Origin of the sequence: Polynucleobacter tropicus (assembly GCF_013307225.1) — a bacterium.
In the GTDB taxonomy this organism is placed as follows: Bacteria; Pseudomonadota; Gammaproteobacteria; order Burkholderiales; family Burkholderiaceae; genus Polynucleobacter; species Polynucleobacter tropicus.
Genome location: NZ_CP028942.1, coordinates 1,698,636 through 1,756,306, shown reverse-complemented (window position 1 = coordinate 1,756,306; position 57,671 = coordinate 1,698,636). Strand labels below are relative to the sequence as shown.

55 protein-coding genes (2 of these 55 cut by a window edge) are annotated in these 57,671 nt (G+C 46.1%); 27 read left to right on the top strand and 28 right to left on the bottom strand.

Annotated features, from left to right (window positions below; all coding sequences use genetic code 11):
- Both glcE and DCO17_RS08960 read right to left on the bottom strand, forming a co-directional pair.
- Nucleotides 1–692, bottom strand: partial view of a glycolate oxidase subunit GlcE gene (gene glcE, locus DCO17_RS08965; protein ID WP_173956377.1) — the 5' portion only. Its footprint begins 460 nt before the window's first position; 692 of the gene's 1,152 nt are visible here — the first part of the coding sequence; the start codon lies at nucleotides 690–692; its stop codon lies beyond the left edge, outside the window.
- A complete protein-coding gene (locus DCO17_RS08960) occupies nucleotides 692–2,197 on the bottom strand; it encodes an FAD-linked oxidase C-terminal domain-containing protein (RefSeq protein ID WP_173956779.1) in 1,506 nt (501 codons plus the stop codon). The genes glcE and DCO17_RS08960 overlap by 1 nt, the downstream gene beginning before the upstream one ends.
- Nucleotides 2,198–2,224: 27 nt before the next feature.
- Between DCO17_RS08960 and DCO17_RS08955 the strand changes: the two genes are divergently transcribed.
- Complete coding sequence (locus DCO17_RS08955; protein WP_173956376.1) at nucleotides 2,225–2,794, top strand: cob(I)yrinic acid a,c-diamide adenosyltransferase; 570 nt, start codon at nucleotides 2,225–2,227, stop codon at nucleotides 2,792–2,794.
- Nucleotides 2,795–2,831: 37 nt separating this feature from the next.
- Here DCO17_RS08955 and DCO17_RS08950 read toward each other — a convergent pair whose 3' ends face one another.
- Genes DCO17_RS08950 through DCO17_RS08935 form a run of 4 tightly spaced genes read right to left on the bottom strand, consistent with a single transcriptional unit; the run spans nucleotide 2,832 to nucleotide 10,466 of the window.
- Nucleotides 2,832–3,956, bottom strand: coding sequence for a 3-deoxy-7-phosphoheptulonate synthase (locus DCO17_RS08950; RefSeq protein ID WP_173956375.1), 1,125 nt, complete (start codon nucleotides 3,954–3,956; stop codon nucleotides 2,832–2,834).
- Between the two features lie 31 nt (nucleotides 3,957–3,987).
- Complete coding sequence (tldD, locus tag DCO17_RS08945; protein WP_254598756.1) at nucleotides 3,988–5,478, bottom strand: metalloprotease TldD; 1,491 nt, start codon at nucleotides 5,476–5,478, stop codon at nucleotides 3,988–3,990.
- Between the two features lie 15 nt (nucleotides 5,479–5,493).
- Nucleotides 5,494–6,318: a carbon-nitrogen hydrolase family protein gene (locus DCO17_RS08940; RefSeq protein WP_173956374.1), complete on the bottom strand. Its 825-nt coding sequence runs from the start codon at nucleotides 6,316–6,318 to the stop codon at nucleotides 5,494–5,496.
- A 14-nt stretch (nucleotides 6,319–6,332) separates the two neighbouring features.
- Nucleotides 6,333–10,466, bottom strand: coding sequence for a YhdP family protein (locus tag DCO17_RS08935; protein ID WP_173956373.1), 4,134 nt, complete (start codon nucleotides 10,464–10,466; stop codon nucleotides 6,333–6,335).
- A gap of 78 nt (nucleotides 10,467–10,544) precedes the next feature.
- Here DCO17_RS08935 and glnE point away from each other — a divergent pair, with 78 nt between their 5' ends.
- Nucleotides 10,545–13,358 (top strand): bifunctional [glutamate--ammonia ligase]-adenylyl-L-tyrosine phosphorylase/[glutamate--ammonia-ligase] adenylyltransferase, encoded by a 2,814-nt coding sequence (glnE, locus tag DCO17_RS08930; RefSeq protein ID WP_173956372.1) that lies wholly within the window; start codon nucleotides 10,545–10,547, stop codon nucleotides 13,356–13,358.
- A 7-nt stretch (nucleotides 13,359–13,365) separates the two neighbouring features.
- Here glnE and recN read toward each other — a convergent pair whose 3' ends face one another.
- Nucleotides 13,366–15,036 (bottom strand): DNA repair protein RecN, encoded by a 1,671-nt coding sequence (gene recN, locus DCO17_RS08925; RefSeq protein WP_173956371.1) that lies wholly within the window; start codon nucleotides 15,034–15,036, stop codon nucleotides 13,366–13,368.
- Between the two features lie 26 nt (nucleotides 15,037–15,062).
- Nucleotides 15,063–15,968: an NAD kinase gene (locus tag DCO17_RS08920; protein ID WP_173956370.1), complete on the bottom strand. Its 906-nt coding sequence runs from the start codon at nucleotides 15,966–15,968 to the stop codon at nucleotides 15,063–15,065.
- A gap of 37 nt (nucleotides 15,969–16,005) precedes the next feature.
- Between DCO17_RS08920 and hrcA the strand changes: the two genes are divergently transcribed.
- The 5 genes from hrcA to dnaJ all read left to right on the top strand — a co-directional run bounded on the left by hrcA (nucleotide 16,006) and on the right by dnaJ (nucleotide 22,144).
- Entirely contained in the window at nucleotides 16,006–17,016 is a 1,011-nt protein-coding gene (gene hrcA, locus DCO17_RS08915; protein WP_173956369.1) for a heat-inducible transcriptional repressor HrcA, read from the top strand.
- 52 nt (nucleotides 17,017–17,068) lie between these two features.
- A complete protein-coding gene (hemH, locus tag DCO17_RS08910) occupies nucleotides 17,069–18,160 on the top strand; it encodes a ferrochelatase (protein WP_173956368.1) in 1,092 nt (363 codons plus the stop codon).
- Between the two features lie 66 nt (nucleotides 18,161–18,226).
- Entirely contained in the window at nucleotides 18,227–18,781 is a 555-nt protein-coding gene (gene grpE, locus DCO17_RS08905; protein WP_173956367.1) for a nucleotide exchange factor GrpE, read from the top strand.
- A gap of 196 nt (nucleotides 18,782–18,977) precedes the next feature.
- On the top strand, nucleotides 18,978–20,915 hold the full coding sequence (gene dnaK, locus DCO17_RS08900; RefSeq protein ID WP_173956366.1) for a molecular chaperone DnaK: 1,938 nt from the start codon (nucleotides 18,978–18,980) through the stop codon (nucleotides 20,913–20,915).
- 107 nt (nucleotides 20,916–21,022) lie between these two features.
- The gene (gene dnaJ, locus DCO17_RS08895) at nucleotides 21,023–22,144 is read left to right on the top strand and encodes a molecular chaperone DnaJ (RefSeq protein WP_173956365.1); all 1,122 of its coding nucleotides are present in this window, start codon (nucleotides 21,023–21,025) and stop codon (nucleotides 22,142–22,144) included.
- An 8-nt stretch (nucleotides 22,145–22,152) separates the two neighbouring features.
- On the opposite strand, the gene panB is transcribed toward dnaJ, so the two are convergent.
- From panB to DCO17_RS08865, 6 genes are read right to left on the bottom strand one after another with little or no spacing between them, the layout of a single operon-like run.
- Nucleotides 22,153–22,968, bottom strand: coding sequence for a 3-methyl-2-oxobutanoate hydroxymethyltransferase (panB, locus tag DCO17_RS08890; RefSeq protein ID WP_173956364.1), 816 nt, complete (start codon nucleotides 22,966–22,968; stop codon nucleotides 22,153–22,155).
- 17 nt (nucleotides 22,969–22,985) lie between these two features.
- A complete protein-coding gene (gene folK, locus DCO17_RS08885) occupies nucleotides 22,986–23,513 on the bottom strand; it encodes a 2-amino-4-hydroxy-6-hydroxymethyldihydropteridine diphosphokinase (protein ID WP_173956363.1) in 528 nt (175 codons plus the stop codon).
- Between the two features lie 52 nt (nucleotides 23,514–23,565).
- Complete coding sequence (pcnB, locus tag DCO17_RS08880; RefSeq protein WP_173956362.1) at nucleotides 23,566–24,969, bottom strand: polynucleotide adenylyltransferase PcnB; 1,404 nt, start codon at nucleotides 24,967–24,969, stop codon at nucleotides 23,566–23,568.
- Complete coding sequence (locus DCO17_RS08875) at nucleotides 24,966–25,646, bottom strand: histidinol-phosphatase (protein WP_173956361.1); 681 nt, start codon at nucleotides 25,644–25,646, stop codon at nucleotides 24,966–24,968. Before DCO17_RS08875 ends, pcnB begins: the two co-directional genes overlap by 4 nt.
- 19 nt (nucleotides 25,647–25,665) lie before the next feature.
- Nucleotides 25,666–26,421: a DnaA regulatory inactivator Hda gene (gene hda, locus DCO17_RS08870; protein WP_173956360.1), complete on the bottom strand. Its 756-nt coding sequence runs from the start codon at nucleotides 26,419–26,421 to the stop codon at nucleotides 25,666–25,668.
- Between the two features lie 10 nt (nucleotides 26,422–26,431).
- Nucleotides 26,432–27,421: an AI-2E family transporter gene (locus tag DCO17_RS08865; RefSeq protein WP_173956359.1), complete on the bottom strand. Its 990-nt coding sequence runs from the start codon at nucleotides 27,419–27,421 to the stop codon at nucleotides 26,432–26,434.
- A gap of 72 nt (nucleotides 27,422–27,493) precedes the next feature.
- Here DCO17_RS08865 and purM point away from each other — a divergent pair, with 72 nt between their 5' ends.
- Nucleotides 27,494–28,546 (top strand): phosphoribosylformylglycinamidine cyclo-ligase, encoded by a 1,053-nt coding sequence (gene purM, locus DCO17_RS08860; RefSeq protein ID WP_173956358.1) that lies wholly within the window; start codon nucleotides 27,494–27,496, stop codon nucleotides 28,544–28,546.
- Here purM and miaA read toward each other — a convergent pair.
- A complete protein-coding gene (gene miaA, locus DCO17_RS08855) occupies nucleotides 28,543–29,553 on the bottom strand; it encodes a tRNA (adenosine(37)-N6)-dimethylallyltransferase MiaA (protein WP_173956357.1) in 1,011 nt (336 codons plus the stop codon). The genes purM and miaA overlap by 4 nt on opposite strands.
- Before the next feature lie 58 nt (nucleotides 29,554–29,611).
- On the opposite strand from miaA, the gene DCO17_RS08850 reads away from it, so the two are divergent.
- Nucleotides 29,612–30,256 (top strand): VTT domain-containing protein, encoded by a 645-nt coding sequence (locus tag DCO17_RS08850; protein ID WP_173956777.1) that lies wholly within the window; start codon nucleotides 29,612–29,614, stop codon nucleotides 30,254–30,256.
- 35 nt (nucleotides 30,257–30,291) lie between these two features.
- Here DCO17_RS08850 and DCO17_RS08845 read toward each other — a convergent pair whose 3' ends face one another.
- Nucleotides 30,292–31,134 (bottom strand): SirB1 family protein, encoded by an 843-nt coding sequence (locus tag DCO17_RS08845; RefSeq protein WP_173956356.1) that lies wholly within the window; start codon nucleotides 31,132–31,134, stop codon nucleotides 30,292–30,294.
- 5 nt (nucleotides 31,135–31,139) lie between these two features.
- Nucleotides 31,140–32,693 (bottom strand): murein biosynthesis integral membrane protein MurJ, encoded by a 1,554-nt coding sequence (gene murJ / locus DCO17_RS08840; protein ID WP_173956355.1) that lies wholly within the window; start codon nucleotides 32,691–32,693, stop codon nucleotides 31,140–31,142.
- A 151-nt stretch (nucleotides 32,694–32,844) separates the two neighbouring features.
- Here murJ and rpsT point away from each other — a divergent pair, with 151 nt between their 5' ends.
- Nucleotides 32,845–33,111 carry a 30S ribosomal protein S20 gene (gene rpsT / locus DCO17_RS08835; RefSeq protein ID WP_173956354.1) on the top strand — a complete coding sequence of 89 codons (267 nt, stop codon included), beginning with the start codon at nucleotides 32,845–32,847 and terminating at the stop codon, nucleotides 33,109–33,111.
- A 74-nt stretch (nucleotides 33,112–33,185) separates the two neighbouring features.
- On the opposite strand, the gene DCO17_RS08830 is transcribed toward rpsT, so the two are convergent.
- A complete protein-coding gene (locus tag DCO17_RS08830; protein ID WP_173956353.1) occupies nucleotides 33,186–33,500 on the bottom strand; it encodes a DUF3579 domain-containing protein in 315 nt (104 codons plus the stop codon).
- A gap of 150 nt (nucleotides 33,501–33,650) precedes the next feature.
- On the opposite strand from DCO17_RS08830, the gene argF reads away from it, so the two are divergent.
- From argF to DCO17_RS08810, 4 genes are all read left to right on the top strand, one after another.
- Nucleotides 33,651–34,598, top strand: a complete 948-nt coding sequence (gene argF, locus DCO17_RS08825) for an ornithine carbamoyltransferase (RefSeq protein ID WP_173956352.1) — start codon at nucleotides 33,651–33,653, stop codon at nucleotides 34,596–34,598.
- A 63-nt stretch (nucleotides 34,599–34,661) separates the two neighbouring features.
- Nucleotides 34,662–35,894, top strand: a complete 1,233-nt coding sequence (locus DCO17_RS08820) for an argininosuccinate synthase (RefSeq protein ID WP_173956351.1) — start codon at nucleotides 34,662–34,664, stop codon at nucleotides 35,892–35,894.
- 36 nt (nucleotides 35,895–35,930) lie between these two features.
- Nucleotides 35,931–36,236 (top strand): pyrimidine/purine nucleoside phosphorylase, encoded by a 306-nt coding sequence (gene ppnP, locus DCO17_RS08815; RefSeq protein ID WP_071466051.1) that lies wholly within the window; start codon nucleotides 35,931–35,933, stop codon nucleotides 36,234–36,236.
- A gap of 78 nt (nucleotides 36,237–36,314) precedes the next feature.
- Nucleotides 36,315–37,055 carry an alpha/beta fold hydrolase gene (locus DCO17_RS08810; RefSeq protein ID WP_173956350.1) on the top strand — a complete coding sequence of 247 codons (741 nt, stop codon included), beginning with the start codon at nucleotides 36,315–36,317 and terminating at the stop codon, nucleotides 37,053–37,055.
- Between the two features lie 8 nt (nucleotides 37,056–37,063).
- Here DCO17_RS08810 and DCO17_RS08805 read toward each other — a convergent pair whose 3' ends face one another.
- Nucleotides 37,064–37,516: a DUF192 domain-containing protein gene (locus DCO17_RS08805; RefSeq protein ID WP_173956349.1), complete on the bottom strand. Its 453-nt coding sequence runs from the start codon at nucleotides 37,514–37,516 to the stop codon at nucleotides 37,064–37,066.
- A gap of 83 nt (nucleotides 37,517–37,599) precedes the next feature.
- A complete protein-coding gene (locus DCO17_RS08800) occupies nucleotides 37,600–37,803 on the bottom strand; it encodes a cold-shock protein (protein ID WP_011903586.1) in 204 nt (67 codons plus the stop codon).
- Nucleotides 37,804–38,121: 318 nt separating this feature from the next.
- Between DCO17_RS08800 and clpS the strand changes: the two genes are divergently transcribed.
- From clpS to DCO17_RS08785, 3 genes are read left to right on the top strand one after another with little or no spacing between them, the layout of a single operon-like run.
- A complete protein-coding gene (clpS, locus tag DCO17_RS08795; protein WP_173956776.1) occupies nucleotides 38,122–38,436 on the top strand; it encodes an ATP-dependent Clp protease adapter ClpS in 315 nt (104 codons plus the stop codon).
- Nucleotides 38,433–40,739 (top strand): ATP-dependent Clp protease ATP-binding subunit ClpA, encoded by a 2,307-nt coding sequence (gene clpA, locus DCO17_RS08790; RefSeq protein WP_173956348.1) that lies wholly within the window; start codon nucleotides 38,433–38,435, stop codon nucleotides 40,737–40,739. Before clpS ends, clpA begins: the two co-directional genes overlap by 4 nt.
- A gap of 30 nt (nucleotides 40,740–40,769) precedes the next feature.
- Entirely contained in the window at nucleotides 40,770–41,003 is a 234-nt protein-coding gene (locus DCO17_RS08785; protein WP_173956347.1) for an Hc1-related histone H1-like protein, read from the top strand.
- Between the two features lie 74 nt (nucleotides 41,004–41,077).
- Here the strand turns inward: DCO17_RS08785 and dut are convergent, their stop codons facing one another.
- From dut to DCO17_RS08760, 5 genes are read right to left on the bottom strand one after another with little or no spacing between them, the layout of a single operon-like run.
- A complete protein-coding gene (dut, locus tag DCO17_RS08780; RefSeq protein ID WP_173956346.1) occupies nucleotides 41,078–41,527 on the bottom strand; it encodes a dUTP diphosphatase in 450 nt (149 codons plus the stop codon).
- 13 nt (nucleotides 41,528–41,540) lie between these two features.
- Nucleotides 41,541–42,752, bottom strand: coding sequence for a bifunctional phosphopantothenoylcysteine decarboxylase/phosphopantothenate--cysteine ligase CoaBC (gene coaBC, locus DCO17_RS08775; RefSeq protein ID WP_173956345.1), 1,212 nt, complete (start codon nucleotides 42,750–42,752; stop codon nucleotides 41,541–41,543).
- A gap of 9 nt (nucleotides 42,753–42,761) precedes the next feature.
- Nucleotides 42,762–43,259 (bottom strand): signal peptidase II, encoded by a 498-nt coding sequence (lspA, locus tag DCO17_RS08770; RefSeq protein ID WP_173956344.1) that lies wholly within the window; start codon nucleotides 43,257–43,259, stop codon nucleotides 42,762–42,764.
- A 23-nt stretch (nucleotides 43,260–43,282) separates the two neighbouring features.
- On the bottom strand, nucleotides 43,283–46,162 hold the full coding sequence (gene ileS / locus DCO17_RS08765; RefSeq protein ID WP_437342824.1) for an isoleucine--tRNA ligase: 2,880 nt from the start codon (nucleotides 46,160–46,162) through the stop codon (nucleotides 43,283–43,285).
- Complete coding sequence (locus DCO17_RS08760; RefSeq protein WP_173956342.1) at nucleotides 46,137–47,087, bottom strand: bifunctional riboflavin kinase/FAD synthetase; 951 nt, start codon at nucleotides 47,085–47,087, stop codon at nucleotides 46,137–46,139. Before DCO17_RS08760 ends, ileS begins: the two co-directional genes overlap by 26 nt.
- Before the next feature lie 39 nt (nucleotides 47,088–47,126).
- Here DCO17_RS08760 and purN point away from each other — a divergent pair, with 39 nt between their 5' ends.
- From purN to DCO17_RS08745, 3 genes are all read left to right on the top strand, one after another.
- Complete coding sequence (gene purN, locus DCO17_RS08755) at nucleotides 47,127–47,756, top strand: phosphoribosylglycinamide formyltransferase (RefSeq protein WP_173956341.1); 630 nt, start codon at nucleotides 47,127–47,129, stop codon at nucleotides 47,754–47,756.
- Complete coding sequence (locus DCO17_RS08750; protein WP_173956340.1) at nucleotides 47,753–49,255, top strand: RsmB/NOP family class I SAM-dependent RNA methyltransferase; 1,503 nt, start codon at nucleotides 47,753–47,755, stop codon at nucleotides 49,253–49,255. Before purN ends, DCO17_RS08750 begins: the two co-directional genes overlap by 4 nt.
- 82 nt (nucleotides 49,256–49,337) lie before the next feature.
- A complete protein-coding gene (locus tag DCO17_RS08745; protein ID WP_173956339.1) occupies nucleotides 49,338–50,537 on the top strand; it encodes a DesA family fatty acid desaturase in 1,200 nt (399 codons plus the stop codon).
- 107 nt (nucleotides 50,538–50,644) lie between these two features.
- Here the strand turns inward: DCO17_RS08745 and rpmG are convergent, their stop codons facing one another.
- From rpmG to radC, 3 genes are all read right to left on the bottom strand, one after another.
- Nucleotides 50,645–50,812, bottom strand: coding sequence for a 50S ribosomal protein L33 (gene rpmG / locus DCO17_RS08740; RefSeq protein WP_015421876.1), 168 nt, complete (start codon nucleotides 50,810–50,812; stop codon nucleotides 50,645–50,647).
- A gap of 11 nt (nucleotides 50,813–50,823) precedes the next feature.
- The gene (gene rpmB, locus DCO17_RS08735) at nucleotides 50,824–51,057 is read right to left on the bottom strand and encodes a 50S ribosomal protein L28 (RefSeq protein WP_011903570.1); all 234 of its coding nucleotides are present in this window, start codon (nucleotides 51,055–51,057) and stop codon (nucleotides 50,824–50,826) included.
- A gap of 164 nt (nucleotides 51,058–51,221) precedes the next feature.
- A complete protein-coding gene (gene radC / locus DCO17_RS08730; RefSeq protein ID WP_173956338.1) occupies nucleotides 51,222–51,935 on the bottom strand; it encodes a RadC family protein in 714 nt (237 codons plus the stop codon).
- 3 nt (nucleotides 51,936–51,938) lie between these two features.
- On the opposite strand from radC, the gene DCO17_RS08725 reads away from it, so the two are divergent.
- The 7 genes from DCO17_RS08725 to DCO17_RS08695 form a co-directional block, all read left to right on the top strand.
- Nucleotides 51,939–52,385, top strand: coding sequence for an FKBP-type peptidyl-prolyl cis-trans isomerase (locus tag DCO17_RS08725; protein ID WP_173956337.1), 447 nt, complete (start codon nucleotides 51,939–51,941; stop codon nucleotides 52,383–52,385).
- Between the two features lie 6 nt (nucleotides 52,386–52,391).
- Nucleotides 52,392–53,333, top strand: coding sequence for a 4-hydroxy-3-methylbut-2-enyl diphosphate reductase (gene ispH, locus DCO17_RS08720; protein WP_173956336.1), 942 nt, complete (start codon nucleotides 52,392–52,394; stop codon nucleotides 53,331–53,333).
- Nucleotides 53,334–53,394: 61 nt separating this feature from the next.
- The gene (locus DCO17_RS08715; RefSeq protein WP_173956775.1) at nucleotides 53,395–54,549 is read left to right on the top strand and encodes a branched-chain amino acid ABC transporter substrate-binding protein; all 1,155 of its coding nucleotides are present in this window, start codon (nucleotides 53,395–53,397) and stop codon (nucleotides 54,547–54,549) included.
- Between the two features lie 51 nt (nucleotides 54,550–54,600).
- Nucleotides 54,601–55,536, top strand: coding sequence for a branched-chain amino acid ABC transporter permease (locus DCO17_RS08710; RefSeq protein ID WP_173956335.1), 936 nt, complete (start codon nucleotides 54,601–54,603; stop codon nucleotides 55,534–55,536).
- Nucleotides 55,529–56,617, top strand: a complete 1,089-nt coding sequence (locus tag DCO17_RS08705) for an ABC transporter permease subunit (protein WP_173956334.1) — start codon at nucleotides 55,529–55,531, stop codon at nucleotides 56,615–56,617. The genes DCO17_RS08710 and DCO17_RS08705 overlap by 8 nt, the downstream gene beginning before the upstream one ends.
- A complete protein-coding gene (locus tag DCO17_RS08700; protein ID WP_173956333.1) occupies nucleotides 56,617–57,390 on the top strand; it encodes an ABC transporter ATP-binding protein in 774 nt (257 codons plus the stop codon). The genes DCO17_RS08705 and DCO17_RS08700 overlap by 1 nt, the downstream gene beginning before the upstream one ends.
- Nucleotides 57,390–57,671: the start of an ABC transporter ATP-binding protein gene (locus DCO17_RS08695; RefSeq protein WP_173956332.1), read on the top strand. The gene runs 432 nt beyond the window's last position; only the first 282 of its 714 coding nucleotides appear in the window; it begins with the start codon at nucleotides 57,390–57,392; its stop codon lies off the right edge, out of view. The genes DCO17_RS08700 and DCO17_RS08695 overlap by 1 nt, the downstream gene beginning before the upstream one ends.

The window sequence follows — 57,671 nt, the reverse complement described above, 5'->3', positions numbered from 1 at the left end:
GCCGCTGCCGCACCTGCTAAGCGAATTGTTAACTCACCATCGCCATTAGCATTTCCAATCCAGCAGCTTGCAGAGAGTGGAAGTGGTTGACCTGCCCATTCATTCAGAATTTTTAGCGCTTTGTCTTGGCTAATGCGACAGCGTAGCGTTGCTGTTGCAGCTGGCTTTGGCAACACTTTGACTGATGCCTCAAGTAATAATGAGAGTGTTCCCATGGAGCCAGGTAGCAGACGAGAGACATCATACCCAGCCACGTTTTTCATGACCTTTCCGCCAAAGGATAAGTCCTGTCCTTTGCCATCGAGAATGCGTGCGCCTAAAACAAAGTCACGAAAATTGCCTACGCTGATGCGTCCTGGACCAGCAAGTCCTGCAGCGATTGCGCCACCAAAAGTTGCCTGTTCGCCAAAATGAGGTGGTTCAAAAGCAAGCACTTGATTTTTTTCTTTTAGGGCCGCTTCAATTTCTTTGAGTGGGGTGCCGGCGCAGGCGGTAATAACTAATTCTTCTGGTTGGTATTCCAAAACTCCAGAGTAGGTGCCTGTATTTAATTTCGCGTATTGATTTGGATTGCCATACCAAGATTTGGTGCCACCGCCCTCGATGGAGAGAGGTGTCTTGCTCTTGGCGGCATTCAGAATCTGTTCGCGAAATGCGTCAATCGCTACCTTATGTGCATTGGAGTTAGTCATTAGAAGCGCTCCAATTCTGGATGGGGTAATTTGCCATTGCTAATATGCATACGTCCATACTCAGCGCAGCGGTTGAGAGTGGGGATGGCTTTATCGGGGTTCAGTAATTTCTCTGGGTCAAAAGCGGCCTTTACACCCCAGAAGGATTCGCGTTCTCCTTCACCAAATTGAACGCACATGGAATTAATTTTTTCAATTCCAACACCATGTTCGCCAGTAATGGTTCCGCCAAGTTCAACGCAGGCTTCAAGAATCTCTGTACCGAACTCTTCCGCGCGATGCCATTCATCCTGGTCGGCGCCGTTAAACAAAATAAGTGGATGCATATTGCCATCACCCGCATGAAATACGTTCAAGCAGCCAAGACCATACTTGGTTTCCATGCCCTGAATGCGTTTGAGCAGAGTAGCAATGTGACGACGAGGAATAGTCCCATCCATGCAGTAGTAATCAGGCGCTAAACGACCTGCAGCAGGGAACGCATTTTTACGACCACTCCAAAACTTGAGACGCTCAGCTTCATCTTTAGAGATCTGAATACCACTTGCGCCAGACTTTTCTAGAACTTGAGTCATGCGTTCAATTTCTTCGGCGACTTCTTCGGGTGTGCCGTCAGACTCACACAGCAAAATCGCTTCCGCATCCAAGTCATAGCCCGCATGTACGAACTCTTCTACGGCGCGGGTTGTGGCTTTATCCATCATTTCTAGGCCGGCAGGAATAATGCCCGCAGCGATGATGGCTGCAACTGCATTGCCGCCTTTTTCAATGTCATCAAAGCTCGCCATGATCACTCTTGCTAATTTAGGTTTAGCAACGAGCTTTACGGTGACTTCGGTAACTACTGCGAGCATGCCTTCGCTACCCATCATGATGGCAAGCAAATCAAGGCCTGGAGAATCTGGCGCCAGACTTCCAAATTCGACAATCTCACCATTCATAAGAACACCACGAATGCGTAAGACGTTATGTAGTGTGAGGCCATACTTGAGGCAATGAACACCACCAGAATTTTCATTCACATTGCCGCCAATGGAACATGCAATTTGTGATGATGGATCTGGTGCGTAGTACAAACCTAGATGACTTACTGCTTCAGAAATAGCAAGATTGCGTACGCCTGGTTGGACAACCGCAGTGCGAGTGAATGGATCAATGCTTAAAATTTTCTTCAGCTTGGCTAGTGATAGAACCAAGCCTTGGGAGAGTGGCATGGCGCCACCAGAAAGTCCTGTGCCAGATCCGCGCGGTACAACTGGAATTTCCATGGCAAAGCAAATCTTTAAAATTTGAGCTACTTGCTCTTCGGTCTCAGGAAGGGCAACCGCTAATGGCATGCGGCGATAGGCTGCCAAACCATCGCATTCATAGGGAATTGTGTCTTCGGGCTCCCAAAGTAGGGCATGTTCGGGAAGAACAGGGCGCAAGGCCGAAACCAGTTTGGATTGAAGGGCGCTAATTGCGGCCAAATCGGGGGGCGGGGTCACCATATTCATGACATTCATTTTAGCCATTTACCTATAATTAAGCTTATGGGAAATCGACTATCAAAAATCGCTACTAGAACCGGTGATGCAGGTATGACCGGCCTCGGGGATGGTAGTCGCGTTGAAAAGGATCATTTGCGCATCTGCGCGATGGGTGACGTTGACGAGCTTAACTCCGAAATCGGCGTTTTGATGACAGAGGAACTTCCTGCAAGCATTGCAGAAGAGTTAAAAACCCTGTTTTTGCAGATTCAGCATGATTTGTTTGACTTGGGTGGCGAACTTTGCATTCCGAATTACAAATTACTCAATCCAGAACATGTGGCTCAATTGGACCTGTGGCTGGAAAAATACAATCAGCAGTTGCCACCCTTAACAGAATTTATTTTGCCTGGCGGTACGCGTGCCGCTGCGCAAGCTCATGTATGTAGAACAGTATGTAGAAGGGCAGAGCGATCAATCGTACGTTTAGGTTGGGATGAGCCTTTGTATGACGCTCCACGACAGTATGTCAATCGATTGTCTGATCTCTTGTTCGTTTTGGCGCGAGTTCTCAATCGTGCCGCAGGCGGATCTGATGTGCTCTGGAAGCATGAAAAAAAAGAGACTAAATAAATCAGTCTCTTTTCGTTTTTAATAGAACTTCAAGCTTTTATTTTTTCTTAGCTCTACGCTTTTTAACAGCGGCTGCAAGTCGTTCCAGTACTTGCACTGAATCATCCCAGTTAATACACGCATCCGTAATACTTCTGCCGTATTCCAGTTTGCTTGGATCGTCTTTACCTGGTGTGAACTTTTGAGCCCCATCATTGAGATGACTTTCAACCATGACACCAAATATCTGATGTGAGCCGGATTCAATTTGCTTGGCAATGTCATCAGCTACAACGATTTGACGTTCATGTTTCTTGCTGGAATTGGCATGAGATAAGTCAACCATCAAGCTAGCTGGAAGCTTGGCAGCCTCGAGTTCAGTGCAGGCTGCTTGAACAAATTTGGCTTCATAGTTAGGTTCTTTGCCGCCGCGCAAAATTACGTGGCAATCCTTATTACCCTTAGTTTCTACAACGGATACCTGACCGTTTTTGTGAACCGATAAGAAGTGATGTGGACGTCCCGCAGCTTGGATAGCATCGGTAGCAATTTTGATATTGCCATCAGTGCCATTCTTAAACCCGATTGGTGCAGATAGTCCAGAAGCGAGTTCGCGATGAACTTGGCTTTCTGTTGTGCGCGCTCCGATTGCACCCCATGAGATGAGGTCAGCAATGTACTGCGGAGAGATAACATCCAAGAATTCGCTGCCCGCTGGCATGCCGACGCGGTTAATTTCCATCAGCACTTGACGCGCTAGGCGCAGGCCTTCTTCAATGCGATATGACTCATCAAGGTATGGGTCATTAATCAAGCCCTTCCAGCCAACAGTAGTGCGAGGCTTTTCAAAGTACACTCGCATTACAATTTCCAGCTCGCCGGAGAATCGAGCGCGTTCCGCTAAAAGGCGATGGCAATATTCCAATGCTGCGCGAGGATCATGAATAGAGCAAGGACCAATGATCACCAATAAGCGATCGTCCTTGCCGTGAATAATGTCGCGAATTTTTTTACGTGTTTTGCTGATCAACGCTTCTGTCGGTGTTCCCGAGATTGGGAAAAAGCGAATCAAATGCTCTGGTGGTGGCAGAACAGAGATTGTGGCAATGCGTTGGTCGTCGGTATCTGACGTTTTATCAACGGCAGAGTACCAATTAGTAGGGTTTGTATTTTGTTGGCTCATACGGCTATTTTAAGCCGTATTTAGAACAAAATCAGGCCGTTCCGCCCACGGTAAGGCTATCAATCCGCAAAGTTGGCTGTCCAACCCCAACCGGAACGCTTTGTCCCTCCTTGCCGCATACCCCAATTCCGCCGTCAAGTTTGAGGTCGTTTCCGATCATCGATACCTGCTTTAAGGACTCTGGGCCGCTACCAATAATGGTAGCGCCTTTGACGGGATATTGAATTTTTCCATTCTCCACCCAGTAGGCTTCTGACGCCGAGAAAACAAATTTTCCACTAGTGATGTCGACCTGGCCTCCGCCAAAATTGACTGCATATAGCCCGCGCTTGATGCTCGCCACTATTTCTTCGGGATCATCTTTTCCGGCCAGCATGTAGGTATTTGTCATGCGCGGCATTGGGAGCGATGCAAAACTTTCGCGACGACCATTGCCGGTGAGTGGCATTTTCATGAGGCGTGCATTCAAGCTATCTTGAATGTATCCCTTCAAGATGCCATCTTCAATTAAGGTAGTGCATTGTGTAGGCGTTCCTTCGTCATCAATATTGAGTGACCCTCTGCGCCCAGATAGGGTGCCGTCATCAACAACCGTCACGCCTTTAGCTGCTACTCGTTGCCCGATACATCCTGCAAAAGCGGATGAGCCTTTGCGATTGAAGTCGCCCTCAAGTCCATGTCCAACCGCTTCATGCAAAAGTACGCCAGGCCAACCAGGTCCCATTACGACTGTCATAGGGCCGGCAGGCGCAGGGCGCGATTCTAAATTGATTAATGCGCCATCCACTGCTTCATCAACATAGCGGTTGATGAGATCTGCATCAAAGTAAAGGTAGTCGTGACGTGCGCCACCACCGGATGATCCGGATTCACGACGACCGTTTTGTTCGGCGATAACATGAACTGAAATACGCACCAGTGGGCGAATATCGGCCGCTAATAAGCCATCAGCTCTTGCTACGAGTACCACATCAAATTCACCTGCAAGACTGGCCATTACTTGAATGATGCGTGGATCGCGCGCCTTTGCACGACGCTCTATGCTTTCCAATAATGCAATTTTTTCTTGAGGCTTTAATGAATCCAGCGGATTTAAGTCTGCATATAACTTATTGGATAGCGGATTAAAGACTTTGCTAGCGATAGCCTGCTTGCCGCCAGTGGGTCCAATAACCCGCGTTGCCTTCGCTGCTTTATTCAGTGCCTCTAGATTAATTTCATCGGAATAGGCAAAGGCAGTTTTATCGCCGTAGATGGATCGAACACCAACGCCTTGATCAATATTAAAGCTGCCTGATTTAACAATGCCTTCTTCAAGGCTCCAGCTTTCGCTACGAGTATGTTGGAAATATAGATCTGCATCATCCAAATGATGGGTAAACATATTGCCAAATGTGCGATGCAAGTCTTGTTCAGATAATCCTGTTGGTTCAAGTAAGATGGATTTTGCGAGTTTGACAAGATCTGCTTGGCTTTTAGCCTTGGTCCAATTGGCGGGGAATAATGCTTGAGGCGCGTTCATGTTTTGTGTTGTCAGTTAAAGCTTGCGATGCGCAAGTGCTGGTAACTGAGAGCGTACCTCGTTTAGTTTTTCTTTGCTTAAGACGCCCGTGATAAAGCCTTCGCCCTCAGGAAGGTCTGCTAATACTGTGCCCCATGGATCAATTAGCATGCTATGCCCCCAGGTTTTACGTTGATTCAGGTGGGTGCCACCTTGGGCTGAGGCAATGACATAGGCTTGGTTTTCAATAGCGCGGGCCCGTAATAGGATTTCCCAGTGCGCTTTACCTGTGGTGTAGGTAAATGCGGCTGGAATAATGTGGCAATCAACAGTGCCCATGGCTCGATACAGTTCAGGAAAGCGAATGTCATAACAAATACTAAGTCCAAATACCCACTCTTGATCATTTACATGAATTTTCAAGAGTCCAGGCGTATCACCAGCCTCAATAGTTTCAGATTCTTGATAACGTTCTTTTGGGGTTTGAAAACCAAATAAATGAATCTTGTCATAACGACTAATTTGTTTGCCATTCGGACCAAAAGCAAGAGTCGTATTTAAAACTTTGTTTGAATCTTTAGCCTCTAGTGGAATGGTGCCGGCGACCAAATGAATTTGATTCTCCTGAGCAATGCGAGCAAGCTTATCTTGAATGGGGCCGCTATTCAGTGGTTCGCGGATACGAACCTTGTCAGTATCTTTTAAGCCCATCATGCAGAAATATTCTGGCAACACTACCAGCTGAGCGCCTTCGTTAGCAGCTTCTTTTGTTAGTCTAGTGGCGGTGCTTAAGTTCTGTTCAAGATCTGGTGTAGAAACCATTTGTACAGATGCGATTTTTAAGTTGGCTGTTGTGCTCATCAGAAACGAAAGTTCTACTTAGTGGAAGTATTTTTTTGAATGGGCGTTGGAGTTGAGCTAGCAGCGCCATTGGCGTTAGGCTTGCTCTGTTCAATGAGCAAATTTTTACTCCGAATCGTATTTAAAGTATTGGAGTCAACGGGCTGACCTTTTTGATCAAGCGGAATCACTTCTGGGTCATCCCATGAGCCCTGAATTAAATAGTCGGATTGCAAGCTGCGATTAATCTGACTCGTTAAGAGATATTGGCCAACCAGTGCGCCCAATCCAACAATTGGGTTGATTGCAAAAGCGGCTAGCGATCCAGCGGTAGCATCGATTGTTGGGAAGATCGTGATACGAAGATCCTGTGTTTGCTTTGGAATATTAATTTGACCGCTCATCACGACATTGGCTTGGTCTAAATTCATATTAAATTGCTGAGTCTGTGCGATGCCATTATTGATGTCAAAGTTACTGCTAATGCTATTAAAAGGCGTTCCTTTGGTAACGATATTTCCAAGACTTCCTTTGAGATCAAGCGTAGCAAATCGAAATAAGCTTTGAAGACTAAGCACATCTAATAGCTTAGCTCCGCTAGTATTCACTTCCAAGAGACGACCTTTTTCAAGGTTCAAGCTGACTTTACCCACCAGTGTTTCATACTTAGGATCGAGTGGCGAGCCATCCCACTGAGCATTTGCACTAACCTTGCCTTGCCCACCCTCAATAGATTTTTGGGGTGTCCAATGAGCAATGATTTGACCAGCATCTTTTATAGACATCTCAATATTGAGAGTGCTATGGTCCGGAGTATTTTTTGTTGCCCCAGCCCATTGCCCGCTAATGGTTGAGCTTCCTTGAGGATTATTCGTCTGAATTGAATCAATTTTTAAGACGTTACCCACTGTATTTGACTTGATCTTCAATTGACCCAGATGCGCTTTTTCCCAAGAAAAATCATCGATCACGATATCTAAACTAGGGATCGCTTCAGGCCTTAATGTTTTCTTGGCTGGTGAGGCTTGTTTTGTTGCTGATTCCGGAGGTGTTGATATATCTGTAATTTTTAATTTGGCGAACTGGCCACTAATGAGTCCATTTGTATCTGATTTCTGAGCCTCTTGATATTGAATTTGTCCAGATGCCTGAGGTGAACTGATACGCAAGTCCCAGAAATTCCTTTTATTGTTTGCCGATAAGTTGACATCTTGCCAAGGGCGATCAAAGAGTGTTAGTTTTTTAACTTGCGCTGTGATTTGGGTGTTGATTGTGCTGGAGCTGGCTTTGTCACCAGATGCGCGATTTGATTTATTTGCTTGCAAGAATCGCTGCCACTCATCCAGATTCAGTTGATTGCTTCCAATGTTCAGATGAAAGCCTGGTTGAGAAGAATTTGCTGAAGCACCAATGCCAAGCCCAAAGCGCAATTGAGCGTCACGACTCACGGCACCCTCAAGCGCATAAAGGTCACCAATCTTCCCAGACCAACTGATGCGATTTGCATTATTGACATCGTTTGAGGTTTTGATGTTGACCTGACCTGACATTGCCGAGCCGTTTGTTTTCTTCAGAGGTGCTGGAGCATTCATGGACCAGTTACGAAGATCAAATTGCACATTAGAATCGCTGCCTACTTTGTTAAATCCAATGAGCCCATCATATTTAATGGAGCCGCTCATGCTGTTCAAAAATGCTTGCGTCTCTGAAGAAGAGTTTGCAAAATAGTCTTGAATAAATTTAGATTGGATATCGCCGGTAATTTTGAAGCGCTGCTTATCTTTGATATCTTCAGTACTTGTGATATTGATTGCTCCCCCCAAGAAGTTTGCTGAAACATTCTCAAACTCGGGATGAACTTCGGTAATCCGAATAACGCCCTTTAGGTTTTCAAATGGAGGAAGATCCGCCCATTGGGCACGATTGCCTGGCAGGCTTAATTTCAAGTCTACATTGGTGTCGGCAGAGCCTGATAGAGGTATTTTTAGGCCAAGATTTAAATTGACTGGTCCGGTGACACGCAAGTTTTGTTCTAGACTGCTTTGTTTTTTGCCGGAGGGGGATTGGTAAAAGTATTCAAGCAGTTGAGGTGCATCTCCACTTGCATTCCCATTAGCAGCTAGTGTTAATTGGTTTGCGCTGACATTCGGAATCTCAGCATGGAAAGTGTCCAAGCCAACTTGTTTGTAGTTCGCTTTTGTAATATCTACCGCGAAGTAGGCATTGTTCATTGTGATACTGCCATTAACGCCTGTGAATGTTGACCATGTTCCTTGGTTACTAGGCAAGAATGGTGCCGGACTAAAAGATGCGCCAATGATCGGAAGATTTAAGGTCAGTTCGCCTTGTTGTTTGTCTGAGAAAGGGGCTTGATTAGGATCGCCTTTGATATGTAATTGCCCTTTTCGAATCAGACCAACATTAAAAGCTTTGCTGAGATAGGTTCTTACATCTTTTCCCATTCCCACAGGTAGATAGCGATACGCTGTTTTGAGATTAGCTTGATCAAAGCCCATATCCATGGTCATGTAGTCTGGTTCTTTGCCATTACCAATCTTGTAGTTAATGCTGAGGTTGGTGCTAATTTCTGGATTGCTTAATGCGAGCTTTTTGGTACTAATGACCCAATTTCCTCTTTGCTTAGACCAACCGATTTGACCAACTGCTCGGTCTAGTTGAATTTTGGGGTCATCCAATAAGTCATATACCTCCAAACCAAGATTTCGAGAGTCGACAGAAAAGCTTCCCTCTTTTTGATTGCTGGAAACAAAGCCAGATAAATTTGAAACAGAAGGTATCGATTTATTGATGCCGACAAAACTGAGATTGATCAGTTTTGCGCTAATGTTGAAATCTAACTTGTTCGATTTAAACCAGCCGCCTGGAATATTGAGGGCAGAGAGGGGCGACTTACTTTCCGCCCATTGAATATCAACATCTTCTAGCTCACCCTCAGCTTGCGAGGCTTTGATCCACTGATGTACTTTTTTGGAAAGCGGTAGGTTAAGCGCAAATAAGGCAACATCTTCTACGGAAATCTTGGGCGATGAAAAACCAAACTCCTTAATTTCTCCGTCAGCGCCAGGTGGCTTCCAGCGGAACGTCATTGGGCTAAGATTTTCAAGTGGTGCAGATGTTGAGCTACCCATTTCGCGCCAAGCAAATGTTTTGGTGGTAATCGCAATCAAGCCATCAGAGGTTTCTTGAGCTAGGTTTGCTTCTAAACGACCTAGCGCGATGGCATCCTCGCTTTTAGAGGATTGCACCACCAAATTATCAACAGCAACAAAAAATTCTCCGCCATCGGGATGGGCGTTATCAATCTTCAAATTTCCCTTTGAGGTCAATATACCTTCTAGAGCGCTTAATTTGAGTTGGAGTTCATTGGCGATTTTTTTGAGATCGAGATTAGTGATGCTCCAGGAAACATTTCCGATCCAGTCGTGCCAATTGCCCGTCTCTCCGCCAAGATGATGCGCAAAATTCACTTTGACTTCTGCGGGCCCTTGATTCCACGGCGTTGTAACTATGAGGGAGCCAGCGTGTTGTCGGATGCCATTTGTCAAGGAGAGTTCTTGAACCTCAATCAGGGTTGGGGTTTTTTGATTGAGCTTATCGTCCCAATTGAGTTTGACTTGTTTTGCCTCAATCAGATCTTGCGAGAATAACCAGTTCTGGGCTGTGTAGTCACTTGGACTGCTATCTATCGGAATGCCTGCAATCGTAATGATGCCCTTGGCACTTCTTTGAAAATCAATTTCAGCGCCTTCAAAATGAATTTCATGAAAGTAAGGCAGCAAATGGTAGAACGACTTCCAACTCAGCTGACCATAAATTTTTTCGATTGAGAGAGAAGGCTTTATTCGCTCGGGGACGGTAAAACGTAGCCCGTCAATTTCAAAAGCAGGTCTGATGCCTGTCCATGAAACACGTAAATCATCGATGGATACATTAACGCCAACTCGAGCGCCGATCAGCTTTTCAACAGAGGATTTTGATTTTTCGATCTGTGGCCAAACCACAAATCTAACCGCAAGATGTCCAAGCACAAATAGAGCGGCTAGCGAAGCGGCCAATATAAGGGCGCGTTTGTGCCAATTTTTACCCAAATTCTGAAGACCTTTTGCTAATAGGTCTTTTAAGCGGGGTGGGAAAAAGTTTTGCGGCATGGGCTCTATTATCCGTCAGCCTTTGCTTCATCGCCAAGCTTCTGTGGTGTACTTGCTCGTCAGGATTAAGATGGCGGAATGGATGCTTTTTTAAAACAAATCGCGTTTTTAGAGCAACACTCAAATTACGCCCGCCGCTGGCTTAGTGCCAAGCCTGAATGGCACGACTGGTTGCAGTCCATTGGGTCTCGGGAAATCACTTTAGAAGGAATTCAGGACCTCTTAGAGTCATGCAAAGCTGATGGTCTAGAGGTCGAGCAAGATGAGGCGAAATTTATGGCGGACTTGCGTTTGGCTCGCCAGCAATTAATGTTGTGGCTTGCTTTTCGCGATCTAAATGGATTGGCTGACTTAAAAGAAGTAACTCATAGCCTGAGCCATTTTGCTGAATTAGCGGTTGCGCGCGCATTGGCATTTATTCGTCAGGATTTGCAGGCACGCTTCGGGGTGCCTTGGAGCGACTCTACCAACTCTGAAATGCCGATGATGGTCGTGGGTATGGGCAAACTTGGAGGCCTTGAGTTAAATCTTTCATCCGATATCGACTTGATATTTTTGTATGAGCATGAAGGTGAGACAAGGGATGGCCCAAAAAGTCTCTCCAATCATGAGTGGTTCACCCGCATGGGAAAGCGTTTGATCAAGTTCTTATCTGAACATGATGCAAATGGCTTTGTATTTCGGGTGGATATGCGTCTGCGACCCAATGGTGATTCGGGGTCGCTAGTTTGTAGTCTCGATATGCTGGAAGAGTATTTATTAGTTCAAGGTAGGGAGTGGGAGCGTTACGCTTGGATTAAAGGAAGATTGATCGCGCCATTGGCTGGAACTAAAGACTATGCTCATTGTGAAAAAAGTCTTGAGCAATTAATTCGTCCGTTTGTGTATCGCAGGCATTTGGATTACGGAGTAATTGCATCGATTCGTGATTTACATGCGCAAATTCAGCGAGAGGCAGAGAAGCGCTCAACGGGGCATCAAGGACGCTCGCACGACATTAAATTAGGTCGTGGTGGAATTCGTGAGATTGAGTTCTTAGCGCAGATGTTTCAGTTGATGCGGGGTGGCACAGATCCTCGGTTTAGAGTGCGTCCAACCTTACGGGTTTTGGATTTAATTCGCCAACAGGGCATCTTGCCGGTAGAGGATGTATTGCAACTTGAGCGTGCTTACGTATTTTTAAGGCGCTTAGAACATCGTATTCAGGTTTGGGATGACCAGCAAACGCATTACTTGCCAGATGAGGTTGATATTCGTGCTCGCCTAGCTGCCTCCATGGGTTTTGAAGATGAGGTCAGCTTCCTAAGTGAGTTACAAAAGCATCAGAACAATGTGGCACGCTTATTTGAAAAAGCGTTTTTATTGGATGATGAGACGCGGCTTGACCTAGCACCTCTTGAAGAAAGCTGGTTACCGGATGCTCGGTTGTTCCCGCAATCATTAGCTCGTTGGAATGCTTGGATCGTCAGTGCCAAAGCAAAGCAGTTGCCTGAGAAAAGCCGTTTGATTTTTGATAACTTGGTGCGCAATGCTGCCAATATGCTCGAGAGCCAAGGAGGCAACTCAGAAGATGCTGATCGGACTTTGTCACGCTTCTTTGATTTGCTTGAAGCGATTGCTCGAAGAAGTGCTTATTTATCGATATTGGCCGAGTACCCCGGTGCGTTATCGAACGTTTTGGCTTTGTTGCAATCTTCTCAATGGGGTGCGCAGTATCTCATCTCTCACCCACATCTTCTCGATTATCTGCTTGATTCGCATCTTGAAAGAGCGTTGATTGATCACCCTGAAGATTATTGGAAGGAAGTCAAAGCCAATCTGGATATGCGCCTAGACGATGTGATGGCCGAGGGTGATGGATCAGAGCAGGCAATGGACATTTTGCGTGTAACTCATCACACCGAAACATTCATTACGCTTTTGGCAGATTTGGGTATTGGTGTTGATCGAGCTCTTTCAGTAGAAAAGGTGAGCGATCATTTATCGGCACTTGCTGATTTAATTCTGCAGGCTACTTTCGAGCGCGTCTGGTCAATAGTCGCTAAAAAGTTTGGTCTACCTGAAAATTTAGTCCCAAGCTTCGCAATCATTGCTTACGGAAAATTGGGCGGTAAGGAGCTTGGATATGCCTCAGATCTAGATTTGGTCTTTTTATATCAAGCCGCAGAAAATGACTATGACGCTCAAGAAATGTATGCCTTGCTCGCCAAGCGCATGATCAATTGGTTAACCGCATTCACATCTACTGGCAGCTTATTTGAAATCGATACCCGTCTACGTCCAAATGGCTCCGCAGGTTTCTTGGTGACGAATGTAGATGCCTTTAAAAAGTATCAAATGCGTGAAGGTGATAACGCAGCATGGGTTTGGGAGCATCAGGCGCTCACTCGCGCCCGTTTTGCCGCAGGCAATACCTCAGTGGGCAGCGAGTTTGATGTCGTTCGTAGTGAGGTTTTGAGTCAACAGCGTAACGTTGATCATCTTCGCAAAGAAATCGTCGGCATGAGGCGAAAGGTTCATGAAGGACATCCCAATCCAACGTCTGACTTTGATTTGAAGCATGACGCTGGAGGCATGGTTGATATCGAATTTATCGTACAGTTTTTAGTGCTGGCGTATTCACATCAATATCCACAGCTAATTGGCAACTTAGGCAATATTGCCTTATTGCGAATTGCTGCAGAGGTAGGGTTGATTCAAGCGGGTATTGCCAAAGCAGTTGGCGATGCATATCGTTTGTTAAGAGCAAGACAGCATCGTTTACGCTTAGATGGTGCCGATAAAACGCGCATTCAATTAAGTGATGAGCCAGATTTAGTTGAAGCGCGCGACAGTGTCACATTGCTCTGGAAAGAAACCTTTAAAACTTCTTCCAATATAGAGACAGCTTAAAGACAACTTAATGTTGCTCTAGTAGCTCACGTGCATGACGGCGGGTAGTATCAGTAATTGTTGCGCCGCCAAGCATTCTGGCGATTTCTTCGACTCGCTCAGATCTTCCAAGAGCTTGAACTTGTGAAACTGTTTTATCTCCAGCCTGAGATTTGCTAACTTTCAGGTGATGGTTGCCTTGTGCTGCCACTTGAGGCAAATGGGTGACGCACAAGATTTGATGCGATTGCCCCAATTGATGTAATAGTTTGCCGACGGTTTCGGCTACTGCACCGCCAATGCCGGCATCAACCTCATCGAATATGAGCGTTGGAGTAAACGAGGCTTTGCTAGTAATGACACTGATCGCAAGGCTGATTCGAGCAAGCTCACCACCTGAGGCTACTTTGGCTAATGATCTAGGAGTACTACCTGCATGACCAGCTACCAAGAATTCAACTTGTTCTAGCCCATGTGAGCCACCCTCCTGAAGAGGGCTTAAAGCAATTTCTAGACGCCCACCTGCCATAGATAAATCCTGCATAGCATGCGTTACTTGATTACCAAGATCGATAGAGGCTTTCTTGCGTTTCTCAGAGAGTTGGTTTGCCAGTTTGAGATAAGCCACTTCTTCTTGTTTTACTTTCTCTCTTAGGGCTTCTATATTTTGTGAGGCTGTAAGCGTATCTAGGCGATCCGCGGTTTCTAGAAGTAGTTGAGGTAAAGCATCTACGTCGGTCCGATATTTTTTAGCGGCACCATGCAATGCCTGCATCCGTTCTTCTACTTGCTCAAGTCGGGCGGGATCCAAATCAATTTTTTGTAAATATCGATTTAAGCCATGAATCGCTTCATCTAGTTGAATGTGCGCGCTTTCTAGGGATTCGCTGACATCTTTTAGTGCGGCATCATGTTCTGCAAGTGCGCTGATATTGCCGCACACCTTAGACAGGGAAGATTCGAGGGAGTTATCGGCCTCACTCAAGATTTGTATCGCTTCTTGGCAGCCCCCGATTAATTTAGCCCCGTTAGCTAATCGGGCATGCTCTGATTGAATGAGCATCCACTCACCTTCTTGTGGAGAAAGCTCAGTGAGCTCTTCAAGCTGCCATTCGAGTCTTTCACGTTCGCGCTCGATGTCTTGTCCTGCGTTCTCAGCTTGCGCTAAACGCCGACGAGAATCACTAAGTGTTTTGTAGGTTTGCGCAACATCGGAAGCTAAAGGCAATAAGCCAGCATGGCGGTCAAGTAGCTCTCTTTGAGCACCACTCTTGAGAAGTAACTGATGTGCGTGTTGCCCATGTATATCAACTAATTGATCGCCAGCTTCGCGTAATTGCGTCAATGTGGCAACACTGCCATTAATAAAAGCACGGCTGCGCCCATTGGCTTCTACGGTTCTTTTGAGTAAAAGAGTCTGACCCTCATCCTCACTCGGAAATCCTTGCTCATCGAGCCATTGCCCAAATGATTTAACTAATTCAGGCTCTATTCTGAAGGTGGCGGAAATTTCTGCGCGGTTGCTACCTTCCCGAATTTGGCTGCTATCGGCTCGTTCACCAAGAACAAGGCCTAAGGCGTCTAGCAAAATAGATTTGCCAGCACCAGTTTCACCGGTTAGTACGGTGAAGCCGCTGACAAAGTCGAGTTCAAGTTGATCAACAATGACAAAGTCACGAAGGGAGATGGTTTGAAGCATGTATTAGCGTAGCAAGATACCCAACATTAAAAAGTCGATGGGTATTCATTCCAGTGAAGTTTCTCGCGCAATGTTTTGTAGTCGCTATGACTGCGAGGGTGTAAGAAGGTAATCGTCTTTTTAGACTGACGCACTTCAATCTTGTCGCCACTTTGTAAATTAGTTTGTGATTGCATGTCGAAATTGACAATCACGTCAAGCCCGTTGATTACTTCAATAATGGTTATGCTATCTTGTGGCAAAACAATTGGACGATTCGATAGTGAATGTGGCGCAATCGGGGCAAGCAATATACCTGCAACATGGGGGTGTAATATCGGCCCTCCAGCAGAGAGGGCATAAGCGGTTGAGCCAGTTGGAGTAGAAACAATGAGACCATCGGATCGTTGGTTGTACATGAAGGATCCATTAACGTGGACCGCTAATTCCACCATGCCAGAGATACCAGAGCGATTCACAACAACATCATTGAGTGCTAATGCGTGATTAATTTCTTTATTGGCGCGAATCACAGCAGCATCAAGTAAGGTGCGTGTATCCGCTTCATAATCACCAGCAATAATTTTGGGTAAGGTGTCTTGAACCGATTGAAATGGGATATCGGTCATGTAACCCAAGCGACCCATATTGATTCCCACCAGAGGTACTTGGCTGCCAGCTATTTGGCGGGCAATTCCTAGCATCGTGCCGTCGCCACCCAAAACAACTACTAAGTCTATGGCCCCCGCAAAATCTTCAGCAGCCTTAATCGGGTAATCTTTTATGTTCAATTGCGTGGCTGTAGAAGCTTCTATAAAGACCTCGCAGCCCAGTCTGCTGACCAGTTTGGCTAATTCCCGCAGGTGCTCATCAATGCCGTCCGCCTGAAATTTGCCCACGAGGGCAACTCGGCTGAAGGCCTTCTTGGAAGAATTTGGGGATGGGCTTAACATATGATGATTAAACCATAGGCATAAAATCCCTTCCACCATGGATGAACGTTCCCGCGCCTTACTAAAAACCCTCATCGAGCGCTATATCGAGGAGGGTCAGCCCATTGGTTCCCGTACGCTATCCCGATTCTCGGGTTTAGACCTCTCGGCAGCGACTATTCGCAATGTCATGGCTGATTTGGAGGATATGGGCTTGGTGACTAGTCCACATACTTCCGCAGGCAGAATCCCTACCCCTAGAGGGTACAGACTCTTCGTAGATACGATGGTTACAGTACGCCCATTGGAAGAGATAGCGGCAAAAGAGGTAGAGAAGGGTCTCCTGCCGGATTCCCCGCAGCGTGTACTGAATTCAGCTGCGCAAATATTATCGAATCTCACCCATTTTGCTGGAGTGGTGATGACCCCAAAGCGAGCCCAAGTGTTCAAGCACATCGAGTTCTTGCGTTTGGGCGAAGGCAAAATTTTGCTCATTATGGTGACGCCAGAAGGTGATGTGCAGAACCGCATTCTGCCAACGAATCAAGATTACACGCCAAGCCAACTTGTAGAGGCGAGTAATTACATTAATACACAGTTTGCTGGCAAGAGCTTTGAGCAAGTGCGTCAACACTTGCGATCCGACTTGGATAGCTTGAGGGCTGATATTTCTGGGTTGATGGCGCTGGCCTTGCAAAGTGGAGTGGCGGACTACGATATGAGCCGAGGCGATATGTTGCTATCAGGTGAGCGTCGCTTATTAAATGTTGGCGACTTAAGTTCTAATTTGGACAAGCTGCGCAAGATGTTTGATATGTTGGAGCAAAAGTCTGTACTCATGCAATTGTTAGATGTATCAAGTCACGCTGATGGTATTCAGATTTTTATTGGCGGTGAAAGCGACTTATTGCCTTATGAAGATCTAGCGGTGATTAGTGCGCCGTATAGCGTTGATGGTCAAGTCGTAGGCACATTGGGTGTCATAGGCCCCACTCGTATGGCTTATGACAGGGTGATTCCGATTGTCGATATCACATCTAAATTATTATCAGGCGCTTTGAGCTCTTGAGCTGCAAGCTCTGTCAATAGTTCATGTTAAATAGTTAATAGAGAAATTTATCTTGAATCAAAATCCTCATTTGCGTCCGAGTAAGACAGCAGTATTGCTCTTGAATTTAGGGACACCTTCTGCCCCAACACCAAAAGCAGTTAGAGCGTACTTAAAAGAATTTCTCTCTGATCCTCGCGTTGTTGAAATTCCACGTTTCATTTGGTGGTTCATTTTGAATGGCATTATTTTGCCTATTCGTAGTAGTGCATCCGCTAAGAAATACGCATCGATTTGGTTGCCTCAATTAGGCTCCCCATTAATGCATTACTCACGTTTGCAAGCAAAAGAACTTCAAGAGAAATTTGCTAATGAAGGTCACACTGTTTTAGTAGATTTGGCAATGCGCTATGGCAAGCCCTCAACCCAGGAGGTGCTCGAGAACCTGAAGGCAGAAGGCATGGAGCGTTTATTGCTATTGCCTTTGTACCCTCAGTACTCTGCCACCACGACCGCATCTAGCTTTGATGAAGTATTTCAGGTGCTTAGGACTTGGCGCAATCAACCGGAGTTACGTTTGGTTAAACATTATCACGACAATCCTGCTTATATCGCCGCATTGCGCGATCAAGTATTAAGCAGTTGGGACAAAGATGGACGTCCAGATTTTGCAGGAGGCGATCGATTGGTGATGTCTTTTCACGGATTACCAAAACGAAATCTAATGAAAGGCGATCCCTATCATTGTGAATGTCTCAAGACCGGTCGATTGCTTGGAGAAGCTTTGGGGTTGGATTCGAATCAATGCATTGTGACGTTCCAATCGCGCTTTGGTAAAGCGGAGTGGTTAAAGCCTTATACCGCTCCCACATTGGAAAAATTGGCGAAAGAAGGCTGTCAACGTGTCGATGTATTTTGCCCCGGCTTCCCAGCTGACTGCCTAGAGACTTTAGAAGAAATCGCCATGGAAGCGAGAGAATCGTTCTTAGAGCGTGGCGGTAAAGACTATCGTTATATTCCTTGCTTGAACAGCAACCCCAAGTGGATTGAAGCTTTGAGCGATATTGCGTATACGCATTTACTAGGGTGGCCATTGGGTTCTGAATCTCCAGAGGAGCTAGCAAAGCGCCATGAGAGAGCGGAGTTCGTCAAGAATCAGTCTTGAAATTGAATAAACTGACCCCACATATCAAAGCAATTGCATTCAATATAGAAAAGTGAATTTCCGTCCATGACACAAGAAAACCCAAATCCCTCTCCAGAGCAAGAAAATTCAGTCGCTCCATCTAGCGCTGAAAATGCAGCGACTACCGATGCGCCAGTAGTCAAAACTCCCGAGCAAGAAATTGCAGAGCTAAATCAAAAGATTGCGGATTTACAAGATAACTTTTTGCGTGCTAAAGCTGAAGGTGAGAATATTCGTCGCCGCGCTGTTGAGGATGTGGCAAAAGCGCATAAATTCGCGATTGAGAGTTTTGCGGAACATTTAGTCCCAGTTACCGACAGCTTGTATGCGGCCCTAAATACGGATGCGGTTGATGCAAAAGCATTTAAAGAAGGTTTGGAGATTACGCTCAAGCAACTCCTGTCAGCCTTTGAAAAAGGCAAAATGACTGAAATTAATCCTGCGGTGGGAGATAAGTTCGACCCTCATCATCATCAGGCAATCGCTTCAGTTCCTTCGGAGCAGGAGCCCAATACCGTGGTTTCTGTATTGCAGCGGGGCTATACCGTAGCTGACCGGGTTTTGAGGCCAGCATTGGTGACAGTGAGCGCCCCAAAATAAGGAAAAAACCTTAAAAATTACCTAAAAAAGGCAGATTTCTGCCTTTTTTGCTATTTCAGCCCTTGAATTCATATGTATCGCCCCCATCTATGGAGTATTGGAATATTCGCGGCGATTCAGGGCAATTCACTGAGTTGCTACTGAAATTGAAACAAGCCAGAAGTACAACAAAACAATTTTATTTTTTGGAGCCATTATGGGAAAGATTATCGGAATCGACTTAGGAACCACAAACTCATGCGTTTCAGTCGTTGAAAACAATGCACCTAAAGTTGTAGAGAATGCAGAAGGTGCTCGCACCACACCATCCATCATCGCTTACGTTGAGGATGGCGAAGTATTGGTTGGTGCTCCAGCAAAGCGTCAATCAGTAACTAATCCTAAAAACACTATTTACGCTGTTAAGCGTTTAATGGGTCGTAAATTTACAGATCCTGAAGTGCAGAAAGACATCGGCTTGATGCCTTACTCCATCGTTCAAGCAGACAACGGTGATGCTTGGGTTGAAGCACGCGATAAGAAAATGGCGCCACAACAAGTGTCCGCAGAAATCTTGCGCAAGATGAAAAAGACTGCTGAAGATTACCTTGGCGAAGAAGTGACCGAGGCGGTGATTACAGTGCCTGCTTACTTTAATGATAGCCAGCGTCAAGCAACTAAAGATGCTGGTCGTATTGCTGGTTTAGATGTGAAGCGCATCATTAACGAGCCTACCGCAGCCGCGTTGGCATTTGGCCTGGACAAACAAGACAAGGCTGATCGTAAGATCGCCGTTTATGACTTGGGTGGCGGTACATTCGACGTATCCATCATTGAAATCGCTAACGTTGATGGTGAGAAGCAATTTGAAGTTCTCTCCACAAACGGTGATACTTTCTTGGGTGGTGAAGACTTTGACCAACGCATTATCGATTGGATCATTGCTGAGTTCAAGAAAGAGCAAGGCGTAGATCTGAGTAAAGACGTATTGGCATTGCAACGTTTAAAAGATGCTGCTGAAAAAGCCAAGATCGAATTGTCTTCTGCTCAACAAACTGAAATCAATTTGCCATACGTGACAGCTGATGCTAGCGGTCCTAAGCACTTGAACTTGAAATTGACTCGTGCAAAGTTGGAGTCTTTGGTTGAGGAATTAATTAACCGTACAGCAGGTCCTTGCTTGACTGCGATTAAAGATGCTGGCGTTAGCGTTTCTGATATCGACGACGTGATTTTGGTTGGTGGTCAGACACGTATGCCTGCGGTTCAAGACAAAGTAAAAGAAATCTTTGGTAAAGAGCCACGTAAAGACGTTAACCCTGATGAGGCGGTAGCTGTTGGTGCTGCGATCCAGGGCTCAGTATTGTCCGGCGATCGTAAGGACGTATTGCTCTTGGACGTTACCCCATTGTCATTGGGTATTGAAACTCTTGGTGGCGTGATGACCAAGATGATCCCAAAGAACACTACCATTCCTACCAAGCATTCACAGGTGTACTCAACTGCTGAAGACAATCAGCCTGCTGTAACGATTAAGTGCTACCAAGGTGAGCGTGAGATGGCTTCTGCCAACAAATTGCTCGGTGAATTTAATTTGGAAGGTATTGCTCCTGCGCAACGCGGTATGCCACAAATTGAAGTGACCTTTGACATCGATGCCAACGGTATTTTGCATGTAACCGCAAAAGACAAAAACACTGGCAAAGAGAACAAAATCACCATCAAGGCCAATTCTGGTTTGACAGAAGAAGAGATCCAGCGCATGGTTAAGGATGCTGAAGCAAATGCTGCGGAAGATAAGAAGGCGCTCGAGTTGGTAACTGCGCGCAATACAGCGGATGCATTGGCTCACTCAACCAAGAAAGCTTTAGAAGAGCATGGCGCTAGCCTAGAAGCTTCTGAGAAAGAGGCAATTGAGGCTGCACTCAAAGAATTGGATGAAGCCATCAAAGGTAGCGACAAGGCAATCATTGAGGCGAAAACCGAAGCATTGGGTAAAGTAAGCCAGAAGCTTGGTGAGAAGGTAATGGCGGCAGAACAGGCTAAAGCTGGTGCTGGTGCTGCAGGCGCGGCTCCTGGTGGCGCAGCCCCTGGTGCGGCACCGGATGCCGATGTTGTCGATGCTGACTTTAAAGAGGTTGATGACAAGAAATAATTGAGTCAAAAGCTATTTTTAACGAAATTTTGAAGTGCTTAAATAACAAGTCGGCCTCGCGCCGACTTGTGCCATTCGGGTTGTTGGGAAGTTGAGAGGAATAGGCCGTGCCTAAAAGTAAACGCGATTTTTATGAAGTGCTTGGTGTAGCGAAGGGTGCTAGTGATGATGAGTTGAAAAAAGCTTATCGCAAACTGGCAATGAAATACCACCCCGATCGCAATCCCGACAGCAAAACTGCCGAAGCGCAATTTAAAGAAGCGAAAGAGGCCTACGAGACTCTATCCGATCCCAACAAGCGCGCTGCTTATGATCAGTATGGCCATGCTGGTGTAGACCCATCAATGGGTGGTGGATTTGGCGGCGGTGGATTTGCTGATGCCTTTGGCGACATCTTTGGCGATATTTTTGGTCAAGGCGGTGGCCGCCATTCTGGACCACAGGTTTATAAAGGCGCAGATTTACGTTACAACATGGACATTACTCTTGAGCAAGCGGCTGAAGGGTATACGACACAGATTCGCGTACCAAGTTGGAGCGATTGCAAGCCCTGTCATGGAACGGGTGCTGAGCCTGGTACTAAAGCGGAAAAATGCTCTACTTGTGATGGCCATGGCCAAGTGCGTGTGCAGCAGGGATTTTTCTCAATGCAACAAACTTGCCCCAAGTGTCGCGGTACTGGTGAGTATATTCCGAAGCCTTGCAAAACCTGTCATGGCTCAGGTAAACACAAAGAACAAAAAACACTCGAGATCAAAATCCCAGCAGGTATCGATGATGGAATGCGCGTACGCTCCGTAGGCAATGGTGAGCCTGGAATTAATGGCGGCCCAGCTGGTGATTTATATGTAGAAGTACGCGTTAAGCCGCATAAAGTATTTGAGCGTGATGGCAGTGATTTGCATGTGCAGATGCCGATTTCTTTTGCTACAGCAACGATCGGTGGTGAAATTGAAGTGCCAACACTCTCAGGTCGCGTTGAGTTTCCCATACCAGAAGGAACGCAAACTGGAAAGACATTCCGTTTGCGTAACAAAGGCATTAAGGGCTTACGTTCGACCCTAGTGGGTGATTTATTTGTTCACGTAGTCGTTGAAACCCCTGTCAAATTGACTGACGACCAAAAGAAACTGCTCAAACAGTTTGATGAGAGTCTGAAATCAGCTGGTGATAAACATAGCCCGCAGCAAAAGGGCTGGTTTGATGGCGTAAAGAGTTTCTTTAGCTAATTCTTAAGTTAACCAGCAAAGCCATGTTCAGGTCCGGGAAACTTTCCGGACTTGACTTCGCGGACATAGGCTTTTACAGCCGCTTCAATCGAATGGTGACCTTCCATAAAGTTCTTCACGAACTTGGGAGGCTTTCCGGGGCTAATGCCCAGCATATCCTGCAGCACCAATACTTGACCTGAACAATCTGGTCCAGCACCAATACCAATCGTTGGAATGGATAGTGCCTCAGTAATTTTTTCACCAAGTGAAGATGGAATGGCTTCGAGCACGATCATTTGTGCACCAGCTTGTTCGCATGCGATTGCTTGTTCGAGCATGAGGCTCGCAGCATCCTTGGATTTCCCTTGAACTTTATAACCACCTAATACATGCACGGATTGTGGGAGCAGTCCGAGATGTGCACACACAGGCACGCTACGTTCAACCAAGTATTGAATGATATCGATTTGCCAATCGCCGCCTTCTAGTTTGACCATATCTGCGCCAGCGCGCATTAAGGTTGCTGCAGAATCTAAGGCCTGCAATGGATCACCGTAGCTAGCAAAGGGTAGATCAGCGATAACAAACGCATGAGTATTGGCGCGGGCTACACATTCCGTGTGATAGGCAACTTGTTCTACCGTTACTGGGGTTGTACTGGTGTGTCCTTGAATCACATTACCAAGAGAATCGCCAATCAAAATGGTCTCAACACCGCAGCGATTGAGAAGCGCAGACATGGTTGAGTCATATGCTGTCAGCATAGAAATCTTCTCACCCTCAGCGTGCATCGCGAGGAGCTTGGTAATTGTGATTGGCTTATCGCCCTGTAAGTAACCCATGGCGAGAGTTTAATGAATTAATGCGCCGTTTGGCTATAAACGTCTTTTTCTCCGCAATTGCAGTTGCGGCAAGGGAGTTTTTCAATACGCTGGTGAGCTACTTTGGGTAGATAGGCCTTTAATTCACCCAGATTTGGTAGAAAGAAATCAGGGGCAATTTCAAGTAATGGCAACAAAACAAATGAGCGTTCAATGATTTTAGGGTGGGGCAACATCAACTCGGTTTCGTTCTGAGTGACGCCCTCAAAAGACAAAATATCCAAATCTAAAGTTCGAGGGGCGTTCGCGTAAGGGCGCTCTCTGCCAAACTCTTGTTCAATGGCTTGGCAGACGTGCAGTAATCCATATGGACTAAGCTCTGTCTCAATTTCAATTACGGCATTAATGTAATCGCCACCAGTTGCTTCAACAGGCGCGCTTTGATAGAAACAACTTTTAGCAAGTATATGGAGTTCGGCGCGCTGCGCTAAGCAAATGATGGCATCAGTAATCAGCTGACGCGTGTCGCCGATGTTGCCACCAAATCCGATAAAAGCTCGTGCCATACGATTCCAAATTCAAGATGGAATTACTTTACCGAAATTTTTATAAGTTTGCTTAGCTCGAAGAAACTTCCACTGGGTTTGTGGCTTTTGGTTTTCTGCGACGACGTCTATTTGTTGGTGAGTTAGTGGTATTACCTAGTTCAGTTTTGGCGCTAGCCATTAATGCTTCTTGCCCTGCCGGATCTGCCGCAATGAAATTAGTCCACCATTCACCAAGCGCTGGGCTTTGTTCTCTGGTAGCGCAGCGCAAGAGCATGAAGTCATAGCCTGCCCTAAAACGGGGCATTTCAATCAAGCGATAAGGGTAACGCCCAACTCGTCTTTCAAAGCGAGGTTGCATTGACCAAATTTCTCGCATGTCACTCTCAAAGCGACGCTGAATAGTCATGCCGCTGCTTTGGGTGGCAATTGTTTCGTCCATGGCATCTTGTAGCGCCGGAATATTGGCCATGCCTTTAGCAAGATTGGCCTTCCAGTTTTTGAGAAGATCTGGCCACAGCAATGTGGCAAATAAAAATCCTGCCGATACGCTTTTCCCTGATTGGATGCGCTGATCTGTATTGGCAAGTGCTAGCTTCACAAATCCATTTGCCCCGATAGCGTTTTCGTTGTCATCCAAGATATGGTCAAGTAGAGGCAATAGCCCATGATGCAAGCCCGCTTCTCGAAGGCCTTGAATCGCTGCCCATGAATATCCGGACATGAGGAGCTTGAGGATTTCATCAAAAAGCCTTGCTGCCGGTACGTCTTGTAAGAGCTTGCCTAATTTAGCAATCGGTGAGCGGGTATTGGAGTCAAGAGTAAATCCAGTTTTAGCGGCAAAGCGAATGGCTCTGAGCATTCGCACAGGATCTTCGCGATAACGTTTGGCCGGGTCGCCAATCATGCGCAAAGTTTTTCTTTGCATATCCGCCATGCCGCCGTGATAGTCAAGAACGGTTTCGGTGGAAGGGTCGTAATACATCGCATTGATCGTAAAGTCACGGCGGGCAGCATCCTCGCCCTGTGAGCCCCAGACGTTGTCACGCAAAATGCGACCGCTTTCTGCCACGTGATCGCCGGCGTTATCAAGTAAGGCTCTAAAGGTTGAGACCTCGATAATTTCAGGGTGACCCTTGCCAAAGAAGGTCACGTGAACAATTTGGAAGCGTCGACCGATGAGGCGTGCTTTGCGAAAAAGTCGCTGCACCTGATCCGGGGTGGCATTCGTTGCCACATCGAAATCTTTTGGCTCAATTCCTAAAACAAGATCACGTACTGCGCCACCCACAATGAATGCTTCGAAGCCTGCTTGTTGCAGAGTTTGGGTAACCTTAACGGCATTTTTGGAGAGCAGGTGTGGATCAATGCGGTGAGATTTTTTGGGAATCCGCTTAGGGGCTCCAGCTTGATTGGCTTGCGTATGCTTGACCATAGGGTCACGACGCAAGATGCGTTTAAAAAACTTAGTAATCATGCAAACAGCTCAAGAATAGGCCAGTTGCGTTTTTGGGCTTCATTACGCAAGCGATCGTCGGGATTGGTGACAACAGGATTGCTGACTTGCTCAAGTAGTGGCAAGTCATTCATGGAGTCGGAATAAAAATAACTACGTGGTAACTCATCAAGCTTGAGTTCTTGTTTTGCTAGCCAGTTGTGTAAATTCAAAATTTTGCCTTCACGAAAGTTTGGGCTTCCTTTAACTTCGCCAGTGAAGTTGGCCAATGGATTATCACCATTGGTTGCTGGTTCGGTTGCAATAAGGTGCTCAATACCAAAGCGCTCAACAATCGGACGTGTCACAAAGCTATTCGTAGCTGTGACGACGCAACAAAGATCGCCAGCATCTTGATGCTTTTTGACTAAATCAATAGCTTTTTGACGAAGCTGTCCGTTGATCACTTCGTGCATAAATTGGTCATGCCATTCTTTGAGTTGTGCGCGTGAGTGCTCGGAAAGCGGTTTGAGGGCAAAGCGCAAAAATTCATGAATATCGAGCCTGCCATCTTTGTAGTCTTGGTAGAAGCGTTCGTTTTGTCGCGCATAGTAATCGCTATCAACCACACCAATACGTGCCAAAAACTGCCCCCATTCGTAGTCGCTGTCGCAGGGAAGTAATGTGTGATCTAAATCGAAAAGGGCTAACTGTGTCACTAATGAAATATTCAGAAAATTATTTGGGTTGCAGAAGCTCGCGCACCAGTGGCAAGGTGACAGCACGTTTTGTCTCTAGCGAGTAAGCGTCTAAAGCATCAATTAAAGCCATTAAGTTGGGCATATCACGGTAGAAACGATTTAATAACCAAGGAGCCACTTCTGGGGATAGTACCAATCCACGAGCTTTCGCTGCTTGCTCTAATGCTTGTATTTTCTCATCATCGTCAAGAAGTTGGGTTTGAAAGATGAGGCCCCACCCTAGGCGTGTCCGTAGATCCTCTCGTAGCCCTAGATTAGCCGGTGCCGCATTGCCAGCCATGAAGATATGAATATTTTTACTGGCTTGTACTGTATTGAGGATGCGAAAAAGTGCTCCCGCTAGCCTGTCATCAAGCCGGTCAACATCATCAACCGTGATCACAGAAGCTTTGTCATTTTCTGCCAATGCGGTAATTTGTTCTTCTAGTCGCACCCAGGTGATGGGTTCTGTAGGCGTTAGTGAAAAAGATTTGAGACCTGCAAATTCAGCCGCATTCGTCATGGCCTGAAGTAAGTGGGTGCGTCCAGATCCCTCCGGACCCGACCAATACATCCAGCGATCATTGAGTGGGTTGTTGATTTCTTTTGGCGGGCTTTTTTTCCAGGAGTCGCAAAGTGTTTGCAGGGTAGAAATGAGTGCGCGATCGCTTCCGGGAAGGTAATTTTCCAGACTGGCTTTTGGGGTATGGCCAATATCTAAAGCAAATTGTTTTGGAAGCGACGGCGTATTCATTAAAACGAAATTATTTTTGATACCAAGTGCTTTGTGTGTAAACGGACCATAAGTATTTAACCAATACCAAACTCACCGCACTGATGGGCAGCGCCAGGAGAACGCCAAAGAAGCCAAAAAGTTTTCCAAATAAAAGCAATGCAAACAATACGGCTACAGGGTGTAGGCCGATGCGCTCACCCACTAGGCGTGGAGTTAGGAAGAATCCTTCGATGAACTGCCCAATGCCGAAAAGAACGAGGACTCCAATGACTTCTGTATGTGGGCCGAACTGCAAAAGCGCGGAGATGATTGTTAGACTTAAACCTAAAGTGATTCCGATATATGGAATCACAATCATGAAGGCTGTGAATACGCCTAATGCGACAGCGCCTTTAACGCCGATCAATGCTAGTCCAGAGCTATAGTAGACCGCCATAATAGAAACCACAATCAACATGCCGCGTAAGTATTGCGATAACAAACCATCGGTATGCATCGCAAGGTGATGAACTGTATCTTGAGCGCGCACTGGAACAATGGTTCTGAGTAAACCAAAGAAATGTGTCCAGTCAATTAACAAGTAAAACATCACAAAGATAATCAGAATTGCATTTACAAATCCAGCAATGACTGAGCTACCTGATAGCAAAACAGTGTCGAGTGCGGAACTCATTAATGTGTCGGCATTGTCATTAATGTGCGTTGTAATTTTTTGAATGGCGTCGACTTTGAGTGATGCCCAATCAAAATTAATATGCAACTCAGTCAGCTTTGGACCAAGCCAAGTTTGGGTGTTATTGATCCAGCTTGGAATCTGGGTGCGAATTAGGGGGATTTCGTATTTAAGGAGTCCAACAAACAGGCTGAGAATGAAAAAAATGAGGCCAAGCCCAAAAAGGACCGCTAAGCCGGCGGCAAGACCACGGGGGAGGCGGTGTTTTTCAAGCCATAGGCAAACGGGTCGCAGGGCATATGCCAGGATGAATGCGGTCAAAAATGGGGTAAAAATTTCAGCCATTACGAGTAATCCTCTAGAATTCAATGATTCTACTGACCCAGTAGCATTTTTTACTAATATTCCAGCCCAGATATGACTTCTTCTACCAATTCTTCTTCAAAAGGCCTTTCCTACCGTGATGCGGGTGTTGATATTGACGCTGGGGATGATTTAGTCGATCGCATTAAGCCTTTGGCTAAGAAAACCATGCGCGAGGGTGTTTTGGCCGGAATTGGTGGCTTTGGTGCTCTTTTTGAGGTTCCGAAGCGCTATAAAGAGCCGGTTTTGGTCTCGGGTACTGACGGAGTAGGCACAAAGCTACGCTTGGCTTTTGAGTGGAATCGTCACGATACCATCGGTCAAGATTTGGTGGCCATGAGCGTGAATGACATTTTGGTTCAAGGTGCCGAGCCATTATTTTTCTTGGATTATTTTGCTTGCGGCAAGCTCTCCGTGGAGACTGCGGCAACAGTAGTTGGCGGTATTGCTAAAGGATGCGAATTATCTGGTTGCGCATTGATTGGTGGTGAAACTGCTGAGATGCCTGGAATGTATCCTCCGGGTGAATATGACCTAGCAGGTTTTGCTGTGGGCGCGGTTGAGAAATCAAAAATCATTACTGGTAACACCATTGTTCCTGGCGACGTAGTACTGGCAATTGGATCTAGTGGCGCTCATTCCAATGGTTACTCATTAGTTCGAAAAATTATTGAACGCGCTGGTGCAAAGCCGACCGATGATTTGGGCGGTCGTTCATTGGGCGATGTAGTGATGGCTCCAACAGAAATTTATGTGAAGCCTCTTCTGAAATTAATTTCTGAAATCGATGTGAAAGGCATGGCACACATTACTGGTGGCGGTTTAGTAGATAACGTGCCACGTGTGTTGCCTGAAAATACCCAAGCAGTATTGCATCGTGATAGCTGGCAGTTACCCGAACTCTTCCGCTGGTTGCAAATGAAGGGTGGCGTTGCTGATGCGGAAATGGTCCGAGTATTTAACTGCGGTATTGGTATGGTGGTGATTGTGTCGCCAACCCAGGCTGATGCAGCAATTAAATCACTGATTGCTCAAGGCTTAAAAGCATGGACTGTAGGTGAAGTTGTGGAGCGCCCAAAGGATGCCCCGCAAACCATTGTTATCTAAGCAATCGTCTTCAAACTGTTTTTGCAATAATCTAGGGCTGCCTTCATCTCAATTGGGTTGAAGGGATCGAATGTATTTCTTCCTGAGATAGCTCTGAGCCAAGTAAGTTGGCGTTTTCCCAATTGCCTTGTTGCAGCCAATGCTTTGTAACGCATTTGCTCTGCATCGATTTCACCATTCAGAAACTCCCAGGCTTGGCGATATCCAACTGATCGTATCGCAGGTAAGTCTGCGTGTAGTTCTGGATTTTTTCGCAAGAGCCTTACTTCTTCCAAAAACCCAGCAGTCAGCATTTCATCAAAACGCTTTTCCAAATTTTGATGCAGTCGCTTACGATCGCTAGGCTCTAGCGAGACCAAGTTGATCCAATCGGGAATGTCGGAACCTTCTCTGCCATCTTCACTGGGCGATTCTGCCAACAAGGTTGACATTGTTTTGCCAGCAATTTCGTAAACCTCGAGTGCGCGTTGTACTCGTTGCGAATCATTTGGCTCTAGACGCATGGCGGTTTCTGGATCGATTGCAGCCAGTTTGGCGTGCATGGCGGGCCAACCGATACGTTTGCCCTCTTTATCTAATCGTTCGCGAATCTCGGGATTTGCAGGTGGCAATGACGATAGACCATATGCCCACGCTCTCCAGTAGAGCATGGTGCCCCCAACAATAACGGGAATATGCCCCCTGCTCTCTATTTCTGAACAAAGTCGCTTTGCATCTTTTGCAAACCGCGCCGCTGAGTAGACTTCAGTCGGTTCAAGAATATCTATTAGGTGATGTGTTACTGCTGCTTGTTCTGCTTTAGTGGGTTTTGCACTGCCAATATCTAAACCGCGATAGACCAATGCCGAATCCATGCTGATGAGTTCTATGGTCAAGCCAATAGATTTGGCATATTCCGCCAGCGACATGGCGAGATGGGTTTTGCCAGCACCAGTCGGACCCACAATACAAAGTATTGGATTACTTACTGATGACTGCATAGGCTGAATGTGTAGTTCAGTTTGCATAAGTCATTATAAGAGCCTGTTAATATGCCCATCAAACCTATTTTTGGAGAGCAAGTTGATTGATGCCCTGTTGCAGTTGAGTGACTTATTGCTGCATATTGATCGCCATTTAGATGTCGTTATTTCTCAATATGGCCCTTGGGCATACGGTTTGCTCTTTGCGATCGTATTTGCGGAAACGGGTTTAGTTGTCGCGCCATTCTTGCCGGGCGATTCTTTGCTCTTTATTGCTGGCGCCTATTGCGCAACAGAGCACTTCAATCTTTGGACTTTATGTTTTGGTTTGTTATTTGCCGCGATTGCGGGCAACACAGTGAACTATTTCATTGGTCGATGGATTGGTAAAAAAGTATTTAGCAGTCAGTCTCGCTGGATTGATCAAGGAGCTTTATTAAAGACCCATGCTTTTTATGAGAAGCATGGCGGCAAGACAATTATTCTTGCGCGTTTTCTGCCGATCATTCGTACCTTTGCGCCATTTATTGCTGGCGTATCTGAAATGAACTTTTCGCGCTTTCAGTTATTCAATATTACGGGCGCAGCTCTTTGGGTGTTTGGTTTGGTCATTGCGGGATATTTCTTTGGCAACATTCCGTTTATTCGCCAAAACCTAAACGTCATTGTTTTGGTAGGTATAGGCGCAGCTGCAGTGCCGGTATTTTTGGCAGCACTCTTTAAGATTTTTCAACCCAAGAAAAACTAGCCAAACAAAATCCCGTTTGGCGTAATGCATCCTTCTTAGTGCAACTTTGTCTGGCTTTCCAATGTTGCGATGTGCTCGCGTATATCGCTAGCATCTTCCGCTTCTGGCACTTCGCTTAGGTAGCGATGCATATCTTCTAAGGCAGGCCTTAGATACTCTAGCTGCGCAAAGATCAGGCCGCGATCTCGAATCTCTTCAATTGAATCGGGTAACAAAATCACAAGGCGTTCTTGAATTCCTAATAAACGCTCCCAGCGCTCATGCTCTGAGTAGATCATTTTGAGGTTTCTCAGGAATCTAGAGAGGATTTCTCTAGGGCTGGAGGCCCGCAAGAAGATGTTTAGTGGGAGGCTGAGCTCACCTCGATAGCCCTTGGCATCAAGATATGGGTCAAGCATTTCTTGCAACTGGTTTTTAGAAAGGGATTCACCAGTAAGGGGGTCCATGATCACTTCACCTTGTTGCAAGGAGATGCGCATCATGAAGTGATTTGGAAAAGAAACGCCACGGATCTTCAAACCAATTTGCTGTCCAAGCTCCATCATCAAAATTGCCAAAGAGATTGGAATGCCACGACGATTTTCAAGCACGTAGTGCAAGTAAGAATTTTCAGGGGCATAAAAATCATTTGGGTTAGGACCAAAGCCTAGCTCGGTATAAAAAAAGTGTTTCAAAATTTGTAGGCGCTGAACAGGCGATGTATCTGGAGTAATCCGCGCTTTTAATTTATTACCCATTTCATCAAGCTGATCAAGCACGCCTTGAACATCAAGATCTGGGTATGCATGTTGTGCCACTGCGATAGCGGCTTCCGTTAGCGGAAAGTGTTCATCTTCAGTAACTAAAGAAGTGAAGTAGTCGAGCTGTTGTGTTGGCATACGTCCTATTTTGCATGACGCAAGAATTTTTGCCAGCGAATTCCTACCAAAGCCAAAGAAACAAAGTAAACCAAGGCCGCAGCCGTTAACCATAATGCCAATAGGCCAATGCGAGTCCAGGGTTGAGCTTGAAGCTCGATCCAGTTATGGGCGGTCGCCGCATAAAAAAGCACTGCTGAAAATGGGATAAGGGCGAGTAATAGTTGCCCTAGATATTTGAGCCATGCAGCATTTGGAAGGGCGCCCCGTTTGCTTAGGCCTATCCACAGTAGTGCTGCATTTAAGCATGCACCAGTACCGACAGATAAAGCGAGACCCGCATGTCCGAGCCAAGGTACAAAAACGAGGTTTGCTAACTGAGTGGCAATTAGAACAACCAAGCCAATTTTGACGGGCGTACGAATATCTTGGCGAGAGTAAAAGCCAGGAGCCAAAATTTTTACCAAAATTAAACCAATTAAGCCAACGCCATATGCTGCTAGAGCGCGTTGTGTCATCAGCACATCGAGAGCATTAAATTTTCCGTAGTGATACAAAACGGCCGCTAAGGGCTCGCCAAAAATGAAAAGCGCGATGGCAGAAGGCGTCGCCAATAAGAGGGTGAGTTGTAGGCCCCATACCAATAGTTCGCCAGCATGTACCAAATCATTTTTGGCATTTGCTTTACTGAGGCTCGGTAACAGAACAGTGCCAAGCGCTACACCAAGTAAGGCAGTTGGAAACTCCATTAAGCGATCAGCGTATGACAGCCATGAAACACTTCCGGCCTGTAAGCGAGATGCAATGTTGGTATTGATGATGAGGGATATTTGTGCAACAGACACGGCAAAGACTGCGGGCCCCATAAGTTTTAAAACGCGTCTTGCATCAGGATTGTTGAATGCGGATTTAATTGCGCCTGGTAGCAAACCAATGCGCGGCAATAAACCCAAGCGTGCAAGAGATGGAGCTTGAATACCTAATTGCAGAACTCCACCTAGTAGTACGCCAATGCTCAGGGCATAAATTGGTTGTTCTAAATGTGGCGCCAAGAAAATGGCGCTGCCTATCAGCGCGAGATTTAAGAGAACGGGTGTAAATGCTGGAATCGCAAAACGATGATAGGTATTTAAGATCCCGGCTGATAGTGACACCATGGAAATGAGCCCAATGTAGGGGAACATGATCCGAGTCATGACAACGCTCGCATCGTAGGCTGGACCGCCACTAAAGCCGGTGGCAATCACCAAAATCAATAATGGGGCGCCAATAACCCCTGCCAATACTGTCAGCAATAAAGCCCAAAATAGGAGGGTGGCAACCGCGTTTATGAGAATTTTGGCCTTATTTTGGTCTTCATTTGTGGAAATTTCGCCCAAAATGGGCACAAAAGCCTGTGAAAAGGCCCCCTCGGCGAATAGTCGTCGGAGCAGGTTAGGTAGCCTAAAAGCCACATTAAAGGCGTCTGTCCACTCTGAAGCCCCGAAGCTACGGGCAATGAGGGTCTCCCGTAGTAGCCCCGTAATACGGGAGAGCATGGTAAGGGAGCTGACCTTGGCGGCAGCGGAAAGCAGGTTCATGAGCCGATTTTCCCCTATTTATGGTTTGACTGGGCTTTTTTGCCCCTTTCAGGTAAAATCTTGGGTTTTGGCGAGCTTGCTTACAAAATTGGCAAGGTCGCAAGATATTTAACTAATCGTATTTAGCAATTTATAGAGGCAAGGTTTAAAGATGGCCAATACAGCACAAGCGCGCAAGCGCGCACGCCAGGCAGTAAAACAGAACGAGCACAATTCCAGCTTGCGTTCAAAGCTCCGTACTTCCATTAAGGCAGTTCGTAAAGCGATCGAATCTGGTGATAAAGCTGCTGCTGCAAAAGTATTCGCAGCATCCCAATCAACAATCGACAAGATTGCTGACAAAAAGATTGCTCACAAAAATACTGCGGCTCGTCAAAAGTCACGTTTGTCTGCAGCTATTAAGGCGATGGCAGCGTAATTTAGTTTTTGTTTTAGGCTGGTCGAAACGTATTTCGACCTAGGCCCGCTCCTCATCAGAGCGGGTTTTTGTTTTTAAGGCTGAGGTGGTGTTGCTGGGTTGAACTCACAAGCCTCTTCGATCGGTAGGTTGTTGTCTTTGGCAAAGTTCATGACAAAGTCTAGCGCTCTAGGGTCGAGGTCACCTAGTCTGGTATCAATAACAACGCATTTCACTTTTGCAATCAGTACTGGTCTTACATAGGGCGAATAAGTGAAGCGAGGGTCTCCCGAATCTCCGGGTGGGCGAAAAGTAGCCATAACCCCGCAAAGACGCTCCGCCCAATCGCTGGGCCGAAACGGTTTGCCAGAAGTTGTAATACCTTGAATGAAAAGCGTTTTGTGGTTCAAGTGGGCGTTTGAATGTTTATAAGAAGTAGTACTAAGCCCTCTAGCTTAACAGCCTGAGGTGGCCGTAAGATGGCTTAATGTTCTATTTTCGTGCAGTTGAATGGTTTAAGAAAAAAATAGCAAGCCAAAACTTTAGTAGAAAGCTCAACTATGACATCTCTGGCAAAGCCTCAAGTGCCTGGTCAGGTCAAGCACTACCTGCAGTTTGCTGACCTCACTCGTGAAGAATATGACTACTTGCTGAAAAGATCGGCATGGTTAAAAGCCAAATTTAAAAGTTATGAGACATGGCATCCGCTGCATGATCGTACTTTGGCAATGATTTTTGAGAAGCATTCAACACGTACGCGTCTCTCATTTGAAGCGGGAATACACCAGCTTGGCGGTCATGCGGTTTATCTGAATACCCGTGATACTCAATTAGGTCGTGGCGAGCCTGTAGAGGACGCTGCGCAGGTTATTTCAAGAATGACCGATATCATCATGATTCGCACATTCGGACAAGAAATTATTGAGCGTTTTGCTTCGAACTCTCGCGTGCCGGTGATTAATGGTCTGACCAATGAGTATCACCCGTGCCAAGTTCTCGCAGATATCTTTACTTATGTTGAAGCGCGTGGACCGATTCAGGGAAAAACGGTTGCTTGGGTTGGCGATGCAAATAACATGGCCTACACCTGGATTCAGGCGGCTGAATGCTTAGATTTTCAATTGCGCTTTTCCGCGCCCGAAGGTTATCAATTAGATCCAGCGCGCCTTAGCAGTAAAGCTACTAAACACCTAACCATTTGCGCTGATCCCAAGGATGCATGCAAAGGCGCTGATTTGGTGACCACGGACGTTTGGACCAGCATGGGCTATGAAGCTGAAAATACTTTACGTATGAATGCTTTTAAAGACTGGATGGTTGATGAGGAGTTAATGGCGCTCGCAAAGCCTAATGCCTTATTTATGCACTGTCTACCTGCGCACCGTGGTGAAGAAGTTTCTGCCGGCGTGATTGATGGTCCGCAAAGTATTGTTTGGGAAGAGGCGGAAAATCGTCTGCATGTTCAAAAGGCTTTGATGGAGTATCTGCTCTGCGGCCGTTTGGATTAAGGAATAAGAGTAGTAAAAAAGTATTGAGTCATTTGTTTGTTAATTTTTATTGAATAAGAAATCATGTCTGATATTAAAAAGGCCGTACTAGCGTATTCCGGTGGACTCGACACCAGTGTGATCTTGAAGTGGCTTCAAGATACTTATGACTGTGAAATCGTTACTTTTACTGCAGATTTGGGTCAGGGCGAAGAGCTTGAGCCAGCGCGCGCCAAAGCACTCCAATTTGGTATCAAGCCAGAAAATATTTTTATTGATGATTTGCGTGAAGAATTTGTGCGCGACTTTGTGTTCCCGATGTTCCGTGCGAATACGATTTATGAGGGTGAGTATTTACTCGGCACTTCGATCGCTCGCCCACTAATCGCAAAACGTCAAATTGAAATTGCCCGTTTAACTGGTGCGGATTCTGTATCGCACGGCGCTACCGGCAAGGGTAATGACCAGGTTCGCTTTGAATTGGGTTACTACGCTTTAGAGCCAGGAATTAAAGTGATTGCTCCATGGCGTGAATGGGATCTCCTCTCTCGTGAGAAGTTGATGGCCTACGCTGAGAAGCATGGCATTCCAGTCGAAATGAAACACAAGCAAGGTGGCTCGCCTTATTCCATGGATGCCAACTTATTGCATATCAGCTATGAAGGCCGTCATTTGGAAGATCCAAATGCCGAAGCTGAGGAATCTATGTGGCGTTGGACGGTGTCTCCTGAAAAAGCTCCAGATGCCCCTGAAATTATTGAAATTGAATTTAAGTCCGGTGATCCTGTCGCGATTAACGGCAAGGCATACAAGCCACATGAATTATTGGCTGAGCTGAATCGCCTTGGTGGCAAACACGGCATTGGCCGTCTCGACTTAGTGGAAAACCGTTTCGTCGGCATGAAGAGCCGTGGTTGCTATGAAACTCCTGGTGGCACGATTTTGCTGAAAGCGCATCGTGGTATTGAAAGTATTACGTTAGATCGCGAAGTAGCGCACTTAAAAGATGATTTGATGCCACGTTATGCAAGCTTGATCTATAACGGTCTGTGGTGGGCTCCAGAGCGCATCGCTTTGCAAGCCTTGATTGACCATACCCAGCAGATGGTAAATGGCGTAGTGCGTTTGAAACTCTACAAGGGTTCTGTTTCTGTGATTTCACGTGATTCAGCAAATACCTTGTTTGATCAAACTATCGCAACTTTTGATGATGACGGCGGCGCCTATAACCAAGCTGATGCTGGCGGCTTCATCAAGCTCAATGCATTGCGTATGCGTATCGCTGAAACCGCAAAACGTAAGCGTACAAAGAAATAACTTCAATTAGAACCAAACAATAAAGAGAGAATTCAAATGCAATTTGATCAAGTTTCTGTTGGCAAGAAGGCTAATGTATTTTTTGATGGCAAGTGTGTGTCACATACCGTGACCCTGCCGAATGGTGTGCGTAAATCTGTTGGCGTTGTATTGCCAAGCACTTTGCGTTTTGATCTCAGCACTAAGGAGGTGATGGAAGTGGTTGATGGCAATGCATTTGTCAGTATCAATGGCGCTCCTGAGCAAGAGTTCAAGGCAGGTCAAAGCTGGGAAGTGGAAAAGGGTGGTTATTTCATCATCCGCGCTGAGCAGCCAGTGCACTATGTTTGCCACTTTGAGTAAGTGGAATAACGTAGAGAAAGCCACCTTCGGGTGGCTTTTTTATACTCATTTAAATATGAAGTATGTAAGAATGGTTTCATGAAATATATTCGCTTATTTCTTTTGGCATGGGTTTTCGTATTCTCTTTTGCGAATGCTCAAGTTCTTGATGTTCCGTATAAGGATGATGCCCCCACGCGGACATTGTTGATGCCAGCCAAAAACGCTAAGGCAGTTGTATTGTTATTTCCTGGCGGCGGCGGTGTTCTGCGCTTGCAGGATGATGGCTCTACTACAAACTTTCATACATTTGTTAGGTCAAAAGATTTATGGGCTCAATATGGGATTGATGCGGTTCTTGTGGATACCCCGTACGATTTGGGCGCAGGCATTAGAAATTCTCGTTCAATTAGAGATCATCAACAGCGAATTTTGAATGTTGTGAACTACTATAAAGATAAATTTAATTTACCCGTATGGATCTTTGGCCACAGTATGGGAACAGTCAGTGTGACTGAGTTTGTTAATGCCGGGAAAGATAAGGAGCGTTTGATTGCCGGAGTAATCGTTGCGGGTACATATAGATCGGCCTCGATTGATTCGGATGTTACGCTTCCTGTAATGGCGATTCACCATGTTGATGATGGCTGTGCTTCCACCCCTTTGGCAACGTCCGAGCGAATCATTGAGGGGCGACCCTCAAAAACTTCTTCTCAGTTTGTTCAGATTGATGGTGGTGTGAGTGAGGGTGATGTCTGCGGCTCGAGGGCCTATCATGGATTTAATCAGAAAGAATCCGATTTCATTAAATCCGCCGCCCAATTCATTCTAAAAAACTAAGAAGCGAATTATTTTCTAGGCAATCCGGTAATGACGCTTCCAGGAACGATCACTCGATCAGAGAACCATTGCTTATTCATCTCCAGGGCATAACGCACAGCAGCTTTAGGGCAATGATTATTGGTGGTCTCGGCTTGCATTTCTTCGATGTTCACAATCTTGCCATCGTCAGCAATAAACGCTATCGATAGGGGGATTTTGGTGTTGTTCATCCAGAAGCAGTGCCCTGCTTTTTGCTCAAAGATAAATAGCATGCCAGAGTTAGTAGCCATACTGGTGCGATTCATAAGGCCAATTTCTCTGCTCTTGGGTGTATCAGCAAGTTCTGCCTGAATGCGATAGATGCCCGTTTTAAGTTCAGCAGTTGGCAGTCCTACATTGAGCTGTGCCCAAGCACTTGCTGAGCAAAACAGAATGCTGGAAATAAAAAGTTTTTGAATGAGTTTTACTTTTGTATGCATGCTTGCATTTTAAGTGAGTCAATCTATAGGCGAAAAAAAACCCAGGAACAAATCCTGGGTTTTTCATAATGATCTAAGGACTATTAAGCCGCTTGGATATTTGTAGCTTGTTTGCCTTTAGGGCCTTGGGTAATATCAAAAGTTACCTTTTGGTTTTCCTTGAGGGTCTTGAACCCGGGCATAGTAATTGCGCTGAAATGCGCGAACAACTCTTCTTCACCATCATCAGGTTTGATAAAGCCAAAACCTTTTGCATCATTGAACCACTTAACAATTCCGGTCGCCATGCGAACTCCATTACATAAACTTAAAACAACCGTGATGAGGGCAAATACTTTTTAATCAGTCTCAATCCACAACACGCCTAAATAGAACCCTTTTATAGGCCTACCCCCCGATTGTTTGCCCTTTTTGTAGGGGTGTCAAGGAGTTAAATAGCCTTATTACCCAGTATTTACCCCTTTTTTTATCGAAAAATGCCCCAATATGGGATAAATCAGGGTTTTTTAGGGGTTTTCACAACAAGGGCCCCCTGAAATCCAGTTTAGATATCTGTGTTTAGAATGTTTCTCATGAGTCGCGCACCAAAGAATCCCACTACAGGCATTCCCGCCAATCCCAATGTTGAGGACACCCTTTTACTTGAAAAACAAGTCGAGCAAGTTAAGGTTCCCTCAATGTATAAAGTTTTGTTGCTGAATGACGATTACACCCCAATGGAATTTGTGGTGATGGTCATCCAGGAGTATTTCAATAAAGATCATGAGACTGCAACACGCATCATGTTGCAAGTGCATTTAGTTGGCAAAGGTATCTGCGGTGTCTTTACACGCGATGTCGCAGCAACTAAAGTACATCAAGTAATCGAATTATCACGTGAAGCTGGTCACCCATTACAGTGCACTATGGAGGAAGCATGATTGCTCAAGAACTAGAAGTAAGTCTGCATATGGCGTTTGTTGACGCCCGTGCGTCCAGACATGAGTTCATTACGGTGGAGCATTTGCTTGCAGCCTTGCTAGATAACGCCACTGCGGTTGAAGTGCTTAAGGCTTGCGCAGTCAATATCGCGGAGCTACGCGCTCAGCTAAAGAATTTTATTAATGACAACACTCCAGTAGTGCCTGGTAATGATGAAGTTGATACTCAACCAACATTAGGATTTCAGCGTGTTATTCAACGCGCGATCATGCATGTTCAATCCACCTCAAATGGAAAGAAAGAAGTTACTGGCGCGAATGTGTTGGTAGCGATTTTTGGCGAGAAAGATTCGCATGCGGTGTACTTCTTGCAGCAACAAGGCGTGACCCGTTTAGATGTAGTGAACTTTATTAGTCATGGCGTACGCAAGGATCAGGCTGAACACGTGAAGCCAGTCGAGTCTACGCAAGATGCCGAAGAGTCTGCTGCTTCTGGCAAAGAAAGCCCGCTTGATCAATACACTCAAAACCTCAATGCTATGGCTCGCCAAGGCAAGATCGATCCATTGATTGGTCGTGAGAGTGAAGTAGAACGTGTGATTCAGGTGCTGTGCCGCCGCCGTAAAAATAACCCCTTGTTGGTGGGTGAAGCAGGTGTTGGTAAAACAGCGATTGCTGAAGGCCTAGCCTGGAGAATTGTGAAGGGCGATGTGCCCGAAGTATTGGCAAACGCAACAGTCTATTCATTGGATATGGGTGCTTTGCTTGCGGGTACTAAATACCGCGGCGATTTTGAGCAGCGCCTCAAGAGTGTATTGAAGTCTTTAAAAGATCATACGCACGGCATCTTGTTTATTGATGAGATTCATACATTGATTGGTGCTGGCGCAGCTTCAGGCGGCACATTAGATGCCAGCAACTTGTTAAAGCCAGCTCTTTCTAATGGTTCTCTGAAATGTATCGGCGCAACCACATTTACCGAGTATCGCGGCATCTTTGAAAAAGACGCCGCCTTATCTCGTCGCTTCCAGAAAGTAGATGTTGTAGAGCCAACCGTAGATCAGACTGTACAAATTTTGCGCGGCCTTAAGTCTCGCTTTGAAGAGCACCATAGCGTAAAGTACTCTGCTGGTGCCTTAGTAGCCGCCGCTGAACTTTCTTCCCGCTACATTAATGATCGTCATTTACCTGACAAGGCAATCGATGTAATTGATGAGGCAGGAGCGGCGCAACGCATTTTGCCTAAGTCGAAGCAAAAGAAAACGATTGGTCGTCCTGAGATTGAGGAGATTGTTGCCAAGATTGCGCGTATACCGCCCCAATCCGTTACGGTTGATGATCGCAGTAAGTTACAGACTCTTGATCGCGATATTAAGAGCGTGGTGTTTGGTCAGGATCCAGCCATTGAGGCTTTGGCTAGCGCCATTAAGATGACTCGCGCTGGTCTTGGCAAAGTTGATCGCCCAATTGGCTCTTTCTTATTCTCCGGTCCAACTGGCGTTGGTAAGACCGAGGTAGCAAAGCAGTTGGCCTTTATCTTAGGTATTGAACTTTTACGTTTTGATATGTCTGAGTATATGGAGCGTCACGCTGTAAGTCGTTTGATTGGCGCCCCTCCTGGATACGTAGGCTTTGATCAGGGTGGCTTATTGACTGAGGCAGTCAATAAGAAACCTCACTGCGTCTTGCTCTTGGATGAAATTGAGAAAGCGCATCCAGATATCTTTAATATTCTGTTGCAAGTCATGGACCATGGAACCTTGACTGATAACAACGGCCGCAAGACGGATTTCCGTAATGTGATCATCATCATGACCACCAATGCAGGTGCAGAAGCAATGCAGAAGTCCACCATCGGCTTTACGAATGCGCGTGAATCCGGCGATGAAATGGCGGATATCAAGAAATTCTTTACGCCTGAGTTCCGTAATCGATTAGATGCGATCGTCTCATTCAAGGCTCTCGATGAAACCATCATCATGCGTGTGGTTGACAAGTTCTTGATGCAGCTGGAAGAGCAGTTGCATGAGAAGAAAGTAGATGCTACCTTTAGCCCCGCTCTGCGAGCCCACTTGGCGAAACATGGTTTTGATCCATTAATGGGCGCACGTCCAATGCAACGAATCATTCAAGATACTGTTCGCAAAGCATTGGCTGATGAGTTGTTGTTTGGCAAGTTGGCTCAGGGTGGCCATGTGGATGTGGATATTGATGCTGATGGTAAAGTGAACCTCAGTTTTGATGTTCCAAAATTACCAGGTAAAGCCGCGAAGATTGATGTTGCGCCTGCCGAAGAAATTTAATTAGTAACTAATTTTTTAAAAAAGGAAAATATGTCTCATCACGATAAATTGCTTGAAGCGTTTGAAACGTATAAAGCTGAGAATGAAAAGTTTCAGGACAAAGGCATTAAGGCATCTGCTGCTCGTGCCCGCAAAGCTTTGCAAGAAATCGCTGGATCTTGCAAAGAGCGTCGCAAAGAGATTTCTGCTGAGAAAGAGTCTCGCGAAGGTAAGGGTGCAGGCATGTCGCAAGACGCAGCCCGCCATGCCCATATTCGCAAATAAGTCTATTTAAAAAACAAAAGCCACCCAGTTATGAGCTGAGTGGCTTTTTTATTGCCTAGTTGATTATTTATCGATTAGCTACGGCCAGTACTTCCAAAGCCACCGGCACCACGACTGCTCTCCGTAAACTCTTCAACGACTTTGAGTTCAACTTGCTGTACGGGCATGACCACTAACTGAGCTAGGCGCTCCATGGGTTCAAGCTTGAATGGAGCGGATCCACGGTTCCACGTGCTCACCATAAGCTGACCTTGATAGTCAGAATCGATGAGGCCAACTAAATTCCCCAGTACGATGCCGTGCTTATGACCAAGGCCTGAGCGGGGCAGAATAAATGCCGCATATCGTGGATCTTCAACATAGATTGCTAGGCCTGTAGGGACTAATACTGTCTGACCTGGAGCAATTTCAATCGTTTCATCGATGCAGGCGCGCAAATCTAACCCGGCACTCCCGGGTGTGCCATATGCTGGCAACTGATCGCGCATACGTTCATCGAGAATTTTGACTTGTAAAGTTTGCATGAGGTTTCCTGGATTAAATTTTCTTCGCTACCAACTGAATCAGTTGGCGTGCGAGTTGTAGTTTTTCTGCTTTGGCAATTTTTTTACTGCCACCGGCATCTATGACAAGCAATTGATTTAAATCGCTGCCAAATGTATCGGGGCCAATGTTGCCTACGATCATTGGAATGCCTTTGCGCTTACGTTTCTCATTAGCATGCTTCTCAAGATCTGTAGATTCAGCAGCAAAGCCTACGCAGTAAGGCTGCGGTTTGCCGCCCTTGGTTTTGACTGTCTTAGCAACATCCAAAAGTATGTCGGGGTTGGCCACGAATTCAATATTGGGCGCTTCTTTGCCGTTGCGCTTGATCTTTTCTTTGGCTGGTTTGGCGATGCCCCAGTCAGCGACCGCTGCTACTGCAAAAAATACATCGCAATCTGCGGAGGCTAGTGTGGCTGAGTGCATTTCTTTGGCGCTGACCACATTGGTGCGGGTAATCAAGCCAGTTGCCTCAAGAGGAGTTGGCAAGTCACATGGGCCTGCAATCAAATGTACTTGGGCGCCAGCCTCAAGCGCAGCCCTAGCAATTGCAAAACCCATCTTTCCAGAGCTGTGATTAGTAATTCCACGAACTGGGTCGATTGCCTCGAATGTTGGACCTGCGGTAATCAATACTTTTTTGCCCAGCAAAGATTTTTTCTGGAAGAAGGCAATCACCTGCTCGGAAATTTCAGCAGGTTCTAGCATGCGACCCATACCAACTTCTCCGCAAGCCTGAAATCCGCTTGCCGGACCAAGTAGTGTCACGCCATCTTTGTTTAATCGTTCTGCACTTCTTTGGGTGGCTGCATGTTCCCACATTTGCTTGTTCATTGCGGGGGCGATAAGAAGAGGGCAGTCTCTAGCGAGGCAAAGAGTGCTTAATAAATCATCTGCCAGTCCGAGAGATAGCTTTGCCATTAGATCGGCGCTTCCTGGGGCAATCACAATGGCGTCCGCGGAGCGAGATAGCTCAATATGCGCCATATTGTTATTAATGCTGTTATCCCATTGGCTGGTAAAGACAGGATTGCCAGTAAGGGCTTGCATTGTTACTGGTGTAACGAATTGTTGGGCAGCTTCAGTCATGACCACTTGAACAGAAGCACCTTCTTGCATTAGCAAACGAGCAAGCTCGGGTGTTTTATAAGCAGCAATGCCACCAGAGATGCCAAGAATGATTTTTTTATTTAATAGGGATTGCATGGCGCCAGCTTACTGGGATTGTGGGGATTTGCCAAATGACTTGCGTAATTCGCTAATAATGATCAATGCAGCTCCTATGCAAATAGCGCTATCAGCCACATTAAAGGCTGGCCAGTGCCAGTTGGCATAGTGCAGATCAATGAAGTCTACGACAGCTCCATACATTATGCGATCTAAAACATTTCCAGCCGCTCCGCCGAGAATGAGGCTTAGGGCAATGCAAAGCAGTCTTTCATCTTGATGTTTCCGCAACATATAAACGATATAGATGCAGGCAAGTAGACCAAGGACGGTAAAGAACCAGCGTTGCCATCCTGAACTTTGAGCCAAGAAAGAAAACGCAGCGCCAGGGTTCAATAGCAGCAACCAATTGAAGAATGGCAGGACCCGCTCCGGAATGCCGATCTGTAATTGGCTAAGAGCCAGCCATTTACTTGCTTGATCTAGTAGCAAGGTAATGATGGCAATAGCCATGCAGCGTAAAAACGGAATGTTCTGTTGGCTCATTAATGAATTGGATAAGAATCAGATTAAGCAAAGAGGCGGTGATCACCGTCACCAAAGAGATTGCTAATACAACGACCACAAAGATCGGGGTGATCTGCATTACTGCCAACATCTTTGGTGTGGTGCCAGCAACGACCACATTTCTTATATTGGCTGCCGCGTACCAAAACCTCTAAGCCATCATTACTCAATTCAATATTGGCGCTTGAAGTAATGGTGACGAAACGTAAGTCATTCTCAAGCGAGTGCAAGATGGCGAAGTCAGCGTCACCAAGCTTAATGGTGAGTTCGGCTTGCAGGGATGAACCTACGTTACCAGCTTCGCGCTCAACCTCAATAGCCTTGGTCACCTCTGAGCGAATCTCACGAATGCGATTCCATTTGCCAAGCAGCTCATCTGAGTTCGTGATTTCTGGGAAGGTGCCAAATTCTTCCATGAAGATGGATTCAGAAAGTTTCTTGCTAGGATCTTTCGGAAGATCTTGCCAAGCTTCTTCTGCGGTAAACGAGAGGAATGGAGACAACCACTTCAAGAGATTGCGAGTGATGTGGAAAAGTGCATTTTGAGCTGCTCTACGATCCGCGGAATCAGGTGCGCTAGTGTAGAGACGATCTTTCAGAATATCTAAATAGAAGCCACCTAAATCTTCTGAACAGAAAGTCAGCATGCGCGCGACTGCGGGATGGAACTCATAAGCTTTGTAATGTGCCTCGATATCGCTTTGTAATTGATTGGCTAGCGCTACTGCATAGCGATCAATTTCTAGCCATTGATCAGTAGGCATTGCATGCTTAGCAGGATCAAAGTCAGAAAGGTTGGCAAGCAAGAAGCGCAAGGTATTGCGAATACGACGATAGCTTTCTGTGACGCGCTTCAGAATTTCATCGGAGATCGTCATCTCACCCGAGTAATCTGTAGACGCAACCCACAAGCGAATAATTTCTGCGCCGAGTTTGTCTGCCACTTGCTGAGGCGCAATCACGTTGCCTACCGATTTGCTCATCTTGCGGCCTTGACCATCAACAGTGAAACCGTGGGTCAAGAGTGCCTTATAAGGCGGCTTGCCATCCAGCATTGCACCGGTAAGCAAAGAAGAGTGGAACCAACCGCGGTGTTGGTCAGAGCCTTCAAGATACAAGTCAGCAAAACGGCCAGCAGGCGTTTCTGCTTCTGCGGTAAGTAGTTCATCGCGATGCGATCCGCGAATTACATGCCAATGGGTTGTGCCTGAATCAAACCATACATCTAATGTGTCGCGATTCTTTTCATATTGGGCAGCTTCATTACCGAGTAACTCAGAAACTTCGAGCTGCTGCCAAGCTTCAATCCCACCTTTTTCTACACGCTTTGCGATTTCCTTAAGTAGCTCGACTGTGCGTGGATGTGGATCCCCAGTTTCTTTATGAACAAAGAAGGCCATGGGCACACCCCATTGACGCTGGCGCGAGAGTGTCCAATCCGGACGATTGGCGATCATGCTATGCAAGCGCTGCTTACCCCAAGCAGGGAAGAAATCTGTATTGTCGATGCCGGCTAACGCGGTTTCACGTAAGCTGGCTTTACCGTCAGATGGTTTTTTATCCATGCTTGCGAACCACTGTGATGTCGCACGGTAAATAATCGGCGACTTGTGGCGCCAGCAATGCATATACGAGTGGGTATAGGTTTTGTCACGCAATAAGCTTCCTGCTTCGCGCATTGCTTCGACGATTTTTGGATTCGCTTTCCAAATGTATTCATTGGCAAAGAGCGGTAACCAAGACGCATACACGCCATTTCCCATTACTGGATTCAAGATATCTTTATCTATAAGTCCATTTGCCTTGCAAGATTTAAAGTCTTCTTCACCATATGCGGGCGCGGAGTGAACAATACCTGTGCCGGTATCGAGCGTGACATATTCAGCTACATAGATTGGTGAAAGACGTTTGTAACCTTCGTGCAATGAAGCTAGGGGGTGCCAGAAAGAAATGTTTGCGAGCTTCCCACCAAGGCAAGTGGCAATCACTTTGCCTTCGAGACCGTAATCTTGCAAGCAGGTTTCAACACGATCTTTTGCAAGAATCAAAAGTTTGTCACCTACATCAACTAAGGCATAAGTTAACTCGGGGTGAACGTTCATTGCCTGGTTGGCCGGAATGGTCCAAGGCGTTGTAGTCCAGATCACAATTTGACCGGGCTTATTAGGTAGCTCCGCCAATCCAAAGGCTTTGGCAAGTTGCGGACGCTGCGCATCATCAAATGCAAAACCTACATCGACGGTTGGATCGGTTTTATCTTGGTATTCCACTTCGGCTTCTGCAAGCGCGGAGCCGCAATCAAAGCACCAGTTCACTGGTTTTAAGCCACGGAATACGTAGCCCTTCTCCCAGATCTTCCCGAGGGCACGAATTTCATCGGCCTCGTTGCGGTAATTCATGGTCAGGTAGGGGTTATTCCAGTCGCCCAATACCCCTAAGCGCTCGAAATCTTTCTTTTGCTTGTCTACCTGCACTTGCGCATAGGCACGGGCTTTGGCTTGCACTTCAGCGGTAGGTAGATTCTTGCCAAACTGCTTCTCAATTTGAATCTCAATTGGCATTCCATGGCAATCCCAGCCGGGCACGTAAGCAGAATCGAATCCCATCAACCAACGGGATTTCACAATCATGTCCTTCAGAATCTTATTAACCGCATGACCGATATGAATATCGCCATTCGCATAAGGAGGGCCATCATGCAAGATGAATTTCGGTTGGCCTGCGTGAGCCGCACGAATCTTTTCGTAAAGTTTATTTTTTTGCCATTGTGCGACCCATAGAGGTTCGCGTTTCGCTAGATCGCCTCGCATCGGAAACGCAGTATCTAGCAAATTGACTGGATAGTTATTTTCTTTTTCAGACATAAGATTTTTTCTGGAAATAATTTTTGGCGTGCTTTGCGTCTTGCGCAATGGCATTTGTGAGGGTGTCGAGGTCATCATACTTTTCCTCGTCACGAATTTTTTCTAAAAGTTCAACGGTAATAATTTTTCCGTAAACATCCTTTTGGTAATCAAAGATGTGGGTCTCAAGCAGCACGCGACCTTCATCTTCTACCGTAGGCCGCACACCCAGGCTAGCTACGGCTGGTAAGGGTTTATCGCTCAGCCCTAGTACTTGCGCAGTGAAGATGCCGGTTGTCGCTGGTTTGCGATGATGTAGGTGATTTGCTACGGCTAAATTTAAAGTGGGGAAACCCAATTGACGACCAAGTTGCCGTCCATGAATGACGTGCCCAGAAATTCCATAGGGGCGACCAAGTAATTTTTCTGCTTGCTTCATATCACCATTTGCAAGAGCGGTACGCAATGCTGAACTCGAAATGCGTTCACCATCATCAGAAATCGTTTGAATGCTGGAAACTTCAAATCCATATTTTTCGCCAGCCGCCTTGAGGCTTGCAAAATTACCTGCTCGCTTGGCTCCATAGCAAAAGTCATCGCCAATTAAAATCCATTTGGTGTTGAGGCGCTTAACAATAATTTCCGATACAAATTCTTCAGGTGATAGACGAGCAAATGCTGAGTTGAAATGCTCTACAACCACGCGATCAATTCCAATCTCTGCAAGTGCAGCCAATTTGTCGCGCAAATTCAGGATTCGGGGTGGCGCTTGCTCGGGAGAGAAAAATTCTTTTGGGTGGGGCTCAAAGGTCAGCACGCAGCTAACTAAACCCCTTTCGCGGGCGCCATCAACCAGCTGGTTGAGCAGGGCGCGATGACCCCTGTGCACGCCATCGAAATTTCCGATGGTTAGGGCACAAGCAGGTCCTGCGAAAAACGGGGTCGAGCCACGAAATACGTTCACAAAATCGCCTTCTGGGTAGCCATCAATTATATTGTGGGCATGCTTTCTATCGTTACCTTAATCTCCGGCCGCGGATCCAATTTCGAGGCAATCGTTAAAACGGCCCAAAAAGAGCAATGGCCAGTCAAATTTGCAGGGGTCATAGCGAATCACTCTGCGGCTAAGGGCCTTGATTTTGCTCGCTCGCATGGTATTCCGGCGTTTGTAATTGAGCATAAGGAGCACTCTACTCGGGACTCCTTTGACGCCGCTTTAATTCAGAAGATTGATGAGTTAGGGGCTGATTTAGTGGTCTTGGCGGGTTTTATGCGAATTCTGACCCCTGGCTTTATTCGTCATTTTGAGGGTCGCTTGATTAATATCCATCCAGCCCTTTTGCCTGCTTTTCCTGGCTTGCATACGCATGAGCGCGCCCTAGAGGCAGGAGTTAAGGAGCATGGTGCAACCGTACATTTTGTGACCGAGGGTGTCGATGAGGGGCCGATTATTTGTCAGGCTTCCGTGCCGGTGCTCGCGGGTGATGATGCCGATACACTTGCTGCTCGAGTTTTGAGGGCTGAGCATCAGATTTATCCACGAGCCGTAAAATGGTTCCTTGATGGAAGATTGCGCATTGAAGGTAATCAAGTGAAGTTACAACCCCCAGAGTCGCAATTATTTAAATTATGAGCGCAGAACGTTCGAACCCAAAATCTAATAAGCGCTTAGGCCCTCAAAAAAGTTACGCGGCCAAATCAAAGGATCCATTGCGTCGTGCTGAGAGACGTAATGCCAGTGGTAATTTGATTGCCCCTGAAGGTCAGAAAAATTTCTCAAATGCGAAAGCTTTGCCACAGCATGCGATTCATTTAGAGCGCTTGCTTCCAGAATTACTGCAATTTGATCAACCTGCCGATCGGATTGTTAGTCGTTATTTTCGGTCAGAACCAAAACTTGGTAATCGTGATCGCGCGTTGATAGCGGAGAGTGCATTTGCTATTTTGCGTCGTAAAAATGAGTTCTCTCAATTTGCCTCCAGTGGTGAGGGGTCGCAGGCTAGACGCTTAGCCCTATTGGGTTTGCTGTCCGCTCTATCTGAAGGCGGACTTGGCTCTGGCAATCGTGCGGAGAGTGCGATCGCTGACTTGGCGCACGTTCTGAAGCCTGGTGAGTATGAATGGTTGCAACGAATTTCAACAGTAGATCCAAGTTCTTTAAATCCTCTAGTGCGCAACAATTTGCCTGAGTGGTTGTGGGATGCCTTTGGAAAATATCCAGGCGAAGATACTCGTGAAGAGTTAGCAAAATCATTGATGCATCCTGCTTCTTTAGATTTACGCGCAAACACGATGAAGACCAATCGTGAAGAATTGCTCGCGCAGATGAACGCTTTAGGTGGTCGTTATCAAGCTACTCCAACTCCTTTTGCGCCAGATGGTGTTCGCATCATGGGTAAACCGGCCTTGCAACATACTGCAGGTTTTAAAGCTGGCATGTTTGAGGTGCAAGACGAAGGCAGCCAATTACTGGCTTATTTGCTTGCACCAAAACGCGGTGAGATGGTTGTTGATTTTTGCGCTGGCGCTGGTGGAAAGACATTAGCAATTGGTGCGCTAATGAGATCTACAGGGCGTTTATATGCATTTGATACATCTGAACGCCGCTTAGCCAATCTAAAACCTAGACAAGCTCGCAGCGGCCTTTCCAATGTCCACCCTGTGTGGATTGATTCCGAGAATGACGCGAAGATTAAGCGCCTTGCCGGAAAGATTGATCGTGTTTTGGTTGATGCCCCTTGTAGTGGCATGGGTACCCTCCGTCGCAATCCTGACCTCAAGTGGCGTCAAACGCCTGAGGGTGTCGCCGAGCTGAATCAAAAGCAAGCGAGCATCCTGAATTCAGCGGCTCGCCTCTTAAAACCGGGTGGTCGCTTGGTATATGCAACTTGCAGTCTATTGCCTCAGGAAAATCAAGGAGTTGCAGAAGATTTTCTAAAGATTCACCCTGAGTTCGAGGTAGTTCCAGCGGCGGAAGTTCTTAAGTCATTGTTTCCAAAGGATAAATTACCATTGGGCTGCTCAGCAGATAATCCTTGGTGGCAATTGTGGCCTCATATACATGGTACAGATGGGTTTTTTGGGGCTGTTTTTCAGAAAAAGAGCTCTAAACCTGAAAATGCAGAAACATAAAAACCATAGAGTTAACGAAAGATAAGCCAAAAAATCGCTGAAAAGCGTTAAAATGAGAGCTGATACTTAAAAGGACATACTTTTGAATACAGTTTCAAACTCTGGTTTTGATCTATTTCTTAACTGGCTCGCCAATGGATATTTAGATTGGTCTTGGTGGCAGATTACTTTGTTCATCTTAATTGCCACCCACATTACGATTGCTGCTGTAACTATCTTTTTGCATCGTTGCCAGGCGCATCGTGCGCTAGACCTGCACCCGATTGTTTCTCACTTTTTCCGCCTTTGGCTTTGGCTTACCACCGGTATGGTGACCAAAGAGTGGGCTTCTATTCACCGTAAGCACCACGCCAAGTGCGAGACGGTTGACGATCCCCATAGCCCGCAAATTCTAGGTATTGGCACTGTGTTATCCCGCGGTGCTGAACTTTATAAGCAAGAGGCAAAGAATCAAGAGACTATGGAGAAGTTTGGCCATGGCACTCCAGACGATTGGCTTGAGCGCAATATCTACTCCAGATTTACATGGCAAGGTGTTGCCATCATGCTCATCATCGATGTGTTTTTATTTGGTGCGGTTGGCTTAACAGTTTGGGCCGTTCAAATGTTGTGGATTCCGATTACCGCAGCTGGCATCATTAACGGCATTGGTCACTACTGGGGTTATCGCAACTTTGATTGCGAGGATGCTTCCACTAATATTTTCCCTTGGGGTATTTTGATTGGTGGCGAAGAGTTGCACAATAACCATCACACTTTTGCTACTAGCGCAAAGCTTTCTAACAAGTGGTATGAATTTGATATTGGTTGGATGTATATCCAAATGATGAGTGCAGTAGGTTTAGCCACTGTGAAAAAGACGCCGCCAAAACCAGTTTTAAGTGATTTGCGTCCTGCCGATCAAAATACATTAGAAGCAATCATTGCTAATCGTTATGAAATCATGGCGCGTTACAGTAAAACTCTACGTAACTTCTTTAGTAACGAAGTGCAACATATGCAAGTGCTCGCAAGCCATTTAAGCGATGCTCGTACCTGGTTGGTTAAAGATGAGTCACGCTTGAGCCATGAGGAGAAAGCCAAGCTGGAAGAGCTGATGGCCAGTAACGCTCAGCTTCGTAAGATGATTGAGATGCGTCGCGATCTTCAGGCTATCTGGGGCCGATCAACCGCAACACGTGAACAACTTTTGTCGCAATTGCACGCATGGTGTCAACGCGCAGAAGATAGTGGTTTAACAAGCTTGCGAGAGTTCTCTTTGAGATTGCGTCGTTACGCTTGAGGAATTAATTAATCAATTAAACAGATTCAAAAGAGATCCAAAATGGATAATAAAAAACCCGCTGAGTAGCGGGTTTTTTATTTACTTCAAGTAATGATTTGTGTCGGTTACTTGAGTTTTGTTTCTTTGTAAGCAACGTGCTTGCGAATGGTTGGATCAAATTTCATAATCTCCATTTTCTCAGGCTTTGTACGCTTGTTTTTTGAAGTTGTGTAGAAGTGACCAGTACCAGCTGATGACTCTAATTTGATTTTTTCTCTGCCGCCTTTAGCCATTTGTGCGCTCCTTAAATTTCGCCACGTGCACGGAGATCAGACAAAACAGCGTCGATGCCATTCTTGTCGATAACGCGCAAACCAGCATTGGTTAAGCGCAAGCTAATCCAACGGTTTTCAGATTCAACCCAGAAACGACGGTTTTGCAAATTCGGCAAAAAGCGACGCTTTGTTTTATTGTTTGCATGGGATACATTGTTGCCAACCATCGGCTTTTTCCCAGTGACTTGGCAAACTTTTGCCATGACTAACTCCATTAATTGCGAAAAAGAAAGATTGTATCAGTCAAAGCCTGTTTTGGGCTAGTCCTATGTGGCTTTGGCGGGAGGCCTGCAACCTCAAAATTCCGTGAAATTACTAATAAAATGGTTGCATCTTTTAAATAAGTTAGCACTTACTATCAATTTAATTAAATATCCATAAGACCTGACTCTGAGAAGGAGAAAAATCCGCCGTTGCTTACGATACAGTGGTCTAGCAAGGGTATATCCACTAACTGCAAGGCTTTAATGAGGGTTTGAGTCAAATCTTGGTCTGCTTTGCTGGGTAAAGGTTTGCCACTGGGGTGGTTATGGGCAACGATCAGGGCGCTGGCATTTCTGGAAAGGGCCTCCTTGAGGATTTCTCGGGGGTATACCGCTGTGTGCGTAATTGATCCCCGAAACAGCTCTTGACATTCAATCAGATGCAGTCCTGAGTCTAAATAAAGGCAGAGAAAAACCTCGTGAGGTAGACCTCCTATTTTGGCCTGCAAGAACTCTTTGACATGCCCTGGCGAGGAAAAGATGGATTGTTGGGCAAGGCCATCCTCTAGGCTGCGCTTAACTAGCTCGTAAGCCGCTTGAATCTGACTCCATTTGGAAATCCCCATTCCATGAATGCGGGTGAATTCAGCAGAGCTGCTAGCAAGCAGGCGGGGAAGGCTACCAAAATGGTGCAAAAGATCATTTGCCAGGTTGACGGCATTTTTGCCCTTGACGCCAACGCGTAAAAATATTGCCAGTAGCTCTGCATCAGTAAGGCATTTGGCACCATGTAGGCGAAGCTTTTCTCGGGGTTGTTCATTTTTAGGCCATTGGGGTATTGAGGAATGTATTCCCGACGCGGGGCTAGATACAATCACCTTATGACTAAGCTCACTGTTTTGCCCAACTCCTATTTGACCCTCAACTATCGGCTGACTTTGCCCAATGGGGAGGATTACATCAATACGTTTGTTGATCGTCCTGCGACGGTTCTGATGGGTTCTGGACAATTTGCGCCTTGTTTTGAAAGGGTGTTGTTGGGATTGGGTATTGGTGATAAAAAGAGCGCCTTGCTATCGCCGGAAGAAAGTTTTGGCGAACGTAAAGAAGATTTAGTGCAGTGGGTTTCGCTTAAGGCGCTTAAAGAAGGGCGCGATGATGACGTGGAATTTAATCCGGGCGATGTGATTGAATTTAATGCGCCTGGTGGCGCCCAATATGCGGGTGTTTTGCAATCGATTGATGATGAGGGCGCTTGGTTTGATTTCAATCACCCTTTGGCTGGCCGTGAAGTAACTTTTGAAGCGCAGATTGTCGCTATTCTTTAAAGCAATATGAGTGGATCTGATCACGCAGAAATTTTGATGGCACAACCCCGCGGTTTTTGCGCAGGGGTTGATCGTGCGATCAATATCGTTAACGAGGCATTGAATCGCTTCGGCGCCCCGATATACGTTCGACATGAAATTGTTCACAACGTCTATGTGGTGAATGAATTGCGTGACAAGGGCGCGGTATTTGTAGATGAATTGCATGAAGTGCCCAGGGGTGGAATTGTCGTATTTAGCGCGCATGGCGTATCTCAAGAAGTGCGTAAAGATGCCGAGCAACGCGGCTTGCAGGTGTATGACGCGACTTGTCCTCTTGTGACTAAGGTGCATCTTGAGGTGGTCAAGATGTGCAAAGAGGGTTACACGGTATTGATGATTGGTCATGCAGGACACCCCGAAGTAGAGGGCACCATGGGCCAAGTCAGAGAAGGCGTTTTCTTAATCGAAAAAATTGGCGATGTAGAAAAGCTGCCTTTCCCAAGCGATGAAAAAATTGCTTTTGTAACGCAAACAACTTTATCTGTTGATGAGACTAAAGAGATTGTTGAAGCGCTCACCAGAAAATTCCCTAATATTGTTCAGCCTCGCAAACAAGATATTTGTTATGCCACCCAGAATCGTCAAGATGCTGTGAAATTTATGGCACCTCAAGTCGAGGTCGTTATTGTGGTGGGTAGTGCGACAAGCTCGAACTCCAATCGCTTGCGAGAACTATCAGAAAAATTAGGTGTACCTTCCTACATGGTGGATGCGCCAGAACAGTTAAAGCCAGAATGGTTTGCAGGGAAGAAGCGAGTGGGTTTAACGGCCGGCGCTTCCGCCCCGGAAAGTCTTGCTCAATCCATAGTGGCGCGCATTCAAGAGTTTGGCCCGCGTAGTGTCCGGCCTTTGGCTGGCGTTGTTGAAGATGTCACTTTTTCTTTACCAAAAAATTTAGTTGATTGAAGTTTGATTCATAACAGAGGAGCTGTAGATGATTAATTCCAATGCATCAAAAGTGAATTTTATGAAGAGCGCGATTGCTTTATCGGTAGCCGCATTAATTTTGACGGCTTGCGGCAAAAGTGGTGATAAAGCTGCTACTGTTCCTGCGGATGGTATAGAGGTCAAGATTGGCCACGTAGCTCCATTGACTGGACCCATCGCTCACTTGGGTAAAGATAATGAGAATGGCGCGCGCTTAGCTCTTGAAGAAATTAATAAAGCAGGCTTAACAATCGATGGCAAAAAAGTAGTTTTGACTTTGGTGCCTGAAGATGATGCGGAAGATCCAAAAACAGCTACACAGGTTGCGCAAAAATTAGTAGATGCAAAAGTGGTTGGCGTTGTTGGGCACTTAAATTCTGGGACCAGTATTCCAGCATCAAAGATTTATAGCGATGCTGGTATTACGCAGGTTTCCCCATCTTCCACCAATCCTGATTACACCAAGCAAGGCTTTAAGACGACCTATCGCCTAGTGGCGACTGATGCGCAACAAGGCCCTGCTTTAGGAAATTACGTTGCAAACACCTTAAAGGCAAAAACGGTGGCGATTATTGATGACTCTACTCAATACGGCAAAGGTCTAGCTGATGAGTTTGAGAAGACCGTAAAAGCAGCCGGTCTAAAAGTGGTGACTCGCGAGGCGAGCAACAATAAAGCGACTGACTTCAAAGCTATTCTGACCAAAGTAAAAGGCAGCAAACCTGACGTCATTATGTATGGCGGCATGGATGCTACTGGCGGTCCTTTAGCAAAGCAAGCTACGGAATTAGGTATTAAGGCGAAGATTGTTGGCGGTGATGGCATGTGCACCGAAAAACTAATTGAGCTTGCAGGTGAAGCGGTAGTGAATGTAACTTGTTCGGAAGCTGGCAAAGCGCTTTCTAAAATGGCTCAGGGCGCTGATTTCCAGAAGCGTTACAAAGAGCGCTTTAATTCTGATGTGCAAATTTATGCACCATTTACCTACGATGCAGTCTATGTGTTGGTGGATGCAATGAAGCGCGCCAATTCAACTGATCCAGCAAAAATCTTGCTTGCAATGCCTGACACCAAGATGAATGGTTTGATTGGCAACATCGCTTTTGATAGCAAAGGCGATATGAAAGAAGGCGTGATCACTTTGTACGACTTCAAAGACAAAAAGAAAACAGTTCTTGACGTCATCAATATGTAAGAAGTCTTGAAAGAGCGCCGAATATTCGGCGCTCTTTTTATCAAATCATCAATGGATATTTTTCTTCAGCAAATCATCAATGGCTTAGTGCTTGGCAGTATTTATGCCTTGATCGCTTTGGGTTACACCATGGTTTATGGCGTGCTGGGGATTATTAATTTCGCGCATGGCGAAGTGTTGATGATTGGCGCAATGGTGTCTTTGTCATTGCTGCGCCTAATTTTAGGTTTGACCAGTGGATTGCCAGGTTGGCTGACCCTCTTGATCGTTTTGCCGGTCGCGATGGCAGTTTGTGCCGGTTTGAGCTACTGGATTGAGCGTATTGCCTATCGTCCCTTGCGTAATGCACCTCGCTTGGCGCCGCTGATCTCCGCAATCGGTATGTCGATACTCTTGCAAACAGTTGCTATGTTAATTTGGTCTCGAAACCCGATGACCTATCCTCAATTACTTCCATCAACTCCAATCGAGTTGGGCTCCACTGGCGCAACGATTACAGGTAAAGAGATTGTCATCATTCTCGTGGCATTGGCAGTGATGTGCGGATTGTTATTTCTGGTTGAAAAAACCAAGCTGGGAAGAGCAATGCGCGCGACAGCTGAACAAACGCAAATTGCCTCATTGATGGGTGTGAATCCCAATCGCGTGATTTCCATCACCTTTATGTTGGGTGGCGCACTTGCAGGATTAGCTGGTGTGATGATCGCAAGCAATTACGGTAATGTTCATTTTTATATGGGCTTTATTCCAGGCCTTAAAGCATTTACTGCTGCCGTCTTGGGCGGCATTGGAAATTTACAGGGCGCTATGCTCGGTGGTCTGTTATTGGGCTTGATTGAGTCTTTGGGTGCCGGCTATATTGGTGAGCTCACTGGCGGAGTCTTTGGCTCAAACTACCAAGATATTTTTGCGTTCTTAGTATTAATTTTGGTGTTAGTACTTCGACCTACTGGATTATTGGGCGAGAAAGTTTCTGATCGTGCTTAGGAAGCTTGTCAAAAATCACCCTATTCATAATGCCTATCTAGGTTTAGGTGTCATTGCGCTTGTGGTGCTGCCGTGGTTAGTAGGCGTGGGTGGCGGGAATTATTGGGTTCGCGTTCTCGACTTCGCCTTGCTGTATATCGTGCTTGCCCTAGGTCTGAATGTGGTTGTGGGATTTGCTGGGCTTTTAGATTTGGGTTACATCGCTTTTTATGCGCTTGGGGCGTACAGCTACGCTTTACTTGCCTCTCCGCATTTACCAAATCATTTTGAAGTGATTGCATCTGCATTTCCGCAGGGCATGCACTTTTCGCCTTGGATGGTCGCGATCTTTTCAATTATCTTGGCTGCTCTCTTTGGAATAGTGCTGGGCTTGCCTACATTGCAGTTGCGTGGCGATTATTTGGCGATTGTGACTTTAGGCTTCGGCGAAATCATTCGTATTTTTATGAATAACTTGGATCGCCCTTTAAATCTCACCAATGGTCCAAAAGGCATTACTGCAATTGATCCCTTGCAAGTATTTGGCATTACTTTTACAAAGCCATTAGATTTGGGGATTATTCAGATTCCAGGTTTGTATTTAGTGTTTTATCTTTTTCTGATTCTCGCAGTTCTAGTAACGATCGTTTGCCTGCATTTGCAAAACTCTCGGATTGGTCGTGCTTGGGTTGCTATTCGTGAAGATGAGATTGCAGCAAAGGCCATGGGCATCAATACCCGGAATATGAAATTGCTGGCGTTTGCTATTGGCGCCTCATTTGCTGGTGTGGCCGGCGTACTCTTTTCTGCTTTTCAGGGATTTGTTTCACCAGAATCTTTTACCTTGTGGGAATCCATTGTCGTCCTGGCGATGGTTGTTCTTGGAGGAATTGGGCATATTCCTGGCGTGATATTGGGTGCGATTGTGCTCGCGGTATTTCCTGAGGTGTTGCGTGGAGTTGCTGAGCCTGTTCAGAAAATGTTATTTGGCCACGTGATCGTCGATGTTGAAGTGATTCGTCAGTTGATCTACGGCTTGGCCTTAATTTTGATCATGCTTTATCGTCCCGGCGGAATCTGGCAGAAGCGAGGCGATCAATAATGAGTGCGCATTTGTTATTGGATGTTGCTGATGTCTCTAAGCGCTTTGGTGGAGTTCGGGCACTCGACTCTGTTGGCCTGCAAGTTCCTCATGGTGCGATTGTTGGTCTTATTGGACCCAACGGCGCTGGCAAGACCACGTTCTTTAATGTCATTACCGGTCTTTATCCTGCTGATTCAGGAATTTTCTTATTTGATGGCGTCTCGTACTTTCCAGAGTCTGTATCGCAGGTGACTAAGGCGGGTTTAGCAAGAACCTTTCAGAACATTCGCTTATTTGGTGAGATGTCTGTTCTAGAGAATGTGATGGTGGGTTGTCATTGCCGATCTAAGGCAGGGCTGCTTGGCGCAATTTTCCGCTTTCCCGCTACTCGTCGTGAAGAGCAGCAGATTCAAGAAAAGTCGCTTGCGTTGCTTGCCTATGTTGGCTTGAGTGATTACAAGGATATGCAAGCTCGTAACCTCTCTTATGGACATCAACGGCGATTAGAAATTGCTAGAGCATTGGCAACGGAGCCAAAATTATTGGCATTGGATGAGCCGGCGGCTGGTATGAACGCTACAGAAAAGTTGGAGCTCCGTGAATTGCTACTTCGTATTCGTGCTGATGGAAAAACGATTCTATTGATTGAGCATGATGTGAGCTTGGTAATGGGTATCTGTGATCATTTGACTGTGCTTGATTACGGCAAGGTGATTGCTTCAGGTAAGCCTAGTGATGTGCGCGAACATCCAGAAGTCATAAAGGCCTATCTTGGTCAGGGAGCGGTGTAATGAGCGCACTGCTAAGAGTAGAAGATCTGAGGGTGGCTTATGGCGGTATCAATGCGGTTAAAGGGATTGATCTGCACGTAAATCAAGGTGAATTAGTGGCCTTGATTGGCGCCAATGGTGCCGGCAAAAGCTCTAGTCTTAAGGCAATTGCGGGCTTATTAACGCCAACGTCTGGTGTCATTCAGTTTGCCAACCAGCAAACTAATGGACAGCCCGCTTATGAATTAGCTCGATTAGGTCTTGGTTTGGTTCCAGAAGGTCGTGGCGTATTTAAGCGCATG

Coding starts and splice junctions, on each gene's coding strand:
- pcnB (WP_173956362.1), bottom strand. CDS start 24,969: ATGATTACTAAGTTTTTTAAACGCATCTTGCGTCGTGACCCTATGGTC.
- coaBC (WP_173956345.1), bottom strand. CDS start 42,752: ATGCAATCCCTATTAAATAAAAAAATCATTCTTGGCATCTCTGGTGGC.
- DCO17_RS08750 (WP_173956340.1), top strand. CDS start 47,753: ATGAGCGCAGAACGTTCGAACCCAAAATCTAATAAGCGCTTAGGCCCT.
- dnaK (WP_173956366.1), top strand. CDS start 18,978: ATGGGAAAGATTATCGGAATCGACTTAGGAACCACAAACTCATGCGTT.
- clpA (WP_173956348.1), top strand. CDS start 38,433: ATGATTGCTCAAGAACTAGAAGTAAGTCTGCATATGGCGTTTGTTGAC.
- DCO17_RS08845 (WP_173956356.1), bottom strand. CDS start 31,134: ATGCCAACACAACAGCTCGACTACTTCACTTCTTTAGTTACTGAAGAT.
- rpmB (WP_011903570.1), bottom strand. CDS start 51,057: ATGGCAAAAGTTTGCCAAGTCACTGGGAAAAAGCCGATGGTTGGCAAC.
- DCO17_RS08950 (WP_173956375.1), bottom strand. CDS start 3,956: ATGAGCCAACAAAATACAAACCCTACTAATTGGTACTCTGCCGTTGAT.
- dut (WP_173956346.1), bottom strand. CDS start 41,527: ATGCAAACTTTACAAGTCAAAATTCTCGATGAACGTATGCGCGATCAG.
- argF (WP_173956352.1), top strand. CDS start 33,651: ATGACATCTCTGGCAAAGCCTCAAGTGCCTGGTCAGGTCAAGCACTAC.
- miaA (WP_173956357.1), bottom strand. CDS start 29,553: ATGCAAACTGAACTACACATTCAGCCTATGCAGTCATCAGTAAGTAAT.
- ispH (WP_173956336.1), top strand. CDS start 52,392: ATGAGTGGATCTGATCACGCAGAAATTTTGATGGCACAACCCCGCGGT.
- purN (WP_173956341.1), top strand. CDS start 47,127: ATGCTTTCTATCGTTACCTTAATCTCCGGCCGCGGATCCAATTTCGAG.
- DCO17_RS08810 (WP_173956350.1), top strand. CDS start 36,315: ATGAAATATATTCGCTTATTTCTTTTGGCATGGGTTTTCGTATTCTCT.
- rpsT (WP_173956354.1), top strand. CDS start 32,845: ATGGCCAATACAGCACAAGCGCGCAAGCGCGCACGCCAGGCAGTAAAA.
- DCO17_RS08800 (WP_011903586.1), bottom strand. CDS start 37,803: ATGGCGACCGGAATTGTTAAGTGGTTCAATGATGCAAAAGGTTTTGGC.
- DCO17_RS08805 (WP_173956349.1), bottom strand. CDS start 37,516: ATGCATACAAAAGTAAAACTCATTCAAAAACTTTTTATTTCCAGCATT.
- DCO17_RS08955 (WP_173956376.1), top strand. CDS start 2,225: ATGGGAAATCGACTATCAAAAATCGCTACTAGAACCGGTGATGCAGGT.
- lspA (WP_173956344.1), bottom strand. CDS start 43,259: ATGAGCCAACAGAACATTCCGTTTTTACGCTGCATGGCTATTGCCATC.
- DCO17_RS08960 (WP_173956779.1), bottom strand. CDS start 2,197: ATGAATGTCATGAATATGGTGACCCCGCCCCCCGATTTGGCCGCAATT.
- DCO17_RS08700 (WP_173956333.1), top strand. CDS start 56,617: ATGAGTGCGCATTTGTTATTGGATGTTGCTGATGTCTCTAAGCGCTTT.
- hda (WP_173956360.1), bottom strand. CDS start 26,421: ATGAATACGCCGTCGCTTCCAAAACAATTTGCTTTAGATATTGGCCAT.
- recN (WP_173956371.1), bottom strand. CDS start 15,036: ATGCTTCAAACCATCTCCCTTCGTGACTTTGTCATTGTTGATCAACTT.
- ppnP (WP_071466051.1), top strand. CDS start 35,931: ATGCAATTTGATCAAGTTTCTGTTGGCAAGAAGGCTAATGTATTTTTT.
- DCO17_RS08920 (WP_173956370.1), bottom strand. CDS start 15,968: ATGTTAAGCCCATCCCCAAATTCTTCCAAGAAGGCCTTCAGCCGAGTT.
- grpE (WP_173956367.1), top strand. CDS start 18,227: ATGACACAAGAAAACCCAAATCCCTCTCCAGAGCAAGAAAATTCAGTC.
- purM (WP_173956358.1), top strand. CDS start 27,494: ATGACTTCTTCTACCAATTCTTCTTCAAAAGGCCTTTCCTACCGTGAT.
- DCO17_RS08820 (WP_173956351.1), top strand. CDS start 34,662: ATGTCTGATATTAAAAAGGCCGTACTAGCGTATTCCGGTGGACTCGAC.
- DCO17_RS08935 (WP_173956373.1), bottom strand. CDS start 10,466: ATGCCGCAAAACTTTTTCCCACCCCGCTTAAAAGACCTATTAGCAAAA.
- tldD (WP_254598756.1), bottom strand. CDS start 5,478: ATGAACGCGCCTCAAGCATTATTCCCCGCCAATTGGACCAAGGCTAAA.
- DCO17_RS08725 (WP_173956337.1), top strand. CDS start 51,939: ATGACTAAGCTCACTGTTTTGCCCAACTCCTATTTGACCCTCAACTAT.
- DCO17_RS08715 (WP_173956775.1), top strand. CDS start 53,395: ATGAAGAGCGCGATTGCTTTATCGGTAGCCGCATTAATTTTGACGGCT.
- DCO17_RS08940 (WP_173956374.1), bottom strand. CDS start 6,318: ATGAGCACAACAGCCAACTTAAAAATCGCATCTGTACAAATGGTTTCT.
- hrcA (WP_173956369.1), top strand. CDS start 16,006: ATGGATGAACGTTCCCGCGCCTTACTAAAAACCCTCATCGAGCGCTAT.
- DCO17_RS08710 (WP_173956335.1), top strand. CDS start 54,601: ATGGATATTTTTCTTCAGCAAATCATCAATGGCTTAGTGCTTGGCAGT.
- panB (WP_173956364.1), bottom strand. CDS start 22,968: ATGGGTTACTTACAGGGCGATAAGCCAATCACAATTACCAAGCTCCTC.
- DCO17_RS08865 (WP_173956359.1), bottom strand. CDS start 27,421: ATGGCTGAAATTTTTACCCCATTTTTGACCGCATTCATCCTGGCATAT.
- rpmG (WP_015421876.1), bottom strand. CDS start 50,812: ATGGCTAAAGGCGGCAGAGAAAAAATCAAATTAGAGTCATCAGCTGGT.
- murJ (WP_173956355.1), bottom strand. CDS start 32,693: ATGAACCTGCTTTCCGCTGCCGCCAAGGTCAGCTCCCTTACCATGCTC.
- DCO17_RS08785 (WP_173956347.1), top strand. CDS start 40,770: ATGTCTCATCACGATAAATTGCTTGAAGCGTTTGAAACGTATAAAGCT.
- glnE (WP_173956372.1), top strand. CDS start 10,545: ATGGATGCTTTTTTAAAACAAATCGCGTTTTTAGAGCAACACTCAAAT.
- folK (WP_173956363.1), bottom strand. CDS start 23,513: ATGGCACGAGCTTTTATCGGATTTGGTGGCAACATCGGCGACACGCGT.